The organism is Porphyromonas pogonae (assembly GCF_036320655.1).
GTDB lineage: Bacteria > Bacteroidota > Bacteroidia > Bacteroidales > Porphyromonadaceae > Porphyromonas > Porphyromonas pogonae.
Genome location: NZ_CP143258.1, coordinates 1614801 through 1672471, shown reverse-complemented (window position 1 = coordinate 1672471; position 57671 = coordinate 1614801). Strand labels below are relative to the sequence as shown.

At 41.5% G+C, this 57671-nt stretch carries 55 protein-coding genes and 2 pseudogenes (2 of these 57 cut by a window edge); 31 read left to right on the top strand and 26 right to left on the bottom strand.

The genetic code is table 11. From position 1 onward, the window contains the following. The 5 genes from VYJ22_RS06500 to VYJ22_RS06480 form a co-directional block, all read right to left on the bottom strand. On the bottom strand, positions 1 to 857 hold the 5' portion of the coding sequence (locus VYJ22_RS06500) for a DUF262 domain-containing protein (RefSeq protein WP_329903108.1). It extends 1600 nt beyond the left edge of the window; the window shows 857 of its 2457 coding nt (coding positions 1-857); it begins with the start codon at positions 855 to 857; its stop codon lies off the left edge, out of view. 6 nt (positions 858 to 863) lie between these two features. Continuing rightward, a complete protein-coding gene (locus VYJ22_RS06495) occupies positions 864 to 2666 on the bottom strand; it encodes a DUF262 domain-containing protein (RefSeq protein ID WP_329903107.1) in 1803 nt (600 codons plus the stop codon). 10 nt (positions 2667 to 2676) lie between these two features. Continuing rightward, positions 2677 to 3168: a 3'-5' exonuclease gene (locus tag VYJ22_RS06490; protein ID WP_329903106.1), complete on the bottom strand. Its 492-nt coding sequence runs from the start codon at positions 3166 to 3168 to the stop codon at positions 2677 to 2679. An 80-nt stretch (positions 3169 to 3248) separates the two neighbouring features. After that, the gene (locus VYJ22_RS06485) at positions 3249 to 4679 is read right to left on the bottom strand and encodes a relaxase/mobilization nuclease domain-containing protein (protein WP_329903105.1); all 1431 of its coding nucleotides are present in this window, start codon (positions 4677 to 4679) and stop codon (positions 3249 to 3251) included. Then, positions 4669 to 5019: a plasmid mobilization protein gene (locus VYJ22_RS06480; protein ID WP_329903104.1), complete on the bottom strand. Its 351-nt coding sequence runs from the start codon at positions 5017 to 5019 to the stop codon at positions 4669 to 4671. The genes VYJ22_RS06485 and VYJ22_RS06480 overlap by 11 nt, the downstream gene beginning before the upstream one ends. A gap of 1006 nt (positions 5020 to 6025) precedes the next feature. Here VYJ22_RS06480 and VYJ22_RS06475 point away from each other — a divergent pair. The 5 genes from VYJ22_RS06475 to VYJ22_RS06455 all read left to right on the top strand — a co-directional run bounded on the left by VYJ22_RS06475 (position 6026) and on the right by VYJ22_RS06455 (position 8663). Beyond that, complete coding sequence (locus VYJ22_RS06475; protein ID WP_329903103.1) at positions 6026 to 6802, top strand: ParA family protein; 777 nt, start codon at positions 6026 to 6028, stop codon at positions 6800 to 6802. Then, positions 6802 to 7296 (top strand): DUF3408 domain-containing protein, encoded by a 495-nt coding sequence (locus VYJ22_RS06470; protein ID WP_329903102.1) that lies wholly within the window; start codon positions 6802 to 6804, stop codon positions 7294 to 7296. Before VYJ22_RS06475 ends, VYJ22_RS06470 begins: the two co-directional genes overlap by 1 nt. Further along, positions 7296 to 7883, top strand: a complete 588-nt coding sequence (locus VYJ22_RS06465) for a hypothetical protein (protein WP_329903101.1) — start codon at positions 7296 to 7298, stop codon at positions 7881 to 7883. The genes VYJ22_RS06470 and VYJ22_RS06465 overlap by 1 nt, the downstream gene beginning before the upstream one ends. A 209-nt stretch (positions 7884 to 8092) precedes the next feature. Beyond that, complete coding sequence (locus tag VYJ22_RS06460; RefSeq protein WP_329903100.1) at positions 8093 to 8368, top strand: helix-turn-helix domain-containing protein; 276 nt, start codon at positions 8093 to 8095, stop codon at positions 8366 to 8368. Position 8369: 1 nt separating this feature from the next. After that, complete coding sequence (locus tag VYJ22_RS06455) at positions 8370 to 8663, top strand: helix-turn-helix domain-containing protein (RefSeq protein ID WP_329903099.1); 294 nt, start codon at positions 8370 to 8372, stop codon at positions 8661 to 8663. Between the two features lie 307 nt (positions 8664 to 8970). Here the strand turns inward: VYJ22_RS06455 and VYJ22_RS06450 are convergent, their stop codons facing one another. The 4 genes from VYJ22_RS06450 to VYJ22_RS06435 form a co-directional block, all read right to left on the bottom strand. Continuing rightward, entirely contained in the window at positions 8971 to 9783 is an 813-nt protein-coding gene (locus tag VYJ22_RS06450; protein ID WP_329903098.1) for a KilA-N domain-containing protein, read from the bottom strand. Between the two features lie 148 nt (positions 9784 to 9931). After that, positions 9932 to 10216, bottom strand: coding sequence for a hypothetical protein (locus tag VYJ22_RS06445; RefSeq protein WP_329903097.1), 285 nt, complete (start codon positions 10214 to 10216; stop codon positions 9932 to 9934). Then, on the bottom strand, positions 10213 to 11436 hold the full coding sequence (locus VYJ22_RS06440) for a site-specific integrase (protein WP_329903096.1): 1224 nt from the start codon (positions 11434 to 11436) through the stop codon (positions 10213 to 10215). The genes VYJ22_RS06445 and VYJ22_RS06440 overlap by 4 nt, the downstream gene beginning before the upstream one ends. A 19-nt stretch (positions 11437 to 11455) precedes the next feature. Then, positions 11456 to 12685, bottom strand: a complete 1230-nt coding sequence (locus tag VYJ22_RS06435) for a site-specific integrase (RefSeq protein WP_329903094.1) — start codon at positions 12683 to 12685, stop codon at positions 11456 to 11458. A 314-nt stretch (positions 12686 to 12999) separates the two neighbouring features. Here VYJ22_RS06435 and VYJ22_RS06430 point away from each other — a divergent pair, with 314 nt between their 5' ends. From VYJ22_RS06430 to VYJ22_RS06420, 3 genes are read left to right on the top strand one after another with little or no spacing between them, the layout of a single operon-like run. Then, entirely contained in the window at positions 13000 to 13215 is a 216-nt protein-coding gene (locus VYJ22_RS06430) for a site-specific integrase (RefSeq protein ID WP_329903093.1), read from the top strand. 18 nt (positions 13216 to 13233) lie between these two features. Beyond that, positions 13234 to 14571 carry a site-specific integrase gene (locus VYJ22_RS06425; protein WP_329903092.1) on the top strand — a complete coding sequence of 446 codons (1338 nt, stop codon included), beginning with the start codon at positions 13234 to 13236 and terminating at the stop codon, positions 14569 to 14571. Continuing rightward, positions 14561 to 14914 carry a hypothetical protein gene (locus VYJ22_RS06420; protein WP_329903090.1) on the top strand — a complete coding sequence of 118 codons (354 nt, stop codon included), beginning with the start codon at positions 14561 to 14563 and terminating at the stop codon, positions 14912 to 14914. Before VYJ22_RS06425 ends, VYJ22_RS06420 begins: the two co-directional genes overlap by 11 nt. Before the next feature lie 279 nt (positions 14915 to 15193). Here VYJ22_RS06420 and VYJ22_RS06415 read toward each other — a convergent pair whose 3' ends face one another. From VYJ22_RS06415 to VYJ22_RS06405, 3 genes are read right to left on the bottom strand one after another with little or no spacing between them, the layout of a single operon-like run. Further along, entirely contained in the window at positions 15194 to 15496 is a 303-nt protein-coding gene (locus tag VYJ22_RS06415) for a helix-turn-helix domain-containing protein (RefSeq protein WP_329903089.1), read from the bottom strand. A gap of 39 nt (positions 15497 to 15535) precedes the next feature. Then, complete coding sequence (locus VYJ22_RS06410) at positions 15536 to 15826, bottom strand: DUF3876 domain-containing protein (protein WP_329903088.1); 291 nt, start codon at positions 15824 to 15826, stop codon at positions 15536 to 15538. Positions 15827 to 15828: 2 nt separating this feature from the next. Further along, positions 15829 to 16137 carry a helix-turn-helix domain-containing protein gene (locus VYJ22_RS06405; protein WP_329903087.1) on the bottom strand — a complete coding sequence of 103 codons (309 nt, stop codon included), beginning with the start codon at positions 16135 to 16137 and terminating at the stop codon, positions 15829 to 15831. 646 nt (positions 16138 to 16783) lie between these two features. Between VYJ22_RS06405 and VYJ22_RS06400 the strand changes: the two genes are divergently transcribed. The 8 genes from VYJ22_RS06400 to VYJ22_RS06365 all read left to right on the top strand — a co-directional run bounded on the left by VYJ22_RS06400 (position 16784) and on the right by VYJ22_RS06365 (position 26452). Then, entirely contained in the window at positions 16784 to 17314 is a 531-nt protein-coding gene (locus tag VYJ22_RS06400) for a DUF3408 domain-containing protein (RefSeq protein WP_329903086.1), read from the top strand. Between the two features lie 220 nt (positions 17315 to 17534). Beyond that, the gene (locus VYJ22_RS06395; RefSeq protein WP_329903084.1) at positions 17535 to 17924 is read left to right on the top strand and encodes a plasmid mobilization protein; all 390 of its coding nucleotides are present in this window, start codon (positions 17535 to 17537) and stop codon (positions 17922 to 17924) included. After that, positions 17890 to 18819, top strand: a complete 930-nt coding sequence (locus VYJ22_RS06390) for a relaxase/mobilization nuclease domain-containing protein (protein ID WP_329903082.1) — start codon at positions 17890 to 17892, stop codon at positions 18817 to 18819. The genes VYJ22_RS06395 and VYJ22_RS06390 overlap by 35 nt, the downstream gene beginning before the upstream one ends. 28 nt (positions 18820 to 18847) lie before the next feature. Beyond that, positions 18848 to 19351, top strand: a complete 504-nt coding sequence (locus tag VYJ22_RS06385) for a hypothetical protein (protein WP_329903080.1) — start codon at positions 18848 to 18850, stop codon at positions 19349 to 19351. A 125-nt stretch (positions 19352 to 19476) separates the two neighbouring features. Then, a complete protein-coding gene (locus VYJ22_RS06380; RefSeq protein ID WP_329903079.1) occupies positions 19477 to 22446 on the top strand; it encodes a type I restriction endonuclease subunit R in 2970 nt (989 codons plus the stop codon). A gap of 9 nt (positions 22447 to 22455) precedes the next feature. Beyond that, positions 22456 to 23601, top strand: a complete 1146-nt coding sequence (locus tag VYJ22_RS06375; protein WP_329903078.1) for an AAA family ATPase — start codon at positions 22456 to 22458, stop codon at positions 23599 to 23601. Further along, the gene (locus VYJ22_RS06370) at positions 23598 to 25223 is read left to right on the top strand and encodes a type I restriction-modification system subunit M (protein WP_329903077.1); all 1626 of its coding nucleotides are present in this window, start codon (positions 23598 to 23600) and stop codon (positions 25221 to 25223) included. Before VYJ22_RS06375 ends, VYJ22_RS06370 begins: the two co-directional genes overlap by 4 nt. A 56-nt stretch (positions 25224 to 25279) precedes the next feature. Further along, positions 25280 to 26452 (top strand): restriction endonuclease subunit S, encoded by a 1173-nt coding sequence (locus tag VYJ22_RS06365; protein WP_329903076.1) that lies wholly within the window; start codon positions 25280 to 25282, stop codon positions 26450 to 26452. Between the two features lie 2 nt (positions 26453 to 26454). Here VYJ22_RS06365 and VYJ22_RS06360 read toward each other — a convergent pair whose 3' ends face one another. Beyond that, positions 26455 to 27081 carry a restriction endonuclease subunit S gene (locus tag VYJ22_RS06360; protein WP_329903075.1) on the bottom strand — a complete coding sequence of 209 codons (627 nt, stop codon included), beginning with the start codon at positions 27079 to 27081 and terminating at the stop codon, positions 26455 to 26457. A 19-nt stretch (positions 27082 to 27100) separates the two neighbouring features. Here VYJ22_RS06360 and VYJ22_RS06355 point away from each other — a divergent pair, with 19 nt between their 5' ends. Further along, positions 27101 to 27637 carry a restriction endonuclease subunit S gene (locus tag VYJ22_RS06355; RefSeq protein ID WP_329905586.1) on the top strand — a complete coding sequence of 179 codons (537 nt, stop codon included), beginning with the start codon at positions 27101 to 27103 and terminating at the stop codon, positions 27635 to 27637. Here VYJ22_RS06355 and VYJ22_RS06350 read toward each other — a convergent pair. Then, a complete protein-coding gene (locus VYJ22_RS06350; RefSeq protein ID WP_329903074.1) occupies positions 27630 to 28727 on the bottom strand; it encodes a restriction endonuclease subunit S in 1098 nt (365 codons plus the stop codon). The two genes, VYJ22_RS06355 and VYJ22_RS06350, sit on opposite strands and share 8 nt — an antisense overlap. Positions 28728 to 28805: 78 nt before the next feature. Between VYJ22_RS06350 and VYJ22_RS06345 the strand changes: the two genes are divergently transcribed. From VYJ22_RS06345 to VYJ22_RS06310, 8 genes are all read left to right on the top strand, one after another. After that, positions 28806 to 29732, top strand: a complete 927-nt coding sequence (locus VYJ22_RS06345; RefSeq protein WP_291109771.1) for a tyrosine-type recombinase/integrase — start codon at positions 28806 to 28808, stop codon at positions 29730 to 29732. 465 nt (positions 29733 to 30197) lie between these two features. Beyond that, complete coding sequence (locus tag VYJ22_RS06340) at positions 30198 to 31418, top strand: site-specific integrase (protein WP_329903072.1); 1221 nt, start codon at positions 30198 to 30200, stop codon at positions 31416 to 31418. Between the two features lie 4 nt (positions 31419 to 31422). Continuing rightward, positions 31423 to 32691 (top strand): site-specific integrase, encoded by a 1269-nt coding sequence (locus VYJ22_RS06335; RefSeq protein ID WP_329903071.1) that lies wholly within the window; start codon positions 31423 to 31425, stop codon positions 32689 to 32691. Between the two features lie 52 nt (positions 32692 to 32743). Beyond that, positions 32744 to 33211 (top strand): DUF1896 domain-containing protein, encoded by a 468-nt coding sequence (locus VYJ22_RS06330; protein WP_329903070.1) that lies wholly within the window; start codon positions 32744 to 32746, stop codon positions 33209 to 33211. 696 nt (positions 33212 to 33907) lie between these two features. Beyond that, entirely contained in the window at positions 33908 to 34177 is a 270-nt protein-coding gene (locus VYJ22_RS06325) for a helix-turn-helix domain-containing protein (RefSeq protein ID WP_329903069.1), read from the top strand. Between the two features lie 3 nt (positions 34178 to 34180). Further along, positions 34181 to 34486 (top strand): helix-turn-helix domain-containing protein, encoded by a 306-nt coding sequence (locus VYJ22_RS06320; protein WP_329903068.1) that lies wholly within the window; start codon positions 34181 to 34183, stop codon positions 34484 to 34486. After that, positions 34483 to 34989 (top strand): DUF3408 domain-containing protein, encoded by a 507-nt coding sequence (locus VYJ22_RS06315; RefSeq protein WP_329903067.1) that lies wholly within the window; start codon positions 34483 to 34485, stop codon positions 34987 to 34989. The genes VYJ22_RS06320 and VYJ22_RS06315 overlap by 4 nt, the downstream gene beginning before the upstream one ends. A 193-nt stretch (positions 34990 to 35182) precedes the next feature. Continuing rightward, complete coding sequence (locus tag VYJ22_RS06310) at positions 35183 to 35602, top strand: plasmid mobilization protein (protein WP_329903066.1); 420 nt, start codon at positions 35183 to 35185, stop codon at positions 35600 to 35602. On the opposite strand, the gene VYJ22_RS06305 is transcribed toward VYJ22_RS06310, so the two are convergent. After that, positions 35544 to 36305 (bottom strand): restriction endonuclease subunit S, encoded by a 762-nt coding sequence (locus tag VYJ22_RS06305; protein ID WP_329903065.1) that lies wholly within the window; start codon positions 36303 to 36305, stop codon positions 35544 to 35546. The two genes, VYJ22_RS06310 and VYJ22_RS06305, sit on opposite strands and share 59 nt — an antisense overlap. A gap of 79 nt (positions 36306 to 36384) precedes the next feature. On the opposite strand from VYJ22_RS06305, the gene xerA reads away from it, so the two are divergent. Continuing rightward, positions 36385 to 37377, top strand: a complete 993-nt coding sequence (gene xerA, locus VYJ22_RS06300; RefSeq protein ID WP_329903064.1) for a site-specific tyrosine recombinase/integron integrase — start codon at positions 36385 to 36387, stop codon at positions 37375 to 37377. Positions 37378 to 37453: 76 nt separating this feature from the next. Further along, positions 37454 to 38062, top strand: coding sequence for a restriction endonuclease subunit S (locus VYJ22_RS06295; protein WP_329903063.1), 609 nt, complete (start codon positions 37454 to 37456; stop codon positions 38060 to 38062). Here VYJ22_RS06295 and VYJ22_RS06290 read toward each other — a convergent pair. The 9 genes and pseudogenes from VYJ22_RS06290 to VYJ22_RS06250 all read right to left on the bottom strand — a co-directional run. Beyond that, a complete protein-coding gene (locus tag VYJ22_RS06290; protein ID WP_329903062.1) occupies positions 37986 to 39239 on the bottom strand; it encodes a restriction endonuclease subunit S in 1254 nt (417 codons plus the stop codon). The genes VYJ22_RS06295 and VYJ22_RS06290 overlap by 77 nt on opposite strands. 11 nt (positions 39240 to 39250) lie before the next feature. Then, entirely contained in the window at positions 39251 to 40033 is a 783-nt protein-coding gene (locus VYJ22_RS06285) for an abortive infection family protein (RefSeq protein WP_329903061.1), read from the bottom strand. Continuing rightward, the gene (locus VYJ22_RS06280) at positions 40030 to 41184 is read right to left on the bottom strand and encodes a PDDEXK nuclease domain-containing protein (RefSeq protein WP_329903059.1); all 1155 of its coding nucleotides are present in this window, start codon (positions 41182 to 41184) and stop codon (positions 40030 to 40032) included. Before VYJ22_RS06280 ends, VYJ22_RS06285 begins: the two co-directional genes overlap by 4 nt. An 8-nt stretch (positions 41185 to 41192) precedes the next feature. Further along, on the bottom strand, positions 41193 to 42836 hold the full coding sequence (locus VYJ22_RS06275; RefSeq protein ID WP_329903058.1) for an HsdM family class I SAM-dependent methyltransferase: 1644 nt from the start codon (positions 42834 to 42836) through the stop codon (positions 41193 to 41195). Positions 42837 to 42840: 4 nt separating this feature from the next. Then, on the bottom strand, positions 42841 to 46029 hold the full coding sequence (locus VYJ22_RS06270; RefSeq protein WP_329903057.1) for a DEAD/DEAH box helicase family protein: 3189 nt from the start codon (positions 46027 to 46029) through the stop codon (positions 42841 to 42843). Between the two features lie 10 nt (positions 46030 to 46039). Continuing rightward, positions 46040 to 46234: a helix-turn-helix transcriptional regulator gene (locus tag VYJ22_RS06265; protein ID WP_096405012.1), complete on the bottom strand. Its 195-nt coding sequence runs from the start codon at positions 46232 to 46234 to the stop codon at positions 46040 to 46042. A gap of 335 nt (positions 46235 to 46569) precedes the next feature. Further along, positions 46570 to 50826 (bottom strand): annotated as a pseudogene (locus tag VYJ22_RS06260) (N-6 DNA methylase); the annotation flags it as partial. Continuing rightward, positions 50816 to 51268 (bottom strand): DUF1896 domain-containing protein, encoded by a 453-nt coding sequence (locus tag VYJ22_RS06255; protein ID WP_004371702.1) that lies wholly within the window; start codon positions 51266 to 51268, stop codon positions 50816 to 50818. The gene VYJ22_RS06255 and the pseudogene VYJ22_RS06260, both read right to left, overlap by 11 nt. 164 nt (positions 51269 to 51432) lie before the next feature. Continuing rightward, positions 51433 to 53397: pseudogene (locus VYJ22_RS06250) on the bottom strand (DNA topoisomerase); the annotation flags it as partial. Between the two features lie 67 nt (positions 53398 to 53464). Here VYJ22_RS06250 and VYJ22_RS06245 point away from each other — a divergent pair. Then, positions 53465 to 53770 carry a helix-turn-helix domain-containing protein gene (locus tag VYJ22_RS06245; RefSeq protein WP_025072717.1) on the top strand — a complete coding sequence of 102 codons (306 nt, stop codon included), beginning with the start codon at positions 53465 to 53467 and terminating at the stop codon, positions 53768 to 53770. Between the two features lie 74 nt (positions 53771 to 53844). Here the strand turns inward: VYJ22_RS06245 and VYJ22_RS06240 are convergent, their stop codons facing one another. Together VYJ22_RS06240 and VYJ22_RS06235 are read right to left on the bottom strand one after the other, a co-directional pair. Beyond that, positions 53845 to 54207, bottom strand: coding sequence for a hypothetical protein (locus VYJ22_RS06240; protein WP_004371696.1), 363 nt, complete (start codon positions 54205 to 54207; stop codon positions 53845 to 53847). 12 nt (positions 54208 to 54219) lie between these two features. Continuing rightward, on the bottom strand, positions 54220 to 55455 hold the full coding sequence (locus VYJ22_RS06235) for a site-specific integrase (RefSeq protein ID WP_004371695.1): 1236 nt from the start codon (positions 55453 to 55455) through the stop codon (positions 54220 to 54222). A gap of 368 nt (positions 55456 to 55823) precedes the next feature. On the opposite strand from VYJ22_RS06235, the gene bcp reads away from it, so the two are divergent. The 3 genes from bcp to gmk form a co-directional block, all read left to right on the top strand. Next, complete coding sequence (gene bcp, locus VYJ22_RS06230; RefSeq protein WP_407988684.1) at positions 55824 to 56279, top strand: thioredoxin-dependent thiol peroxidase; 456 nt, start codon at positions 55824 to 55826, stop codon at positions 56277 to 56279. Positions 56280 to 56308: 29 nt separating this feature from the next. Continuing rightward, a complete protein-coding gene (recA, locus tag VYJ22_RS06225; RefSeq protein ID WP_329903054.1) occupies positions 56309 to 57349 on the top strand; it encodes a recombinase RecA in 1041 nt (346 codons plus the stop codon). An 83-nt stretch (positions 57350 to 57432) separates the two neighbouring features. Further along, positions 57433 to 57671, top strand: the start of a protein-coding gene (gene gmk, locus VYJ22_RS06220; protein ID WP_329903053.1) for a guanylate kinase. The gene runs 328 nt beyond the window's last position; only the first 239 of its 567 coding nucleotides appear in the window; it begins with the start codon at positions 57433 to 57435; the stop codon falls past the right edge of the window.

The following is a 57671-nucleotide window of genomic DNA, read 5'->3' as shown; positions in this document are numbered from 1 at the left end:
GGTTTTGCCAATCTATTCCAAAATATATCAATCCAAATGCTATCTACATTGTTTCGCCATATATCTTGAGTCTCTTGGTTTACATCATTTTTTCGCATTTGCTCTTCCAAAGTTGATTTGAAAATGTCAAATTGCGACAGCTCTTTACCTCTGGCGTTCATTTTCACATACAATTCATCTGTAAGAGCAAATTGTTCAAGCGGCAGCAAATGAAATAATATTTTTCCATTTGCTAATTGTTCCCAAATTTCAACTAGTTTTGGATTCTCAAAACCACTAGCTCTTTTATCAAGTTCATCAAGCATTATCAACATTGCTTTCACTGTAGGGTCTTTGTGCCAAGACCACTGGAACCAAGATTGATTTTTTATTATATCAGATAGCTGTTTAGGCTTGCTATTGCTTCTCTCATTTTCTGTATTTCGTATTGCTTTTAAATCACTAGATGAATGAGTCACCAATGCATTACAAAAATCTTTACTCGAAATCCTTGTCTCATAGGAAAACTGAGAATAACAGGAGTTTCCATCAATTGTAAATAGAAGTGATTTCTTCTCTTGAGGAATAAAATACCAGTGTAATAAAAAAAGTGTAGTTAAACGTTGCTGCCCATCTAATGGTGTAAAAACTGTGTCATGAGTAGAGCCATAAATAAAATCAAGTAATAAAGGTTCATTATCACTTGAACTTAATGAATCAAATATTGAGGATAGAAAGCTGTCTCTTATCTCGGAAGCTTTATTATCTAATCTTCCCTGTGCGTAATCTCGCTGAATCTTAGGCACTAGTATTTTAGTGTTTCCTATTAACTCCAAAAATGAAATACCTTGTTGCATTGTATTGTTATATTTTTCCATAGTCGCTTATTTCAAAATAAAATCAATTGTTTGATGAATTGCTTGAATGTATGCTTTCCTATCAACATCTTCCCAACTATTTTTCCATTGTGAGTTACAATCGTCATTAGGAGAATAGTATTTTAAAAATAAATTTTTCGTACACACAGGAATAAATACTCCTTTTATATCATTTTCTATTATAATTTTTCTTTTGGTTGGGAAAAGCGCATTACCATATCCTCGATTAGTACCCGAATCCAATAGTGCTAAATTATCAAGAGTATCTTTTGTGTCATTATCATTTTTCTGTACAACTTTTATAATTTTATTGTAAAGTTCTTGGAATTTGCTCCCTTCATCTTTATTTTTCTCTCGCAAAGTGATTATAAGAGCTTCAGCCTCCATTTTCAGTTCAGACCAATTTGTGGCATCACTAACTATATTCGGTATATAACTAAGCCATATTATTTTATCCTTTACCTCTTTAAGTGGGTTATCTTTCTGAGAACCAACGTGCTCAATATCCCAATCATTTAATTTATACAAGTCAAATGGAAATTTGTAATACGTAATGAAGTCAGTATTTCTTGCATTAAGGTTTTGATATCTTTGTTGTCTTATAGATGTTTCTATGTTGAAAAAAAGTAATAATCGCTTGCATTCCATATAATTTTCAGAATAAGAGAAACCCTCAATGTCAGACTTATTATAGTTTAAAATATTATTTCCTATTAGGTCTTGAAGCGTTTTTATTGTATCTGATTTTGATTTGTTTTTACATTCATTGTAAACAACTCGAATAGTAATTCCATTAGAAACTAAATAACCAACATAATGATATATCTCACTATTCTCAAACCAGTAAATAAATGTTTGATAAATCTCTTTGACCTTTTGCCATGCTTCAGTAAAATTTTCAATATTATTATTTATCCAAAATTGGTCATCTGAACGGTCAAAAAGACTTTGAAATCTTCTATAAGCAAAATCATCATCATCTTTATTATCTTTCTCAGCAAGAAAATCAAAAATTAGGTCAATGCGAGTTGATGGATTATAGTTTTTATTTGCCAAAAAATACCAAAAGCTATTATCCTGCAGACGGCTCTCTATTTCGTTCCACTCATAAACTAGCTCTCCGATATTTAATTCCTCTACCTTTTTGTCATTTTTGTATTCTTGCGTTTTCAATACAAAAAGAGCCTTTATTAATTCTGCATTTGTAAGTTTTATTTTTCCTTTATTTAAGTTGTTAAATATTTTGATGGAATCTATGTCTTTTTCACTATCTGCCACATACCATATAATTTTCACTTGAGGAATATCTTTGCTCCTATTAAAAAGCACTTTCTCTAAAGCTGAATAGTCAATCTCCTCAACTCTATCTTCAAACCACCTATTAATGAAAGCTTTAGCTTGAAATACATGAAAACTATCAATATCAGCATATTTATCTGGTTTGCTGAAATCCATTTTCCCACGTGTATGATAGCTGATTCTATACATTATGGAGTTAACAACAAATGGAGTCCTTGATCCATCTTTAATGAAATTTAGAATTAACAATAACGTTGTTAATCGTTGTTGACCATCAATTACAACCCAATTATTATCTTGCCTCTTTACTACAATTGGTTGTAAACAGTAAAAATCTGTTTTCTTTTTTTCATCATCCCTAGCGAAATCCCAAATATCTTTAAGCAAATCTTCCACTTGTTTTCTGTCCCATCTATATCCTCTTTGGTATGAAGGGATATGAAAATTATGCTCTCCATCTAATAACTCGGCAACAGGTTTTAATCTAAATTTTGGATTAAGTTCACTCATAATGTATATATTACAAAATTTTTATTGCTATCATTGCACATGCCTCGGCATCGGCTAAAGCATGGTGGTGATTATCTAAGTTGTAACCTATGTGGTTTGAAACAGTGTGAAGTTGATGATTGGGAAGCTTTGGAAAACATTTACGTGAAGCTCCAAGTGTACACCTAAATTCATAATTAGGATACTGCATATTGTAATGTTCGTAACACTTGATAAGATGTGGCTCGTCAAATCCCTTGTTGTGTGCCACAAGAAGTAATCCTTCAATCTGTGAAGCTATTTCAGCCCACACTATTGGGAAAAGAGGTGCATCTATTGTATCCTGAGCCGACAAACCATGACATTCAGTTGCCCATCCCGAATAATAGTTGGGGTACGGTTTGACAAGACTATAAAATGTATCTGTGACTACGCCATCACGAACAATAACCACTCCAACACTACATATGCTGGTGCGATGGTGGTTAGCTGTCTCAAAATCTATAGCTACAAAATTTTTCATTATTCGAAGATAATCAATATTTTGCTACAAAGATACATATATGGTATGCCAAATAGATGCATATCATGTGTAAATATTTTTTACAATTGTCTTCCGCGCTTTTTCTCAATCTTTTTCTTTTTCGGGAGTGTGGGTTGCTGTTCTTCGGTTTGAGTTGGTTTTAAGTCAAATAACCCACCCAAAGCAGAAGCAGCATCAGACAACGTGTTGCCGATACTATTCCCTGTATCTGAAAGCGATTCAGCCAACGATTGAGTATTCTCCAAAGCTGGTTGAATAGGTTTATTTATGGTTGCCTGCCCCACACTCTGCGAAGACGATTCCGTTGCTGTTTGTGTGGTTTCGACTGCTTTTATTCTCGGATCACCCCATGAGAGGCAATATTCGGAATCGTCCACAAGTTTGTAGTTTTTGAGCAGTTTGACAGCATCATCCTTTAACGCATCAGGTTTCCATAAGTAAGGATGAGCCAGTTGTCCTTCATACCATTTTACAGTCGCTTGAGCAACACAACCTGCTTCGATCAGCCGCTTATCCATTCTGCGCATTTCGTATTTGCCATACTTGACAAATTCATCCGGGCGGTTTTTGAGAGCAAAGTATCTACTCTCTTTATCATCTGAAAACACATAACCTGAAAAAGATTTTCCTTTACTGTTGGTCATATTTTCAAGGAATACAAAACCATTTTGTTTTATTTTATCGTGTTGTTCAACAGTAAGTTGTAGTCCAAATATACGTGGCGTTCTAGGTTGTTGCTCTTGCAATCGGACTTTTTCTTGATGTTGTCTCACAAACTCCATCATAGCGCAAAGCTTCTTATGACTGAACAATTTGTCTACCTGTGAGCCTTTAAACGAACATCTGTTCTTAGAGAATGATACTCCCTCGACTATATCCGTTCCTCTGCGGAGCTTAAACTGCATAGTTACTCCATAGGGTTTCAGTAGCTTTTCGAGGGTTTTGTAGTCGGGACTGTTGACTATTGTTGCCCTGATTGCATCGTAAATTTGGTATTTTGCCTTGTCGGGGTGATTTAGTTTCTCACATTTGACACGCTCTTTACCCTCCCCATAAGTTAAGCCATGCTTATCTTTCAATCTTTTACATACTTCAATGTTGCGCTTGTAATCATTATTGACTGAAATCAATTTTAGGTCATTGTCGATTCGGTTGTACACAATATGCAGATGGTCGTTGTCGGTATTGTGATGACGAACGACTATGTACTGTGTATTGCCGATTCCCATCTCTTCCATGTACTCTTTTGCTAATTGCAGCATAAACTCATTAGTCATTCGGGGTTTATCTTCAGGCGCAAACGAGATAGGAATATGCCCGACAGGTTTGGCGATTTCGCTTCGCATGGAACGCTGCATGGCAAAGCCTCGGATAATGCTCTCGGCACTTTCCGCCAGCACTCCTTCGGCTTCCAAAAGCTCATGTTTATCATTCAAAACATAGCGAACGCAGCCCTCAAACCCTTTCCCTTTTATGTTTTTAGCGATCATTAAACAATGTTTTTATCCATTCCAATACTACCATAATTTCGTTTCCGACATGAGTAAACCCTGCCTGGTTTGCTCGCTTGGCTAGTTGATTCAGGTTGTTTGCTTCACCTGAAAGCTTACGCATCAAGTCTAATTCTTCCACCGTAAAGCGTGACTTTACACCTCCGTTCAAGGTTATTTCCCGTGCATATTGTGTAATGGTTAGCTCTACTTTCGTCGCTTTTTTCTGTATTATTTCATAGTCGGTAGCGGTTAATTTGAGATTAATTGACTTGGTGAGTTTGTCATCTGCCTTTGGCGGACGACCTTTCGCTTTCTTCTTTTCTGTGCTGTTGTCCATAGGCTTAAGAGTTAAAAAGGACAACTGCAACTTACAAGACACTGACCATCGGGAAGTGTCGAAAAAGCGTACCGAATCCTACCGGGTACGTCCCAACCGAATGCCCCAAAGTTGCGACCATCGGGAGCGGCAGGCTTCGGTTTCAGACGACCTCTCCGCAGGCAACCATCGGGCGCAGGAGGAGAGGTCGTCAGCCTCGCAGAGCAAGGTTTTCGAGAAAACTCAAAAGAGCCGGCAGGCGAATTTTGGGTTACCCGAAAGATTACCTTGCTCCTAAAACATTCGAAAAAAAACGAATGCGTCAGCGATTCGATTTTTTGAGTCTTGAAAACGTTAAAAGCAAAATCGTTTTCAACTATTCGGATAGAACTAAAAGCCGATAATAATCTTTTTTCTTCGTTCATGGTCTGATATTTTTAGAGATTCAGACCACGAAGAAAATAATAATTCCGACTGATATTCAATAATATATATCAGTCGGATTCTTGTGCTTAATAGTGCTGCACATTGCTTTTTCGATAGGAAAATAATCGGTGCGTACTGCTCCGATTTGCCTACTCGAAAAATGACTAATCAAGCAAGGCATTTTTGTTATGGAAAGATTCGGGCAAACATCCAGAAACAATTGAAAAGTATCGGTGACTTGAAATTTCCCACTGCAAAACACTTCATAAAACCGCAATAGAATCCAACTTTATTTATTGTAATACAGAATGTTATACATTCGCGATTGAAAGTTTGAAAAACTTAAAATAGGCTGATTCTAAAATTAGGAAAACATATCAATTTCAATATGTCTGTAAAATTTGAAAATCTGTTGTTTTTCCGAATTGATATTTTTTAAGCTGTTTTTCGGTTTTGAGAAATTGAAAATTATCAAACTTGAAAACTTGGTAGTTTGGTAATTTGAAAACAAGACAACTTGAAAGTAATCAAATTTTCCATCAAAAATTAAAGCTTGAAAAACTTATAACTATCTATATGTATTATTCTAAAATTTGAAAAGATGAAAAAAGAACCTTTATTTATCGCTTTCTCCACCCAAAAGGGCGGTGTAGGCAAAAGCACCTTTACTGTGCTTTTGGCAAGCTATCTTCACTATCTCAAGGGGCTGAACGTAGCTGTAATGGATTGCGACTATCCGCAATGCAGCGTTTATGAAATGCGTAAACGAGAAATTCGCCAGCTGGAGACTAATCTACACTATCAGTCCAAAGCCATCACCCTGTTCGATTCGCTCGGCAAGCAAACTTATCCGATTGTGTGCGCTAAGCCCGAAGAGGGTATTGACAAAACCCGCGAGTTCCTAGCAGGCGAGTCGACAGACTATGATGTAGTGTTTTTTGACCTGCCGGGAACTATCAACAACGATGGTGTAATCTCGACCTTTATGTCAATGGATTACGTTTTTGTTCCAATGGCTCCCTCTCGGATGTCGATGGAAAGTACACTGTCGTTTATTATTCCTGTCCACGAACTGTTGACAGAACATAAAGATTTAAACCTGAAAGCGATCCACCTATTTTGGAATCGTGTGGACGGCCGCATCAAAAAAGAGTGGTTAGAGCATTACGAGGGAGTTATCCGCCAATTTGGGTTAGCATTGATGCAGACCTCCATTCCTCAATCCGTTCGCTATGACAAGGAACAATCCATTGAGGGAAGCGATGCAGTCTTCCTGTCAACGATCTTCCCTGCTGACAAAGTTCTGCTCAAAGGCAGTAATTTGGATTTAATGGTCGATGAGATTTGCGATATTATCCACCTTAAACCTCAATTATAATGGCAACAGAAAGTAAATACAAGGAGCTGCTGTCCAAAGTGCATCAGGGTGTGCCATTGGAAAAACCTGAGCAGAAAATAGTGAAAGAAGAAGTGGAAAAACCTGCTGATGTGATTGTAGATACCCCAATAGTTACAGAAACGGAAACAAAAATAGTTGAGCCTGTCTTAGAAGTTTTAGAGGCGGAAATAGCGGAAACTGCGAGTACAAAAACACCGATAGAGCCGTTGGCTAAAGTTTCCGAAAAGCGCAAGCGTAAACCACAAGTAGATTATCAAAGCCTGTTCTTTAATCGGATTGATTTCACACATCGAAAACCATTGTATATAACGGCAACTACTCATAGGCGGCTGATGCGGATCGTTCATCTGATGGACGAATCGAAAGCCACCATCAGCAGCTATGTTGAAAATATCATTCTGAATCATCTGGAAACATTTAAGGAAGATATTGATACCATTTATCAAACCAATAATATAAACCCGACTGAATAATGGAAGCATTTGTAAAAGTATATGTGCTGATAAGTCTGTGGTTTTGGTCGGGGATGCTCTTGAGTAGTTCACTGCGTAAAGCTTTTGGAGAAATGCATCGGAGGCTTCTAAAGAGAATCTACAATGTTACTTTAGGGCAAGCAGTCAAAGCATATAAAAAAGCAGTCGCTTCAATAAAAGGTAAATTCAAGAAAACTAAGCTTTACGTGGAGGACAGAACTTATAATCTGCGAGCTAAAGTCGCTAGTTCATTATTAAGCGAAGAGCAAATCGGAGAGTTGACGCAGAAGAACTTTATAAACGCGATTTCAAGGGCACAGCAGATGGATCAGGGGGATTCGGGAATAGTTTATGAGGAGTTTGTGCGGTTGACACATCTGATTAAGGGCAAATCCATTGACAACGAGGATAAAGCTATTGCCATAAAAACAGCGTTCAAGCTAAGTGATACCATTTTACTACAAGATATTATCACCAAAATGCCGAAAGCTCAGGAACGTATCTTACTGGCATTTGAACAGGCAGAGGGGAACGCACCCTACGATTCCATCAAAAATGAGGAGTTCAGAAAGTTTATTCGGGAGTAAATTCATATTGAGTATTTCTAAAAAACAGTCTTTGATGAAAAATTGAGGGCTGTTTTTTTGTAAAATCACCGAAAAATGAGATGATTTTGTCTCTTTACCAACGCCACAAGCTGCCAGAAGATACAGGCACTTGATTTTTTGCTATTTAGCCGATTTTTTGTATATATATTTGGGCATCGAAAAAAATACAAATCTAAAAAATAGAGAATATGGAAGTAATAAACATTGAAGCCCAAACTTTCGAAGCGATGATGAATCGCTTTGAAGCCTTTGCTAAAAAAGTAGAAATTTTATGTGTAAGCAAAGACAAAAGTCTCCACTGCTGGCTCGACAATCAGGATGTATGCCAGATACTCAACATCTCAAAACGTACCCTGCAAACCTATCGGGATAATGGCACGTTAGCTTATTCACAAATAAATCACAAAATCTTCTATAAACCCGAAGATGTGGAACAAGTCATTAACAAACTAAAACAGAAATAATATGAGCGAAATTATCACAAAGGAGAACGAAAAAATCAAAGGCTTCTTTCACTCCATCGAACGAATGCTGGACTGCATCGAAAATTTTACCAAAGGATACCGACCCACTTTGAGAGGCGAGCGATTTCTTACTGACAAGGAAGTATCCGAGCGGTTAAAAATCAGCCGCCGATCGCTGCAAGACTACCGCACAAACGGTCAAATCCCCTATATACAGTTAGGAGGAAAAGTATTGTACAGGGAAAGTGATATTCAGAAAATGCTAGATAGTGGGTACAAGGAGGCATTCAGGTAATGCACTTCATCCCGACACTGCTCCTGCCTGCTTATTTTTTCTCTTTTCAATCGGTAAACACCCTCTTTACTAACGGAGAATAAATAAGGCAACACTTTTTCGGGAAATACGCTCGCCTGAAAGAAAAAAAGAGGAAGATTTCCCGAAAAACCGCTTGCGGCTTGGTGTTGACATTTTATTCCCGTTGTAGAAATTTGTGCCCGATTGAAAAAGAAAAGGATTTTTGCTAAAAATCTTCTCTACAACAAAAGAGCCGACTTCAGAAGTAATTCCGAAGTCGGTTTTTAATATTATTGTGCAATTTGCTTTATTTCAACAGTTTACGATTCTCAACTTCATGCAATACCCGCATTTGTTGGATAGCAATTTGGTTGAGTTTTTGCAATCGGTCAGATTGTGGTATCTGTTCATTTATCAGAACCGCATTGATATTTTCCATATTAGACAAGCAAATCAGTTCGTTAATGGTAGCATAATCACGGATATTGCCTTTCAATTCGGGATTTGCTTCTCGCCATTGCTTGGCAGTGATACCGAAAAGAGCCATGTTCAGCACATCGGCTTCGCTGGCATATACGATTGATATTTGCTGCGGAGTCAACTCTTCAGGAATCAGGTTATGCTTTACGGCATCAGTATGGATATGGTAGTTGATTTTAGATAGTTCTCGCTTGGCAGACCAACCAATTTGTTCCTGCTCCTGTTCTTTGAGGCGTTGGAACTCGGTAATCAGATATAATTTGAAAGGAACACTGATAGCAGAGCCAAATTCAAAGGCGATGTCTTTGTGGGCATAAGTCCCTCCATATTTACCTTTTTGTACAATGATACCGTTTGCTTGCGTTTTCTCAATCCACTCAGAAACACTCAGCACAAAACTAGGTAAACCTGCTTGGGTTTTAAAGTGGTCGAATTCGACCACTTTAAAATTGGGATTATGTATTGTTTCCCAAGTTCCTAAAAATTCAAGTGTATATCTATTTCGTAGCCAATTTTTAATGATGTCGGCTGCCCGACTTCCACTCTCTTTGGCATTCGCCATATCGGTTAACGAAATATAGTCAGCATTATTTTTCTGAACAACAGTTATTTCTGTTTCCTGTACTTTTATTTTAGCCATGTTTTGTTCTGTTTTTAATTGTGGCGAGTTCGCCACAATTAGATTTTACAAATTTAGTTGAAAATATTGATACTCTTTCAGTTTAGTATTGAGTTTTGCAAATAAAGCATCATTGTTTGAGGCAAATGATCCTCTGTAATCCTGTGAGTTATCCATTTTCTGAAAGCATCCGCTTTAGCCACTGCACCCGAAAGGATAAAGCAATAATCATTTCCAAACCGTAATACTCAGGATAAACTTTTGAGCCTTCACACGTACAACTTATCGAATAGTCACCATCGGCAGCACCCGATTTCTCTATGGCTCGAATCATTCGCTTTGCAGTCTGATAATAAATGCCGAACAGGTCAGCAATTTCTGCAATATTCATTCTTGCTTCACTTGCAACAGTTACTTTGCCGTTATCGGTAATTGTAATTTTTGCTCTTTTCATGATCTTTCGGTTTGAACTGCGTTATTTTGCTTTAATTTTCTTCGTTTCATAAGCCTGTCCATATCCTCCGAGATCTTATCGTCTGTTACTTTGGCGTAGCCTTGCGTGGTGGAGATGTTGGCATGCCCCATCATCTTGGCAATGCTTTCAATAGAGATACCCGCTGAAAGTAAGAGAGTTCCGAATGAATGTCGGCTCATATGGTGGCTGAGATTCTCTTTAAAGCCCAGTGCAATACCAACGGAACTGATCTGAAACCAATTTACGTCCCGATTCTTGGGCAATGGAAATATGGGAGTACTGTCATCAGTAGTATTATAAAGTTTGAGAATTTGCCGGGCTACCGGATGTAAAGGAATAAATGCTTCCACATTTGTTTTTACTCGTTTTTTACGGATATACAATCTTCCTTCGGATGTCTTTCCGATATGTCTCGGATAGAGACCTTGTAAGTCCACGTAAGCCAAACCGCAGAACGATGAAAATATAAACGCTCTGCGGGCAAGCTCCTGAGCTTCGTTCGGCATCGGGCTCTCCATTATCTGCTTAAGTTGGCTGCGAGTAATATGGTGCAGCTTGGGCGGGTCTTTCTTTTCATACTCCACCTCTTCCAGCGGGTTTGCCCGCAGTACCTCTTGATCAACGGCAATATAGATAAGTCGATTCAGCCAGCACAGATGCCTGTTGGTGTGGCTCAAACTGAAACCCAATTCTCTTTTACAAAATAGTTTAAATGATTCCCCGAACTCTTCGGTAATAGCCTCAAATGCAATGTCTTTTTTCTCTCGGGAGCAAACAAAGGCTTTCAGATTTTGTTGTGTGAGCTTGGATTGGCGGTAGGTAGAAGTCGATGCTGTCTCCAGCGAGCGCAGCCTGAGCTGTTCGAGTTCGGCTTCGCCTGCTTGTAACAGCATGGTCGGAACAGAATTTACTCCGACCAGCGTATTCTTAAGCAGCTCCGCACTGATAATGCCCTGTTCTTTAAGGATGGTTTCGTAGGCTTGCTCAATGCGATTGCGAAAGGCTGCAAGCTGGTGATTAGATTTTTCTTCCTTGACTTCTCCTTTCTTGGCATTCCAATCTTCGGGATTGCAATAAATACCTGTTGTAAGAGCGGTTTGTTTGCCGTCTACAGTTATCCGGCATAGGACAGCGGTAGTACCGTCCGTTTTTATTTTGTTTCTGTTTATGTAAAACAGTATGGTGAATGTACTTCGCATTGTATTTTTGTATTAAATGTTAAAGAATTAATATTAAATCCTGTGTTGCTTCGATATACCTATCCATGTCTTCAAAGAGTTTTTTCGGGGTAACACGGGCATATATTTGCGTGGTGGTAATATTGCTATGACCAAGCATTCGGCTGATGGTTTCAATGGGTACACCCTCTTCGAGCGTAACCAGAGAAGCGAAGGAATGTCTTCCGGCATGGTAGACCAAATCCTCCGTCATACCGGACAACACCCGCAAGCCTTTCATATTGGCTCGCAATGTAGCATAGTGCTGTTTCGGGAACAGCGTTTGCCGACTCTCGTCCTTATACTTTTCTATTAGGGCAATGGCTTCGGGTAGTAGTTTGACCCGTCCCAACAGCTCGTTTTTCTTTCTCCGGTATTTGAGCCAAAGGCTTCCTGCTTCATCTGTAAAGATATTTTCCTGTGTTATGGAAACGGTATCCGCATACGATGTGCCGGTATAGCACGCAAATAGAAACAAGTCACGTGTAATGATATGGGAAATTCGATTTTCGGGGATCTCCAAATCCCGTATTTTCTCGAAATCTTCCCTACTTAATGCTTTGGGAGTGCTCTCTTTCTGTTTGGGCAGCTTATAGTGGACAAAATGGAATTTCTCAGAGTGTCCCTCTTTGTAAGCGATTTTGCAGACTTTTTTCAGCAAAGCGAGGTAATGGCGCAGGGTATCCATCGCCAATGATTTATCCACTAAAACAAACTCTTGAAACTCGCGGATAAATTGCTCGTTGAGCTGTCCGAAAGCAAGGTCGGAAGCGTTAAACTTCTTTTTGATAAACTCCGCCAAAGCTCGGCGAGTATAGGTGTAAGTTGGGAGTGTTCCTGCCGCACGGTCAATACCTATTCGGGCTTTTAGTTCGTCAGTAAGACGGTCAAATAGCCGGAGGAGTGTCATTTGGGTATCAACACTGCCCTGAAATTGGTTCTTAACATCTTCAGCTGTGAAAGCTTGTTTACGCTCTATCAGCGCATGGTAAGCCTCATTAACAGCAAGCAACAACCTATCCAGCTTGGCATTGGCGGTTACCGCCTCACGACTTTTGCCGTTCAAGCGGCTTTCTCGGGGATTCCAAAGCGAGGGAGTACAGGAGAGTTTGCAGCTGAACTGCACCATCGTCCGTCCGACAGTGATGCGACCCATGATGGGAGTTTTGCCCGACTTGTCGGGAGAGCTTTTTTTGAGGTAAAGCATAACCTTGAATTTTTCTGTTTTCATAACACTTATAATTTTATGGACTTTGTCGTCAAATATCTGACGACAAAGTTACCGGTTATATAAGTGCTCTTTGATATGCAAAATGCTGTGAATCAAAACAAAAGAACCCGAATCAAGTTCGTTGTTTTGCTGTTAGTTACCTGTTTTGTTTCGGTAACAACCGAGGTAACGAATTGGTAACTGAAATACTGCTGTATTTTGCAATATTCTACTTTTTAGCAAAATGACAATTTGAAGCAAAATGATTCATCTTGAACGAATTACGTTTTATTTGCATCGTTTCGCGGATTACTGTTTCCTTGATTATTATTCACATGGCACGTCACTGCTATGCTTCGGTAATTACACTTTCACAGGGTGTTCCGCTCGAAACGGTTGGCGAATTGTTAGGACATACCGACTGGCGAGCCACCCGTATCTATGCACAGGTCAGCAATGATAAAATCGGAGAAGATATGCAATTGCTAAACAAACGCTTGTCGGGCAAATACGATTTTGAGGGGAGTAACTCTGCTGATGTAGTACGTTAAATTGTGGAGGAAAGAGAAATGAATACAACGAAGAACAAGAATAAAAACAACACGAAAAGCACCGTTTACAGCACTTTTGCTGTTTTGTTTTACATCAATCGTCAGAAGCTAAAGAAAAACGGCAGGTGTCCGTTAATGGGCAGAATATCCATCAATGCAGAAATGGCTCAGTTTTCTGTCGGGATAGATGTCGACCCGAAACTTTGGGATGCAAAAACTTATCGTCTGACAGGCAGAAGCCGTCATGCAGCCGAAGCAAACTATCAGATAACACAATTGACAGAAAAGATTAACCGGTATTATAAAGAGATACTTGATGAACAGGGGTATATTACAGCAGAGCTGGTTAAAAATGCCGTGGGTGGTATTGGTAGAAAGAAAGATAATTTATTGGAACTCTTTCGGGAACATAACGAAGAATATTCCAAACAAGTAGGTATTACCCGTTCTGCTGAAACTATGCGAAACTATATTTCGGTATATAACCAAACAAAAAGTTTCTTACGCACCCACTATAATGCGGAGGATATACCACTCCGACAATTAGAATTGTCTTTTATCGAAAAGTTTGATTCGTTTATGCGTATCGAACAGGGATTTACGGCACATACTGTTTCGTCCTATACAATTATGCTACGAAAGATAATCCGCAGGGCAATCAGTCAAGGTATATTACACAAAAATCCTTTTGCCAGTTATATTCCTGAGCAACCACTCCGTAAGCGCAGGCACATGACGCGCGAAGAACTGGATAAATTTATGAATGTATCGATAGCCTCCAAACGAGTATGCCACACTCGTGACATGTTCATCTTTGCAACATTCACAGGTTTGTCGTATGCGGATATGCGAAATCTATCAGAAGAAAATATCCACCAAGAGCAAAACGGCAGTTGTTGGATAAAGATAAAACGGCAAAAGACTGGCAGTAAATGCAATATTCCGCTATTGGATGTGCCATTACAAATCATGGAGAAATATAAATCGGAGCGAAAGGGATGTAAGATTTTCAATATGATAACCCTGTCATGCATGGAAGTTAATTTGAAGAAAATTGCGAAACTATGTAAGATAGAAACACGGATTACTTACCATCAAAGCCGACATAATTTCGGAACGCTTATCACGCTTTCACAGGGAGTTCCGATGGAAACCGTCAGTCAGATGATGGGGCACAAGTGCATAAAAACCACCCAGATTTACGCCAAGCTAACACGGCAGAAGCTTAATGAGGATATGAAGAAGTTAAGTAGCCGTATTGGCGGGAAATACAAACTGGAGGATTATGCTGAAAATGACAATAAAGCAAATCAGTGTAAAACAGTGCAATTAAAACCAAATAAGCATGGAAAATAGAAAAATCAGAATAGAAAACGCAGTAATAACTGTTCCGAGTAAAACAAAAATGAACATTGCGGAAATCGCAGACTTGTTTGGCGTCTATTATCATACGGCAAAAAAGCATATTCGTGCTATTGAGAAATTAGGCGTTGCTGGTGGAGACTATTCGGGGAGTTGTACCTGCGAGGGTTCAAAAATATATCCTGATTATTACGGATTGGAGATGGTTATTGCCGTTGCTTTTCAAGTGCAATCGGCAAATGCAGAGGTATTTCGGAAGTGGATATATAGAAGAGTAGTAAGAACGGAGATCCCGAAAATGTTGATGCTTCCTATTCAGAATTCAATGTTGAATTAACATCCGGCGACAATTTTTTAATCTAACTATCGGCAGGCTATCTAAATCAATGCCTGCCGTTTTTTTGTATTTTTATATTCCTTATTTCATCTGAACACAAATATAAAAGCAGGGAATAAAACGCCAAGACTAAACAGCGTATTTTGCCAAATCTGCCTTTCTCGTTCCTCAAAAGAGTATTTACCAAAATAGTCTTGTCTAATTTATTCCCTCGCTATGAAAGAGACGTTTATCAGTCGAAAAAAGGAAAAAATAATCATGGAGGGATGGGAGGAGCAACTACTTCCTGAAACTCTCTTTGTAGCCATCCTCCAACAGTTTTTCAATATCCGAGGCTCTGTACAATATTTTACCACCCAGCTTAATGTAAGGAATACGCCCCTCGTTACGATAATCTTGTAGACTTCTCCTGCTTAGCTTTAGTTTTTTCGAGAGTTCTTCATCCGTGTAAAAACTCTCTCCGTTCAGGGTAGGCTTGCGGACAGGAAACAATCGCTCCATTAGCGAAGCCAAACGATCCAGTGAAAGAAGAAATGATTTTACACGTTCATTATTCTCTGATGTGATTAATTGGTTGCTCATAATCTTGTTATTATTTTATTGATTTACATGTAATTTAGTTTAACACTTTATATAACTGCCCCAGCCTGTAATATACAGTCCATAAGGTAACTTTTCTGATTCTATCTTGCTCCGTTTCATACCCATACCAATAGAGCAGCCCCCTTCATCCAAATCAATTTCATAACAGGTAAAATTACCCCGTTCCGATTCCTTATCATAATAGTAGGCAAGTAGATAATAATTACCATCATATCCCTGAAAGATATACACATCGGGATTAGCGTTGATACTTTCCCATGCTCCCAGCCATTCAGTTGGAAAACCTTGATAGATTTGATATTCTTCCATACTTACAGTTTCTTTCCCTGATCATTGGCTTGTTTACGCTTTTCTTCCACCAATGGAAGTGCTTTTTCTACGTCTTCGGGCTTATAATAGGTCTTGTGATTGATCTGAGAATATGCCAGCGTGCCGTTGTCCCGAAGCGTTTGCAGGGTTCGGGGAGAAATATTCAGTAGCATACATACGTCCTGATTATCCATCCATTCGCTTTCCCTCTCGCCATACAGACGGCAAAGGTGTTCCATTCGGGTAGAGAAATTTTCAAATTTGGAAAGCATCGCCTCAAATGTTTTTGCTTCAATATTTACTATCTCCATATGCACTATATTTTTAAATTATTATTCCTATTTGTTCCAAAAGTAAGCCTTTCAATTATCACATTCCAACCGATAGATCCCTTTGCATCCGCATGTTGTATTTTACTCATAAACAGGTAAATTAAACTGTGATAACTTCATTGTTCTGCTGCGAAGTAAAAAAGAAAAACACAACCTTTAATAAGCATTTAGTCCGGTGGCAGTCAGTGGCGCCGATTTGGCTACAAGAGGCGTCACCTCTCTCTCATTTTTCTTTCTTCCAATACGAAGTAAAGCAGAAATATTTATCCTTCAATGCCTTTTAAATCCGGTGGTAGCTTGTGGCAGGGGTTGTCTATAGTATAATTCTATTTTTCTCATTTTAAGTCGCAAAAGCAATTTCTATTATGACTAGAATGTGCATTTAAATTTCTAAAAAAGGTACATCGTTTTAATAAATTATATTCGCTTGTATAGTTCAGTTAGATGAGCAAAATACAGCAGTCTGCACTGCTCACACATTCGACACAGCAGAAAGATATTGCAGAATACTTCATACAAACCAACTCTGTTAATACTGCTGACTAATAGTTGTTCATTTGCTGTCGATAATCTGTTTTCCATCTATTGGAGAACCATACTATTTACAATCTAAATATCAATTTCTATGAACAGTAAACAAACTGACAACGGTCAGCAAAAAAAGACAATGCCCGAAGACTGGTCGCCTGTACCTTCGGTTGAAAGGAAACCCAGCACCCCAAAATCCAATAATGAAAACAAGGACGAACTTCTGAAAGAATTTCTTGGAATGGAGGATTCTAATGCAATGGGTGTTGGTGCAAAAAAAGAGAACACCAATAATGGGCTTGGACAAAGTATCCAAACAGAAGATGAGATTAATACAAAGGATAGTTTGCAAACAGAACCAGTGATAGATACAGGTTCAACGGTGAAGCGTATCAGTAGCAAACAACGTAAAGAATCATTGGAGGAATATCAGCAAACATTCCTATCTGTTCCAACCCTCGAAGATCGCAAACCGGTATTTATAAGTCGAGAAATACGTGACAGTCTGGATGAGATTGTCCGTAAGTTGGGTGGGCGAAGAATGAGTGTATCGGGCTTTATAGAGAACCTTGCCCGTCATCATCTGGAAACCTACCGGGAGGATGTGGAAATGTGGAAGAAGCTATAAAGTGTAGCTTCTGTCCATTGTATGGTAAGTCTGTATAGTATCTACGACTTAGCTTTTGAGCGGAACATAAATGTTCGTGGAGCGGAGCGAGGTTATGTTTTGATTGCATCAAAACCCTCGCTTTGGCTTATCAGCCAAAGAGGAAATTGCTCCCGTTGGTCGACAATTTGGGTTACAGACCCTTTTACGATTGCTTTTATAGCAAATAAGAATCGAAAATTTGAGTCAAGACAATCAAGATAAGCGAAAAGGAGGACGCCCAAAGAAGAACTCCGTTACACGGAAAGACAAGACCATTGCGGTCTGTTTTTCCGAGCCGGAGTTCTATGCCATTCGCCATCGGGCAGCTAAAGCAAACCTTCCGCTTAGTGTCTATTGTCACGATGCTATCCTGAACGGTGAGATAAAAGAACCACTCAAAAAAGAAGAGCTGGATATGCTTCGAAGCCTCTCCAACATGGGGAATAATTTAAATCAATTCGTAAAAACAGCCAAGTTTTTGAGTGTAAAACGGCTCGAAAATATGGCTATTCCATTACTGGAATCGATACAAAATATCATAAACAAGCTTTCGGATGATTGGAAAAATAGTAAAAGGAAGAAGCTTTAAGGGGTGTATTTCATATGTTTTGGCTGATAAAGATGCTAATATTTTAGCGAGTGAAGGTGTCTTGGAAACCGATGTTAAATCGATTATCAACAGCTTTTATATGCAAAGTTTGCTCAATCCGAACCTCTCGAAATGTGTGGGACATATTCCGTTGGCATTCTCTCCTAATGACAAAGAACGAATGACAGACCACTTCATGGAACGTTTGGCAAAAGAGTATATGAAGTTGATGGGAATAGAAAACACACAATATATCATTGTTCGACACAATAATACGAGTCATCCGCATTGTCATATTGTATTCAACCGAGTAGATAATGACGGCAAAACTATTTCCGATAAGAACGACCAATACCGTAACGAAAAGGTCTGCAAGCAACTAAAAGATAAGTACAATCTAACTTATGGTAAGGGTAAAGAGAATGTAAATGTACAGAAGCTCAAAGGAGCGGAGCAGACTAAATATGAAATCTACTACGCTGTCAAAGATATTCTTCCTAAAGCCAAGAGCTGGAAACAGTTTGAAGAAACCCTCAAACAGCAAGGAATAGCTATTGAATACAAGTACAAAGGGCAGACCGATGAAGTACAAGGTGTGTCTTTCAAGAAGGAAGGGGATTCCTTCAAGGGTTCAGATGTGGATAGAAAGTTCAGTTATGGAAAACTGGATGTGCAGCTAAGCGGAAACAACCATGTTCAGGAGCAGCAAATAACCACTCCGAAAGATACACGAACTAATCTTGTAGATAATGTTGTGTCGGGAGTAGCGGATATTGCATCAGGAATAGGTGGTTTATTCGATATGCAACTGTCTAATTACGATATGAACGAAGCAGAAGCCTTACAATTAAAAAAGAAAAAGAAGAAAATTAAGAGACCAAGACTCTTAAAATAAATTATTAACAACTTAAAATAGAGAAAACATGGCACAGTCAGTATCGAACGATGCTCTTTGGGAAAAACTTTCAGAGGTAGATCAGAAGTTGGAAAAACTTTCCGAAATGCAGAAATCATCAAATTTAAGAGATGAGCAGGCAATCATTAAGCCTGATTTTCAGAAAGAAAAAGACGAGATAGTTTCAAAATTAGAAAAGTATATACAAGGACTGGGAACACACTGCGATTCGCATTTCAAAGTTATTCATAAAGATATTGCGCAGTTAGAAAAGGATACGGAAGGAGTATATAAAGTTCTGTCTTATATGTCAGCAATACTGAAAGAACCCGCAGAACAGCCTACAATGAAGTCAAATGATAAAAAGTCCTTCTTGAATTTTAAATTATTCAAACTTCGGAAATCGTCTATTGTGATTGCCATACTCGGCTTATTGGTATTTATTCTGACACTGTTTTGTATGAAGCAGCAGAATGATTATGCACTCCTAATGAATGAGTATTATAAGAAAGGAATTGAGTTGACAAGGTAATAAATCGAAGTCAATAACCTGGAAGTTTATTGATTTCAATATGAAAACTTGTTTTTACTGATTATTTAGGATTATTCGCTAACTTTGGAATTCCAAATTAATTCATTTTAGGAATATTAGCATCTATGATAAGGGAAGCACAAATAGAAGAATTGTTTATAAAAAAGTTACAAGAACTAAAATATACATATCGCAATGATATTCGTGATAAGAATTCTCTTGAGAGTAATTTCCGAGAGAAATTTGAGACTCTGAATAGAGTGAGATTGACAGAGAGTGAATTTGAGCGCTTAAAAGCGGAAATTATAACTCCTGATGTATTTGCAGCTTCAAAATTATTGCGAGACAGGAACTATTTTCAGCGTGAAGATGGGACACCTCTTCATTATACATTGGTAAATATAAAAGACTGGTGCAAAAATGAATATGAGGTTATTAATCAATTGAGAATAAATACAGGAAATAGCAATCAGAGATATGATGTAATTATTCTTATCAATGGTATCCCAGTGGTTCAGATTGAATTGAAAACTCTTGAGATTTCTCCTCGCAAAGCGATGCAACAAATCGTTGATTATAAAAATGATCAGGGAAATGGTTACAATAATACATTGCTTTGCTTTATGCAATTATTTATTGTTAGTAACAGAAGTAATACGTATTATTTCTCTAACAACAAGAATCAGCATTTTAGTTTTAACGCTGATGAACAGTTCTTGCCTGTTTATCAATTTGCTGATGAGCAGAATAAAAAGATTACTCATTTAGATTCTTTTGCTGAAAAGTTTTTACCCAAATGTACATTGGGTGAAATGATTAGTAAATATATGGTTTTGGTGGAAAGTGAACAGAAGCTATTGGTAATGCGTCCGTATCAAATTTATGCCGTAAAAGCTATTGTAAACTGTATTCATCAGAATCGAGGCAATGGCTATATCTGGCATACAACAGGAAGTGGAAAAACACTTACCTCTTTTAAAGCCTCAACATTGTTGAAAGACAATCCAGATGTAGAAAAATGTCTTTTTGTCGTGGATCGTAAAGACTTGGATAGACAAACGCGCGAAGAATTCAATAAGTTTCAAGAGGGAAGTGTTGAAGAAAATACGAATACGGAGACTTTAGTAAGGCGCTTATTATCTACTGATTATGCGGACAAGGTAATTGTGACTACCATTCAGAAATTAGGATTAGCCTTAGATGGAAATAACAAAAGGAATTACAAAGAGCGACTAGAACCGCTAAGTAAAAAACGAATTGTTTTCATTTTTGATGAATGTCATCGTTCGCAATTTGGTGAAAATCATAAGGCGATTAAAGAATTCTTTCCCAATGCTCAACTCTTTGGTTTCACAGGAACTCCTATTTTTGATGAAAATTCAACTCAAAGTATAAGGGAAGGAGAATATGCCTCCAACAAAACAACCAAAGATATTTTTGAAAAGGAACTTCATGCCTATACGATTACCAATGCGATAGATGACAGAAATGTACTTCGTTTTCATATAGATTATTTTGAAGGGCAAGGTAATATAAAACCTAAAGTTGGAGAAACAATTACCCAACAAGCTATTGTGGAAACTATTATAGAAAAACATAATGCTGCAACTAACTCTAAGCGTTTTAATGCTGTCTTAGCAACAGCCTCTATCAATAATGCGATAGAATACTACAATCTCTTTAAAGAGATTCAGAAACAAAAACAAAAAACAGACAAAGATTTCATTTCACTAAATGTGGCTTGTGTTTTCTCTCCTCCTGCAGAAGGCAATAAAGACATTCAGCAAATTCAGGAAGATTTGGAACAAGAAAAAGAAGACAATAAGCAGAATCCTGATGAAAAAAAAGCAGCTTTAAAAAGTATAATTAAAGATTATAACAAGCAATATGGTACCAATCATAGTATTTATGAATTTGATTTGTATTATCAAGATATACAAAAGCGTATAAAAGATCATAAATATAGCAATTCGGATTATCATCATAAAAATAAGATTGATATTGTAATTGTGGTAGATATGTTACTCACTGGATTTGATTCTAAATATCTAAATACACTTTATGTAGATAAGAATCTAAAATATCATGGACTGATACAGGCTTTTTCGAGAACTAATCGTGTGCTCAACGATACTAAGCCGTATGGAAACATTTTAGATTTTCGACATCAAGAAACATCCGTAAATGAAGCCATTGCATTATTTTCCGGAGAAAAATCAGATGAAGAGGCTAAGAAAATTTGGCTAGTAGATCCTGCACCGGTAGTAATTGCAAAATACAAAGAAGCTGTGGGTGCTTTGGGTGATTTTATGGCGCAAAATAATTTAGTCTGTGAACCGCAAGCGGTATATAATCTAAAAGGGGATGCAGCCCGAATAGCTTTTGTTAAGAACTTCAAGGAAGTTCAACGTTTAAAAACTCAACTTGATCAATATACAGATTTGGATGAAGACCAAAAAACTGTAATTGAATCAATATTACCAGAGGAAAACCTTCGATCATTCAGAAGCTCATATATAGAAACGGCTAAACAGTTTAGGGAAATACAGCAAAAACAAGGGGATCAAGCTCCTGTCGAAGTGCAACAACTTGACTTTGAGTTCGTACTTTTTGCATCCGCTGTGATTGACTATGATTATATCATGGAATTAATTGCTGATAGTACCCAAAAGAAACCAACTAAGCAAAAACTGACTAAAGGTCAAATTATTAGTTTGCTTAGCTCTAATTCTAATCTGATGGATGAGCAGGAAGATTTGACGGAATATATCAATAGTTTAGATTGGAATAGAGGACAAGATGTAAATTCATTACGTGAAGGTTACGACACTTTCAAAATAGAAAAAAATGAGAAGGAGATAGCAGAGATTGCAAATAGGCACGGGTTGCCGCCATCAATCTTAAAAGATTTTATAGATAAAATTATGCGTCGGATGATTTTTGACGGAGAGAAACTGACTGATTTATTGGAACCTTTAGATTTAAGTTGGAAAGAACGTCGTACAAAAGAACTCGCATTGATGATAGACTTAGTTCCTCATTTGAAAAAACAAGCTCAGGGACGTGAAATATCTGGGTTAGCAGCATACGAATAAGAAAGACAAATGAACCAATCCTGTAAAATATATGAATACAAAACACTTCCTAATCTTGTTACAAGGTTACGAGATGACTTAAATAATTCAGATTTTGTATTACTTTATGCTTACAATGGAACTGGTAAAACTCGACTATCTATGGACTTCAAAGAAAAAGGGAAAGTGAAAAAGAAAGGACAGTCTGATACACTATATTTTAACGCTTTCACGGAAGACCTTTTTTCATGGGATAATGATTTGGAAAACGATACAAATCGTGTTCTCAAAATAAATGCAAGATCAAACTTTTTTAGCGGATTTAGAGAGTTAGCACTGGAAGAGAAAATATTTGCTTATTTGGAGAGATATGCTGAATTTGATTTCAAAATTGACTATGAAAAATGGGAGGTCTCTTTTAGCAAAGTAATTAAAAATCCCATACATAAATCGAATTCAGAAGTACCTGAGTATATCGTTCAGAATAATATAAAAATTTCTCGTGGTGAAGAGAATATATTTATATGGTGTGTTTTTCTTGCTATTTGCGAATTGACTATCGATGGGCAAGAATCTTATAATTGGGTTAAATATATTTATATTGATGATCCAATTTCTTCATTAGATGATAACAATGCAATTGCTGTAGCAAGTGATTTGTCAAAGTTAGTAAGAAGTGGAATTAACAAAGTTAAAACAGTTATTTCTTCTCATCACAACCTCTTTTTTAACGTGATGTGTAATGAGTTAAAGAAAAATAGATGTAAACGTTATTTTCTGCATAAAAATGGAGCTGATGGACATACCTTGCGAGCAACGGATGATGCTCCATTCTTCCACCATGTTGCACTGTTAAGCGAGTTGAAAGATGCGGTTGATTCAGATAAGATCAATACTTATCATTTCAATATGTTACGCAGTATTATGGAAAAAACATCTACATTCTTTGGTTATGATGACTTTTCGAAATGTATTCATGGAGTAGATGATGAAACTCTGTATGCACGTTCATTAAACTTGTTAAGTCATGGAAAATATTCCATTTACGAACCAATAGAAATGGGTACAGACAACAAAGAACTTTTTAAAAACATACTACAAGCATTTCTCGAAAAATATGAATTTTATCTTCCTGAAATACTTGTTGAAGAAACAAAACAATCTAGTCTATTATGACATTACAAGATCAAAAGCAATTGGGTAAAACCCTTTGGGATATAGCAGATCAACTGCGGGGAGCTATGAATGCGGATGATTTCCGTGATTATATGTTGTCATTCCTATTTCTCCGATACTTGTCTGACAACTACGAAGAAGCAGCCAAGAAAGAATTGGGTAGAGATTATCCACAAGTAAATGAAGAGGATAAACACACTGCTTTAGGAATATGGTATAAAAATAATGACGCAGACATACTGGATTTTGAAAAACAGATGCGTCGGAAAGTCCATTATGTTATAAAACCAGAATTTTTATGGAGTAATATTGCGGAAATGGCTCGGACTCAAAATGGAGAGTTGTTAGAGACGCTTGAAAATGGTTTTAGATATATTGAAAATGAATCATTTGAAAGTGCTTTTCAAGGTTTATTTTCAGAAATCAATTTGAACTCAGAAAAGCTAGGCAAAATACCTTCTGAAAGAAATAAAAAGCTTTGTGTCATTATCCAGAAAATAGCTGAAGGAATAGCTAAGTTTTCTACCAATACAGATATTTTAGGTGACGCATATGAATATCTTATTGGACAATTTGCTGCTGGTTCAGGAAAAAAAGCAGGAGAATTTTATACGCCTCAACAGTTATCTACTATTTTATCTAAAATTGTCATTTTGGATAGCCAAAATCCGGCATTAGGCGAAAAGAATAAATTAGATAAGGTGTTAGACTTTGCCTGTGGATCAGGTTCTTTATTACTGAACGTTCGCAGACAGATGGGCGACAGTAATGGAAGCATAGGCAAAATATATGGACAAGAGAAAAATATCACGACATATAATCTTGCTCGAATGAATATGCTCCTACATGGACTTAAAGATACTGAGTTTGAAATTCATCATGGAGACACGTTATTAAATGACTGGGATATTCTGAATGAGATGAACCCCGCAAAGAAAATGGAATTTGATGCAATTGTTGCTAATCCTCCATTTAGCTTAAAATGGGAGCCTAATGATACATTGGCAGAAGATTTTCGATTTAAAAGTTATGGCATTGCACCAAAATCTGCAGCTGACTTTGCATTTTTATTACACGGTTTTCATTTTCTCTCAGGAGAGGGTACAATGGCGATAATATTGCCACATGGAGTTTTGTTCCGCAGTGGAGCTGAAGAACGTATTCGTACAAAATTACTGAAAGATAATAACATAGATACTGTTATCGGTTTACCTTCTAATTTGTTTTTTTCAACAGGTATTCCAGTTTGTATTTTGGTATTGAAAAAGTGCAAAAAGTTTGAAGATGTCCTTTTCATTAACGCCAGTGAGCATTTTGAGAAGGAGAAAAGACAGAATCGTTTACGAGAAGGTGAAGATGGAAAACCTAATGATATTCAGAAAATAATTGAAACCTACCAATTCAGGAAAGAGGAGGATCGCTACTCTCGAAGAGTTTCATTAGATGAGATTGAGGAGAATGGTTATAATTTAAATATCTCTCGGTATGTGAGTACCTTTGTGGAAGAAGAACCAGTTGATATTCATGCTGTAATGGCTGATATCAAAGACCTTGAAGCTAAACGTGCAGAACTTGATAAAGAAATCGAAGTTTATCTCAAAGAATTGGGATTAGTTCCTTAATTTTTTTGCTTTTCTGAAATCCTTAATGCTACAGATTAAGAAAATAAATGTCAACAATGAAAGAAGAAAATAAAAAAAAGGGCAATGTTCCAAATTTGAGATTCCCTCAGTTTACAGAAGAGTGGAAATCCTTGTTGTTTGGTGATATTGCGACTATTAAGGGTGGGTTTGCTTTTGATGCAAAAACACTATCTTCTGAAAGAAGAAAATATCAAATAGTCAAAATGGGGAATTTATATCAAAATCAATTAAATTTAGACAGGACACCATCATTTATTGATATAATTGATAATAGGCAATGCTCATTTTTACTAAAGAAAAATGACATTGCAATAACTTTAACGGGAACTAACAACAAACGAGACTATGGCTATTCACATTTATTCAAAAGTGAAGATAATTTATTATTAAATCAACGTTGTGCTTTAATTAGAGCAAAGTATGACTCATATTTTCTTTCATATTTAATAAAGACAAGCTGTTTTCTTGAACAATTTTTCCAATCTTCTGCAGGAGGGACTGGTAATCAGGCTAATGTTAGTACAAAAGATATAGAAAGCTTTATTATCAGTGTTCCAAAGCTTAAAGAGCAAGAAAAAATAGGTAAATTCCTCTCCTTAATTGATGAGCGAATCGAGACCCAAAACAAAATAATAGAGGATTTGAAATTGTTAAAGAGTACGATAAGACATACTCTATTTACGCAAATTGACAAGTCTAATCATAAAGCAAAACGAATAAAATATATTCTTGATTATGAGCAACCAACTAAGTATATAGTGGAAAATGTAGATTACCAAAACGATGTATCCTTAATCCCAGTATTAACAGCCAATAAAGCTTTTGTATTAGGTTATACCTCTGAGAACTATGGTATTTATGATAAAGGAGATTGCATAATATTTGATGACTTCACTATGGATTTGAAGTATGTTAATTTTCCATTTAAGGTTAAGTCGTCAGCGATAAAAATATTGACTTCGAAGTCCAACGTAAATCTCAAATATATTTTTGAATACCTCTCTTTTCTTGATCTTACATCAAACGACCATAAACGTCATTACATTTCTGAAGTAGAGTCTATGCCAATATATGTTCCTGAAGTTGAGATGCAGAATATATTTTCAAACCTATTCTCCGTATTGGATGAGAAGATTGTTTTAGAATCTCATCATTACAATTTGTTGATTGCACAAAAGCAATACCTATTGTCTCAGCTTTTCATATAAAACTACACAAGGAGATTGGAGAGTAGATATTGTTTCTGGGAATTAAGCCCTTTCAAAACAAATGTTTCGATCTCTATCTTCTTGTCTATAGAACAAATTGCAGATACGATAATTGATTGTTCTTCCAATGTTGGAATAACTATTTCCAAATTCAGGACTGTAGATTCATGTATGCGCTTGCTTCCAGAGCCTATCGCCAAACTTTCTAAAGGCACATAATAGTTCTTGCGTCCAATATAGTATAGCAAATAAAAAGGGTTTATCTTATCGCAGTTTATATTGAATGTTGGGACATCATTTGATGAAAGGAAGCCGTCGTATTCATCTGGGATTATCCCAAATGCCCCATTAAATAGATTTTGTTTACCATAAATAAATTGTCCTTTCCGACGGACATAATAAACAGTCCCCTGGGTAGATAATGACTCTGTACTATCATTCTTCATTATCCCTTTTAAATGTAATTTGACTGTGAGCAATTTGTTCTTATCAATTTTAGGTGTCAGAATTTTGTCTGGAATGGTCATAAAATCACCCAATTTCTGAATTCTCCAATCAGAAGATATGTCTCCATCCAGTTTTTCAAATCGTAATTGTCTGTTAAATAGCTTCTCGCTTATCGTACTCAAGAGTGAAATATAATCTCTAATTAAAGGACTAACTCACTTTGTATTAAACGGGAAACAAGCTAATACCAGATTAAAGGATTGTGTTGCTTGCAATTCTTCAACACTAACAGAAAGTGAATTTGAGGGGATAAATGGGCTGCATCCAGTATATGGAGCAACAGGTATTATAGCATATTCGTCTCAATACGCGGTGGATGAAAATTCTATTTTGATTATTAAAGATGGGGCCAGCGTAGGAAGAGTGCAATATGTTACGGGAAAATATTCAGCAATAGGCACTCTCAATTATTTGACAGCCAAGAGTGGTTTTTCGCTCAAATACATCTACTATCTTTTAAGCTATTTTAATTTTGATAAATACAAAGTAGGTTCCGGCATACCTCACATCTATTTCAAAGACTATGGTAACGAATTGATCTACTGCCCATCTATCAAGGAGCAGAATAAAATAGCCCGAATACTCTGGCAAGTGGAAAAAAAGATTGATTTAGAGCAAATTTTGTTAGATGCCTATTCCTTGCAGAAACAGTATTTACTAAAAAATATGCTTATATAAAGAGGTTCTGTAATAGATAGATTTTTTGTTTCTGATACACTAAGATTGCGGATTTCTCTAATTCTATCTTTAACATTATTTTGTCGAGCGTATCTGAAATTTCTTTTTGATTCAACAATGATGGCATAAGAATGCAGAAATGAGATAAATCTTTCTTTTGTATATTAGGAAGTCCGCTACCGATGCGCAATGCCATTATCTGAGGTTCACTAGCTTTCAGATAGTGAAAAAGATACCTTCCATCTATATCTTTGTCAATATCTTCTAATGTATAACAATGTCCCCCGCTCCAAAAAGGGACATCATTATACTGTACATATCCACAAGAATTACCTCCTTCACTGATAGATATTGTATTCGCCTTAGTATTATATGAATGATGAAAGCCCGAAGGAGTAATTCCACCATTCATTACATAATATTTATCATCATCCAATAATTCAGTCCTGTTTATCTGCTCTCCTTTTTTTATTTGACAAAATTCCCCTAATTTTCTGTATTTATCAGACTTTCCTAAAAGGTAGGTATAAATTCCTTTAATTAGAGATTTATATTGCTCTATTATTTTGTTTTGGGTCGCAATGCGTTCATCAAGTAAAGTCAGAAATTTAGCAATTTTGTTTTGCTCATCGGTATTAGGAATAACGAGCGGTATTTTTTCGACCTCAGATTTGCTTATTTCAGCAAAAGTTGAGCCTTTAGCTCTTTTTGTTAATTCATTTTTATTCTGTTTGATCCAATTTGCAATAAATATATTATTTATGCCGTCATTTACTACTAGTGATTGAAATCCTTGATTAGTACAACATTCTTTTTGTGCAATAGCAACTTCTCCAATAGTTGCTCTTGTCGTAAGAAGAATGGCACCAGCAGGAAGAAGTTTAGCAGAAGATTTAACTAATCCTAATTCCGTTATTGTTCTTACGCTTTTATCAACATATGCTGATTTTATTTCAGAAGGTGTAAACCAATGTATTTCTCCATTCCAATATTCTTCTATGTCTGTATTCGGAGTACCTCCTCCAGTAATATTGGCTATATCTCCTAACTTCTTTTTTTTCCACTCCCCCTCAAACTCAGGGAATCTCAAATTTGGAACATTAATCTTATTTTATACTCAAATCCTTTTGTGTATATTATTGTGATTAATAATAAAAATCAGATTAATATGGCAGAAAAAACAAAAATTAGTACAGTTATCAACCTATGGAAAGAAGACAAAAAGCATTATGTAAAAAAATCCAGTTATTCGGCTTATATGCTTCTAATTGAGAATCATTTATTGCCAACTTTTGGACATAAGCATGAAGTGCATGAAGCAGATGTTCAGGAGTTTGTATTTGCTAAGTTAGATGAGGGATTAAGTCAAAAAACGATTAAGGATATCTTGATTGTACTGAAAATGATCCTAAAGTTCGGCATGAAGAATAAAGTCTTCGAGTATCAGCAATTTGATATCCAGTTTCCAACAGAAAGAGAAAATAATGGGATTGAGGTGCTTAGTAAAAGCAACCAAAGAAAGATTATGAATTATGTACAAGAGCATTTTACATTCAAAAACTTAGGAATTTATATTTGTTTGAGTGCTGGAATACGTATTGGCGAAATTTGTGCTTTGACATGGAACGAAATTGATACGGATATGGGGGTTATTCACATTCGAAAAACGATACAGCGGATCTATATTATCGATGATTCTGACAGGCATACAGAACTTATCCTCGATAGTCCTAAAACCAAGAACTCTATTCGAGATATTCCAATGAGCCGAGATCTTTTAAAAATGCTAAAACCGATAAAAAAAATAGTGAACAACTCCTTTTACGTTTTAACTAATGACATGAAACCTACCGAACCACGTACTTACAGAAATTACTACAAACGATTGATGAAAGAGTTGGATATGCCAGAACTGAAATTTCATGGATTGCGTCATAGCTTTGCAACAAGGTGTATAGAGAGTAATTGTGACTATAAAACTGTTAGCGTAATTCTAGGACATTCGAATATCAGTACAACGCTGAATCTATACGTTCATCCTAATATGGAACAAAAAAAGAAGTGTATTGACCAAATGTTTAAAGGATTGAGATAACAGCATTTACAAAGAGGGTATTAAAAATATCTGAATATACCCTTTTTGTTTCTCACATCGACAATAGTTTATTAATTATTTACCAGTCGAGAAAATACAAGGTCATGTAGTATTTTGACAAGAATTTGCAAATGAACAGAAATATTCTTTTATCTTTGTCACAAGCTAATCAACCTGCTCTAAGTGGAGTAAATTGATGAAGTTATCTCGTTACTTATCTGTTACCTATCCTGAATCTATTGCGCTTTAACAAGTTGATTCAGAGAGGAGTAATTCAAAAACATAGGCTTGTTACCAAATCGTAACCCATCGAGGAAAAAGCAAAAAGGGGTTACGAATTGAATGTAAACAACTGTATCATAGGTTTTTATTCCTCATCTTTCATTTTTCTGCATCGCTCAAAAAGACTTGTTCATCTGTACCTTTGCAAGCAAAGGTAACTTAGGAAAAAAACGACAGAAGAAAATGAAGGAAAACAAACTGAAAGTATCGTTCTTCGTTCAGGCGAAACGAACCGACAAGAAAGGACTTGTGCCTGTCATCGGGCGCATCTCAGTAGGCAGAACCCATTCGGGTTTCTCCACCAAGTGCAAGACTCCGCTCGCTCTTTGGGACAGCCGTAAGCAACGGCTCATCGGCAAGAGCAACATGGCAGTGTCCATCAATCAGAAACTCGGTGAATGCACGGCACTCATCCACGCACGCTTTCACGAGCTCAGTGAAAGGGAAGAATGCTTTACCGCCACAGACGTGAGGGACTCCTATCAGGGGCAAATCCACTGCCAAGCCTTGCTCTTGGAGGGTTTCGGGGATTATCTCACACAGACAAAGGAACGCATAGGTATCGACCGAGCCTTAAAGACCTTCAAACTCCGTACCTACCAGTTTTCCCTGCTCCGTGAGTATGTACAGAAGAAACACAAGGTGAGCGACATACCCTTTTCACAGTTGGACAAAGCCTTTATCGAAGGCTTCGAGTATTATCTCACCATCGACCGCAGACTGAAACGCAGCAGCATATCAAGTGCTTTGTCCACCTTGCAGACCATCGTCCGCATGGCGGTGAAGAAAGGCGTGCTCGACTTCTATCCGTTCTTGGGCTATAGTTACGAGCGACCAAAGGGTGAACCGAGAAGCATCACACAAGACGAACTCCAACGCATCATCGACTTGGAGATTGAATGGGAGAACTACCGCGTTGTCCGTGATTTGTTCGTCTTCTCCTGCTTTTCAGGACTGGCAATCTCCGATGTCCGTAATCTTCGGGAGGAAAACATCGTCTTGGAAGAAGGCGAACTCTGCATCAAGGGCAGACGCATGAAAACCAAGACCCCGTACCGTGTACAAGTACTTCCTCCTGCTTGGGCGATAATGGAGCGGTACAGGGGAAAGCGTGCAGGCTTTGTCTTTGACGTACCGACCACCGACATTATCCTCAATGGCATGCACCACATACAGCGAAACATCGGTATGGAAAGTCCGCTGACCTTTCACATGGCAAGGCACACCTTTGCTTCGCTTATCACACTTTCGGCAGGTGTGCCAATCGAAACGGTGAGCCGTATGCTCGGACACACCAATCTGAGAACAACACAGGTATATGCAGCGGTTTCCTCCGAGAGAATCCATCGGGATATGCAGGTGATACAGCAGCGAATACAAGATACATTCACCTTAAAACTTTGAACTTATGGCACGCAGTACATTCAAGACACTCTTTTATATCAATCGCTCCAAAGAGAAAAAGAACGGCAAATGCCCGATTATGGGACGCATCACCATAGACGGAGAACAAGTACAGTATAGCACAGGAAAGGAAACCGCTCCAGAACTTTGGGACAGTCGCAAGGGGCGGTGCAAAGGAACGGACGAAGAAACAAAGGAAATTAACCGCTATCTCCAAGCCAAAGAAGAGCAAGCCAAAGGCAAATACCAAGAATTGGTTTGGCAGCGTGGCTATATCACTGCCGAGCTGCTGAAGCGTGAACTCATGGAAGAAGACAAGCCCAAAGGTTTTCTTTTGGAGGAAGCACGACTTTTCATAGAGGAAAAGCGTCCTTGTGTGGGAATAACGGTTGCCAAACCTACCTTTGCCAACTACATCTATGCCACACAACTCATAGAGGCTTATATGCGTGAACGCTTGGGGCTGGAGGATATTCGCTACCCACAGTTGGACTACGGCTTTATCGAGGGGATGGACTTCTACCTAAAAAGTGAGCGCAACCTCTCCCTTGCCACCATTCAGATTGTGGTCATCTTCCTAAGAAAGCTCATCGGCATCGGTCAGCAGAAGAAATATATCCGCATCGATCCGTTTGCGGATTACAAGGCAGAACTTCCACACCGCACAAGGCGTTATCTCACAACGGAAGAACTGCAGCGGGTACTGCAAACACCCATCATTGACAGACAGTTTGAGCGAGCAAGACAACTATTCCTTTTCTGCGCCTTTACAGGACTAGCCCGTGTGGACATGCAACGACTTAAGCCGAAGCACATCATCCACAATGCAGACGGCACAGAGGAAATCCGCATCAAAAGGCAGAAAACAGACGTGGAAGCCATCATCCCACTCCTGCCCATTGCCAAGCAAATCCTTTTGCTCTATATCAAGGACAAGAAAGCAGACGACTTGATATTCCCCAATTTTACGATAAGGAAAGCATCCTTTGCGTGCGTAAACATCGGACAGATATGCCGAATAGAGAAGGGCTTGACCTTTCACATGGCTCGCCACACGTTCTCGACCACGATTTGCCTTTCCAATGGTATTTCGATGGAAACGCTCAGCAAGATGCTCGGACACAGCAATATCGGCACGACACAAATCTACGGAAAGATAACCGACCACAAGATACAGGAGGATATGACCGCACTCACAGACAGGGAACATTCTGCCTTTGAAGGCTACTGCGAGTCAATCGCAAGGCAGAATGCAGTGGAGCAACAAGCATAAAAAGGAAGTAATTGCCAAACATTTATTATTCACGATTAAAGACCAGACGATTATGAAACAGAACAACAAACAGGAGTTTTCCTACTTTCAGTTGAAGCTAAGAAGTTACATTGATGAGCATCACCCTGAAAGACTGCAAGACACAGAGTTTATTACCGCACGGGCAGACATGGCTCTCACCGCCTACTGCGATGCAGTGGCACAGGGCTTCACGCATCCCGAAGCGGAGAGCGTGGCAAGCGAGGTCTTGTATCAGGGTTTGCATTTTTCCAAGTATGATACGCTTGTATCCGTGTTGGAAAACGAGTTTGAAAGGGAACTGCCTGCACCGCTTCCTGAAAGACTCGCACCCATTTTGTTGTCGAACAAGGCTGTTCAAGCCACATTCGACAAGTTCGGTTTGACGGACGAATTTGTCGCAAGCGGACAATACGACCGCCTTTGCACCGAACTCACAGGCACGATTGTGCTGCTCATTGAGAGCAATAACTTGCCAATAATCGGTCAGACGAACGGATAAATCCAACGCTTATTCTCTGCAAACAACCTCACACAAATCTCCTGAAGCCGTAATCGGTCGGGCAAAGGTATGGCAGTTGCCTTGATTGCTCGCAAGGTCAAGCCCTGCAAATGGAGCGGAAAATCTCCACCGCAGGGCTTTTTCTCTGTGCTTTGATACAATCGTATTGCCAAAGCAATATCTTTTGTGCGGTCGTATTTTTCGCTCCAACCTTGCAGCAATAGGCGAACTGCCAAAAAAAATGCCCGAACGAATACGGCATACTCAGGCTCTTTGGACGCAAGCGATAAAACAAATATTCAATCGAGCAATCGTATAAATAACCTTTTGCTCTATTTCTCAATAGAGCTCGGAAGAAAGAATTATTGTTCTTTCAAAATATCGACCGTTCGGACTATCTGTTTATCGAACGATAGAACTTTCGATATGTCGAACTCTCGAATGTTCGGGAGTTACCTGCCTCAATATTCGCTGATATAGAACAAACCGGCACCTCTTCTCATTACCACAATTCTTTTATCTTCCCATTGTTTTCATCTTTAACTTCCCTTATTTTCCCTCTATTTCCCTGCTTTTCTCCGTTCCTTTTTTCTATGCACCTATGGGCCTATCTTTGCACACGACAATAACGGCAAAGGACTGTATATGAGTTTGTTTGCCGAGTAACAACAACGTAATCAAAACAAAATGAATGCAATGAAACTTATCATCATCGACCGCAAGGCATGGGAGCGACACTGTTCCGACTTTGCAGAATTTATCCACAGTATCGAACAACTCATTGGCAATCCGCCCAAGTTAGACGATTGGCTCGACAATGAAGCCGTGTGCCGTAGGCTCGGAATCAGCAAGCGCACGCTGCAATCCTATCGGGACACGGGCAAAATCCCATTCTCCATGATTGGGCATAAATGCTATTACAAGGAGAGTGACATCATGGAGATACTGAACGCAAAGAATGAATGAACTATGACAGAGAACGAAATCATTACACAGAAAGACCCTCAGATGCAGATGTTTGCACAGTTGATGGAGGGCATACTGAAGAAACTGGAGCGTTATTGTACCACGACTCGTCCAATGTTGGGCGGAGAGGTTTACCTCACGGGAGAGGAGGTTTGCAAGCAGTTACGGCTGAGCCCCCGCACACTTCAGGATTATCGGGACAACGGTACGATTGCCTACTGCAAAATCGGGGGCAAGATTCTCTACAGGCAGAGCGACATACAGGCCATGCTTGAAAGACACTATTATCCAATATCCAAGAAGCCATGACAACCATAGAAGAAAAGAGAAGACTGCGCTTGGAGCAAGCCATCAGGGATATGGGAAATTATGGCGTCAAGCTCCGAAAGCCCGAAGAATTGCCCGATTTTGACCAGCCTATATATTATGAGGAGGAAAAGAAAAGGTTCGACTCCGTTCAAGTGGAGGAACTGGAAGAAAAGGGGAACCATGAGGAAATCTCCCAAACGCCATGCCAAGAAACGGACTTGTCCACAACGGGGAGAGCGGTTCCTGTTGAAGGAACTCAACAACGAGTGGGCAAATCCAAGGGCAGAGAGCGTTTATCCGAGTTTTTAGAGAAATACCTCCAGCCGCTTCGTGTCAGCCACCGTAAAGCCGTGTATGTATCTGAAGAAACCCAAAGGAGGTTGGACTATGTGGTACGGAAGATTGGCGAGCAGGGAGCGAGTATTTCGGGGTATGCGGAGCAGGTTCTTCGGGAACACCTTGACCGCTACAAAGATGATGTGGAAACGTGGCGGAAACTCTGAATTACCGCGTTCACGGAACACAAGCCTACGCCGAGTTGCCGCATTTACCGAATGCAGTAACACGGCATGGGCTTATAATCCCATTTTCTACATCAGCAAGGTGTGCCTTTGTACCACAAATTGCCATTTGTCCCACAAAGCCCCTTGCCCCGAAAGGGGAATTAAATCACTCCGAAGTCGTGATTAGACAGCAATGAAAAAGCAGAAACAAAAGAAGCCAGATGGCAGATGTGCCACCTGCCCACGGTGGGACAGATGGCACATCAGGATACCTAATTCCGAAGACCAGCAGAAACTTATCAGGCTCTACCGCAAGTCGGGAGCAAAGACAAAAAGCGACTATGTCCGAGCAAGACTCTTGGGTGAAGCCTTTAAGGTCATCAGCCAAGACCCTTCAAAGGAGCCTTACTTAGATAAACTCTCCGAAATTGTTGCCTTAACTCATAAGATAGGCGTGCTATACAACGAAGCCGTAAAAGTCCTCAATGCTTATCATTCTGTCGCCACTGCTCAACGAATGCTGGATAAACTCGAAAGCTATTCCCAAACTATCATCAGGCTGCAACAGCAAGCCGTGCAATTGACAGAATTGTTTGAGAGAAAACAGTACTGATGGGTGATAAATCATAATTTACCGACACCTGACCGTTCATCAAAAGAGGAAGAAGCTCGTCACGTAGCTTAGTCAGCGAGAGTATCTCTTTCTTATCCCTAATAATCAACGAAAGCAATACATCAAGTGTCTTCCGTGAATTGAAGTTCATTGTGTTTATAGATTGTATAAGATACAATCCTTTCATATCCTTATCTGAAAGATGCCCAACGGTTGAACCTTTGGCACTCTGCTCCTTTGCCTTGATATAGGGACTTATACCATGCAAGATTTGAATTGAAGAAATGTCAGAGTCACCATATGGTCGCAATCTCACGCATCGTTGATTAAGATATGCCTCATTATTATGCCAGAAGTTTATATGGAAATTACCGTCCATTCCGACGAGGACATCACCTTCATTCAAACGGTATTTTTCATCTGTGTCTTCAAGAGAGTATGCGGAAGTCGTACCCTCAAGTATGTCTCTAATACGAACAACTGGAACATTTGTTATTTCCTCTGTAAATTGTTCAGTGGCAAAAGGGAATCCATATTGTACACTAATTGCTTCAAAAAGGGGCAATACTTCCCATCCTTCTGGTATTTCTCGCTTCAACTTCTCATTCCACACCATCTTTCCACCGCTGGACTTATACGGCTTACCCTTAGCGTTGGGGAAGTCGAACTGCACAAACCAATAGTCGTAGAGTTGCTTTGCCATCGCCTCTAAATTATGATTTAATCTTTCTATGTTCTCCGATGTTTTCGTTATTATGGTATATCACCAAAATAATAATTAGATGAAAGAGAAAAAAATAGAGAACATTCTTGCCGAGATGTCTGATATTTTAGATATAAGGCAACAAGCAAGATTGCGAATGGTATTGAAAAACGCCTTTGAGCAAGTGGTAGTGATGCCAGTCGAAAATGAAGAACAACAACGAGAGCAAGCTAATGGAGAACTTCTGCAAGCCTTTATTTCTGCCAAGAAAATAGAGGGTTGTTCAGATAAAACGTTATGCTATTACCAATCGTCCATAGAAGCCTTGTTGAGAAGTGAACAAAAACGAATAGGTGAACTCGAAACAAACGACATTCGCTCCTATCTTGCTCGCTATCAAGAGGAACGTGGCTCAAGTAGAGTTACGATAGACAACCTAAGGCGCATATTTTCCAGCTTCTTTGCATGGTTGGAGGATGAAGACTATATCGCTAAAAGCCCTGTACGCCGTATTCATAAAGTGCGTACTGAAAGCCTTGTCAAAGAAGTAATAAGCGATGAACACATGGAGGTGTTGCGTGATACCTGCCACGAAATCAGAGACTTGGCAATGATAGATTTATTGGCTTCCACAGGTATGCGTGTAGGCGAATTGGTAAAGATGAACCGTGAAGACATAGACTTTCACGAACGGCAATGCGTTGTATTTGGCAAAGGCAATAAGGAGCGCGAGGTCTATTTCAATGCACGGACAAAAATACATCTCAAACGGTATCTTGAAAGCAGAACGGATACGAACCCTGCTCTGTTTGTATCTTTATCCTTACCCCACAACAGACTGACAATAGGAGGAGTAGAAACGCGTTTACGGCAACTTGGTAAGCGAGCAGGACTGAACAAGGTGCATCCGCACAAGTTTCGTCGTACCTTAGCAACTATGGCTATTGACAAAGGTATGCCCATTGAACAAGTACAACGACTATTGGGGCATGTAAAGATTGATACCACATTGCATTACGCTATGGTAAATCAAGCAAATGTAAAAATGGCACACCGCAAGTATATAGGCTGATAGTAGCCATTTTATCTTTGATTTCTTCGTCATTTTGCTTTTGGAACTGTATCTTTGCAGTAAAATAGAAACAAGAATGAAGTTATCAGAGATTATAGATGTTTTTATTGCCGGAGACTGGGGAAATGAATCCCCAAGTATAGAAACCCCTCATGCCGTTTCTTGTGTGAGAGGGGCAGACATTGTACCCATAAGTAACAATGAATTTGCCAATATTCCTCTTCGCTACGTCTCTGACCGCTCATTTCAACAGAAATTACTCAAACTCGGAGATATTGTAATAGAGAAATCAGGAGGAAGCCCCACCCAATCAACTGGGCGTGCCGTGTACATCTCCGAAAACCTACTTTCTATATCAACGGACGTAGTTTGTTCCAATTTCTGCGTTGCTTTTAGGGTAAAAGACGGATGGAACTCATTCTTTATCTACCAATATTGGCAGTATCTGTATAATAGTGGCGTGTTTTTCAACTTTGAAGGGAAAACATCGGGCATAAAGAACCTCCAATTGGATATAGCCCTCTCTACCATTGAGATTGAGCCGTATCCAATTGAAAATCAAACAGCCATAGCCAACTGTTTAGAAGCATTTGAAAAGAAAATAGCCCTTAATCGTTCGCTAAATCATAATTTACCGATACCTGACCATTCATCAGGAGAGGAAGAAGTTCGTCTCGTAGCTTAGTGACGCGTTCTATTTCAAGACCTATTCCCATCTGTTTATCGAAGATTGGTTTGCAAATAGATTCAAATAACTCAATTACTCTATTATGAGGGACAACAACAGGGAGATTGTAGAGATCGTCTTTTGTTATTGCTCCGAATGTTGTTCCAGCTGTATTAAGGCTATCAAAATGGATTCTTAAATAATGAATGACATAGTAGATATAGGTTATTGAACCAATCTTTGCGCTAATCGCTGACAGCCCTCGTCCTATACAACAATCATTGTTAGCGATATTGACAGCTCCGACTGGGGCACGAACACTCATAAGAATGTCTCCTTGCTTCGCAAACCGAGAAGGGGATGTTGTGAACATTCGAACAGAAGGAAAACGCATCCCAAAATCTGTACTCCCTTGATAGAAAACACTGCCGTTTCCTTCTTCATTATAACTTGATCCATCAGGAGATTGCCCCATCGTAATGTTAGCAATATTAGAGAAAATGCCGTCAGTCCAACCCTCTGGTATCTCTCGTTTGAGTTTCTCATTCCACACCATCTTGCCTCCGCTACTTTTATACGGCTTACCGTTCTCATCGGGAAAATCGAACTGTACAAACCAATAGTCGTAGAGTTGCTTTGCCATCGCCTCTAAATTATGATTTATCGCACGATTGACTTCTATTTTACAGTCAATATCAAATAAAAGTTGCCCTATCTGTTTTTGCTCTGCCAAAGGAGGTAACCATACGGTGCAGTCTTTTATTTTATCAGGAGAGGTATGCCTAATTTTTGTTTGTTGGGCGGCTGCACTTAGTTGCCGTTTCACCATATCAGAAGATATGAGATAATAGGCAAACTTTTTATCAAACTGTTCCTCTGTGCAGGTAATCTTGGCTATATCCTGACTTTGAATATATTTCCCGCTTTCAGGAATCCATGCGGTAGAACCGAGCAAGCCGATAGCTTGTTCGGTTAGTGGAGTTATCAAATCTCCCTTTTCAAGTAGAAATTCCTCCTTGAACTCTCCTGTATAATAAAGATTGTCCTTAGAGGTATTCTCCTTAAAGCAGTTGTTGCGATAATCAAAATTACCACAGGTCAGGCGAATGTATTTGCCCGATGCTGCATAGAAATCACCACTAAGGCTTGCTCCTCTTGTTACCTCTATCAAATCTCCAAGTTTATATTTTTTCATTACCGTTTTGATTAAAAAGGAAGTTCGTCATCAGAAATCGTCTCAGACTTATCAACCGATGGATAATTAGATTTATAGAAATTGAGAAGAAATAAACCAATAGTGGTTGTTACATTGACGACAAAGTAAGCATATACTGCATCTTTAATCATTAAATCTCCATCAGTTTTTCCATGAAATTCCGTCTTATCGCTACGTAAATCCTCTATCGCTTTCCCTGCATTTATTAGAGAACTGGCTAAAGTCTTTATCTCTTTTGGGAGATTCCCATTACTCTGCAATCCGAATGCTTTGCAGATATTCCCAATGAGTTTTGTCAGGGTCTCTTTTTCACTCCATATTACATTTATTCTTGAATCCTTCAGAATCTCCTTAATAATGCTTTCAAGGGCTGAGTTTGCTAATCCGATAGCGAGGCTTGGATCTGTCTCTACATTTCTAAATGCCTTTTCAAATGTTAGGCTTGCTGTTTCATAACTGGACTTTAATTCATTTTTGAAAGTTGGTATGCTTGGGATATAATCAGGAGTATCTATCCCCAAATCAATTGCAATCTTCAGTAATGTTTCGCCATCAACATTATGGAGTGTCTTTACTGCATCTATTTTCTTTTTTTCCTCATCTCTATAATAGAACTGGAAGTTCTCCCAAAAATTATTCCACCCCTGTTCTTCTTGATGCCATTTGCTTAAATACGCTTCAACATTTTCATAACTCCTGAATTGCTCAAATAAACTGGTACTTATCTTTTGAACTATATCCATTTGATATTTTGGAGAGATACTTTGGTTCATAGCAATTTCTTTAATTCGTCAATACTTGGCAGAGCTTTACGCAGTTTCTCTGGCATTTCTGCGGATGTCTTATAGGTTGCCACTCCCATAGGCTTGTCATATTGGCGTACCATGTACTCTGCATAGTTCTTGTTAGCACTTCTGCAAAGTACAATGCCAATCGTCGGATTTTCGTGTGGCTTGCGTATCTTATCGTCGGCAATGGCAAGATAGGCATTGAGTTGTCCAAGATAGGAGGTTTTGAACTCGCCTGTTTTCAACTCAATAATAACCAAAGCATTTAGTTCGCGATTAAAGAATACGAGGTCGGGGAAATGCTCTACGCCATATATCTCCATACGATATTGATTGCCAACAAAGGCGAAGTCATGCCCAAAGGTCATAATGAACTTCTTGATGTTGTGGATGATTTGCTGTTCCACCACACGCTCGTCAATATCCGCGGCATCACGCTCACCAATTTCTTCAACATTGATAAAGTTCAGCAGATACTCATCCTTAAATGCCATAACCGCCTTGCGTGCCAAATCTCCTTTACTGATAGTGGCTGTAAAGTTGTTGGGTATGTCGGACTGATGGTGGTAGTCGTCATTAGCCATCGCCTTCTTCAGAGTTTCCACTGACATGTGTTCCTCGGCACAGCGATGGATATAGTACAAACGTTCATCAAACGACTTAACTTTGGCAAGAATACGTGAGTGATGGGTGAATGGAACCTTGAAAAAATCGTCTATTGGGAAGTCTGCCGAATTTGTGAATTGCAACTCACGAATTGACAACTGAAAATCTTCGGAATTGTCTAAATCGTGAATCGCAATTAACGATTTATCCTTTTCTGCTTCGGCTTTCACAGATGTAGCATCCAATTCTTTCCATTCTTCATAGAAGATACGCATCAGTTTAAGACTATCTGCTGAATATCCTCGCAGTCCTGGCAGTAATTGGCGCAATCGGGTACTTATAGCTTCCAATGCACCAGTCCCCCAAACTCCTTGTCGAGTGTTAGCTGAAACATATTTGCCCACACTGAAATAGGTTGCCAACTGAATGCGATTAACACCTTTGGCTGCTTCATACTGTCCTTGCAGAATAGCGTTCTTTATGGTTTCAGCCGCAATTTCGTATGCTTGTGATATATGATGTTGCTCCATAATCTATTTTACTCGTTAAATTTCAAACTATCCAGCTGGCGCATGATTTCATTTTCAAGTCTGTGGCTTTCGGCAAACTGTTCTGTAAGCGTCTGACGGAAAGAAGCCATACGAGCCTTGAATTCTTCTTCGGTAATATCCACATAGTCAATCTTGATGTCGAAATACTGACCTGCGGAGAAACTATAGCCTTTTTCTTTAATCTCGTCAAATGAAGGTGTAACAGAGAAATCCTCCACGGCTTCTTTGTTGCGGAAAGTTTCTACAATTTTATCTATTTCCTCTGCACGTAATTTTGTTTTCTGTATGCCATTGTCTTTAATGGTCTCTCCAAGTTTGCTTGCATCTATCAATACAGGTTTGTCCACTCCTGACTTGTCGATGAAAACAACGCTTACATTTGTTCCTGTATTGGCAAAGATATTACTTGGCATACTCACAACGCCACGCAAAATAGATTTTTCTCCATCTACCAAATGCTTACGAATTTTGTAAGCGATACCGCTCTTGGCTGTGATGAATCCCGTAGGGACAACGATAGCCGCTTTGCCATCATCTTTCAGACTGTAAAGCAAATGTTGGAAGAAACAGAGATAAATCTCCATCCCCGCCTTGTTCTTGTTGGGGATATTGGGAACTCCTGCGAAGAAACGGCCCTTGTAGGTGTCATTCTTCAAATCACTATGATAGTCGGAGAAGTCGAGTTTGAAAGGTGGATTGCTGACAATGTAGTTAAACTTGCGCAAGGAACCATCCTCGTTCTTATGGAACGGATGTTTCAATGTGTTGCCCTGTATGACATGTGTGAGCGAGTGGCTCATGCTGTTGAGTATCAGGTTCAGCATCATCATTGTAGACGACTTGTCGCTGATGTCCTGTGTGTAAACGGTGCAGTTCTGCTCGCCAATGGCATGAGCCAAGGCGATAACCAATGTACCCGTTCCGGCGGAGGGGTCGTAGCATGTAACACTTCTCACATCTTCACAAGGGGCAACAAGCAGTTTTGCCATGATTGCGGCAATGGAGTGAGGAGTGTAGTATTCAGCATAGTTACCCCCACCATTGGCATTGTAATCCTTGATAAGATATTCGAATATCGTAGAGAAAAAATCATAGCCTGCCTCAAAAGCATTCTCAAAGGAGAAACTTGCCACATCACCAATCAGTGAACGACAGAAAGCATTTTTCTTGTTCGTTCCACCGGACACCACATCTGAAATAGGTTTCATAATGGATATTCTCGTTTCGTCCTCATTGAGAATATAGAAAATCTCCTCATTTTCATTAGCGATACTCTCCAATGTGGAATCAAACAGCTCCGCAAACTTATCCTCATTCTGCCTTTTGGCAAGGAAAGGTATCAGGTGTTCCTTTTTCAGAATGATAGTGTCAAACATGCTGTCGCACATTTCCTCGTATTCATCTTCAGTCATAGCATCCAAAGCTGCAAAGAAATCATCAGCCGTTGCCAAATCAGGCTTTTCTTTCTTTGCCTCGTAAATAAACTTGTCGTTGAGGAACTTATAAAGGAAAGTTTCTACGATGACTACATACTCGTTGCCACTTCCTGCCAAGCCGTTATTGGTAGTGGTGCTCTTCAACCTATCAATAAGAGCATATGTTTGCTGTTTTATTTCTTCTATATTGCTCATGTCTTTATCTTGTTACTTGGTATTCTCTGTTGATAACCTCACTTACATATTTCCGCACTTCACGATCGGTGTTGATTTGCCCTTCTTTGAAATGGCGTGTAACGTATGTAAGTATGTTTCTCTTGAAGTAAGCAGGTACTTCAAGTATTGCCTGATTATGGAAATACACATCATCCACATCCTCCTTGATGGCAAGGAGGACAACGGTCATTTTCTCTTTTTCTTCTGTCCAAGCATAATTACGAGGCAATGTCTTATGCTCAACCTCTTCCTTGTCTTTTTCTTTCAGGCGTTTCTCCACTCGCACGAACTTTGTATCACCATTATATTTAATGGCTTCCAAGGCATCACGTTCGTTCAATCGCTTGATGCGCTTCAAAATATCATTGACATTCTGGACTTTATCGTGCATATTGAATTCTTCCTGTGATTCCATTTCCTTCCTGCGGAAAAGTCGGAGAAACTCTTCCAAAATGGAGCGGTATTCAGGGTCTTCGGTATCCATACATGCTTGCAACTGCCTACGTGCATGCTCTACCGACTGCCTGTATTGCTCCTGTATCTCCAACTCTCCCTCTCCCCGTTTCTCAAAGGAAAACTCGATGTTCTCTAAAGCCACGTTAAGAAGTTGGCGAGTATTGGATTTCTCGTCAGCATTATCAATAAAGCCCAGCAAGTCCAAACGATTTCGGGCAGCTTTTATTAAGTTGTGGATGTCACTGATTTCAACGACTGCCTCTACCTCAGAACCTTGTGCGGTAAGCATATTCTGCAAACTGCGCATATCTTCAAGTGAACGCACAATGCTGCGGACCACTTCTCGGTCGTCCTCCATGTTGAGTTGTCGGGAGAATATCTCAGGATTCCCCAACTCGTAGGGGTCAAGCACTTTTCTTGCCTCATCAACTCTTGATTTGGCTTCCTCCATAGTTACAAGAAGCCGGTCGGTATGCTTGAGGTTGTCTTTCCCTACCTCATACTCAAGCTCCTCTTGGTATTCTCGGTTGGTCTTGCTGTATTCCTCCTCTATGTTGGCAAAGTCCACCACGTAGCCATACTTTATTTCTTTGTAAGGTCGATTGACACGGGTCAACGTCTGGAGCAGATTGTGCTCCTTAACCATACGGTGCAGGTAGAGCTTCTTTAGACGAGGTGCATCAAAACCCGTTTGAAGCATTTGAAACACGATAAGCAAATCTATCTTACCGTCTTTGAAAAGTTCTATCCACTTTGCTCTTGTTTCCTTGTCAAAGCTGTCATAGGTTATCAGTGCCGCACGATAGCAGCCTTTTCTGCAAGGGGTCTTCTTGACCTCCATCTCTCCTGCGCTGATACTGCGATATACCGTTGCTCCATCCTCGTCCCTTTCATTGTCAAGTTCGGTTTCATCGGCATACTTTTCAAGGAAGAGCCGGTACATCATTTGCGCTTGCTCCTTGCTATTGCATACCACCATACCACCCAAAGTGTTGTCTTCGTTTTTGACACGAAACTGCTGCAAGTCATTTATCACATAGTCAAGGAGGGGCTGAACGTATGTCCTGTGTGCATATACATCGCTTTCCCTAACGCTATGAGCCTTTACACGAATGCTGTTCAAAGCCTCTTGCAACCTGATCTTGTAATTGGAGCCAATATCTTCCCGTATCAGGCGACGCGTATAGCCGTCCGCAATGGAGGCATTGTAGAAATAAGTGTGTATGTAATCTCCAAAAATGTCTTTCGTGTTGTATTCCTTGCTGATGATGGGTGTACCCGTCAAAGCTATTTTCACAGCATTGCTGTCGCTGGATATAAGATTTTTCAGGAAACATCCATCAGGACTGTAATTGCGGTGCGCTTCATCAATGAAGTAGATGCGCTGCACAGGAACATTATAGGCGTTCTTTGGCAAAGCCTTTGAGTCGTTGGAAAACTTTTGTATATTCACGACGGTTATCTCCGACTTGCCCTCCCTGTTCTGTGTGGTCAGTCCGCTACTGATAATCTTTGCGAAATCATCTTTTGTCTGCACCGAATTGACTTTTAGCCCCCTATATGAAAACTCTCTTTGGGTTTGTATCATCAAGTCCAAGCGGTCAACAATAAAAAAGAATTGGGGAACAATTCCTTTCGAGGAATAATAGTCCGTCAGATACTTTACGTTGTAAAAAGACAAGGCAGTCTTGCCACTTCCTTGCGTGTGCCAAATAATACCCTTTGTCTTTCCAGCCTCCAAATGGCGTTCAATGGCTTTGGTCGCAAACAGTTGCGGATAGCGCATGATATGCTTTTGGAGTCCATTTGTGTAATCCACATAAGCAATGCCGTATTTCAACAGAAAGTGGAAGCGATTGAAAGAGAACAGACTGTCGCATATACGCTTGGTTGGGGTGTTGGCAAGGCAATTTGTTTTGTACTCGCTGCTGTTCTTGTATTGAGGCACATTGTTATCACGCAACAGAATTTCCTCCTCTTGCAGAGTTACTTGCCGAATGTGCCGTTCTATGGGGAAGCTGTCCTGTCCTTCCTCACGGAAACAGTTATATTTGGTATTTTTCTTACCGATTGTGGCATAAAAAGCACCGATAGTTGGAGTTACCTCGTTGCTGTCGTACTCCATGTCATTGCTAAACACCATAATTTGGGTGAGGTTAAGGAAACGCCTGTATTTGGGATTTACGAAGCGTTGTTTCATACGGTCGGTTTCCGCCTGTATTCCTTTGTGATTGTTCTCTTTCTTTACTTCAATAAAAGCCAAAGGCAACCCATTTACAAAAAGAGTAATGTCTGGGCGATAGTTGTCACTATCCTTATCGCCACATGTCATTTCAGTAGTTACTTGGAAAGTATTGTTCTTGTAGAAATTTGCAGGTGAGGACAAGTCTATGATTCTCTCGCCTGTATTAAGCAGGATTTCATTATAGAATTGTCGTCCCAAATCATCATTCATTAGTGAAGACTGTATCTTTGCAAGCAGCTTTCCAGCCGCTCCGTTTTCTACATTTGGATTGAGCTTATTGTAGGCTTCCGTGAAATAGTCTGTCAGAATATTCGTGAGAGGGTCAAACTCCGTCTTAGGAGCAATAACATACTTTGTTTTCAGACCTTTAAGGGAAACATACTTGAATCCCATGCCCATAAGGTGCATAAGAGTTGGAAATTTCACTCTGCTGTCCTCGCTGAAAGCTGACTTTGATATTTTTTCTTCCATACCTGCTTACTTATTTATCGACAATTAAGTCCTTGATATTCACGGATAGATATTCTGCAATTTTATTCAGCAAGTCTAAAGAAGGCTGTTTGCGATTGCTGCAATACGCATTGATTGTGCTGAAACTCTTGCCAAGTTCCTTTGCCAATTGCGTTTGGGAAACTTCTTTTTCCACAAGTACGAGTTTTATTCTGTTTAGTTTCATCTTCCGAGCCTTTGATTTACAAATATCAAATGCAAAGATAATGATTGTATTTCACTAAACCGCTTGTTTTGTGCTATATTTATGGCTGTATGCTATCTTTTTAGCCGTTTGTAGTTATTGAAAAGCAAAAAATATGGAGCAACAAGTTTTTTCTTCAATTCTTACAGCTTTTCATCGGGAAATGATTATCTTTGCACCATAAGATTAAGTGCTCTTTGAAGTAATGCAGAATAAAGAAGGGGAGAGAAACTCGCTCGTTTCCAACTCGTAACCCTTTTATCCTTTATTCTTTCTTATCCTATTGATTATCTGAAAGATACAAAATTATTGAATCTTTTGCGGGCATAGTCCGTGGCGATAAGCATCTTCGCCTTTTCTTCCGTTTCCGAAAGCGGCAGCCTGCCCAACAGGGTGGCATCGCCCGTCTTGGCGAACTGCATCAGCTTCTGAATGAAGTCCTCCTGCTCCGGCGTGGGCGGTATGTGGTGCAGTATCTCGTTCTTGGCGGGGCGGTCAACGCCCACATCCTCCGCCGTTCGGTAGTCCGTAATCTCATTATAGAAGGCGGCAAGCTCCGGCACTTTGATGAAGTATCGGAAACGCTCCTTCTGCACCACGTTGTTCGTCACGTTGAACTCAAAATCCGTCGTCTTCTTGGCGAATATCGCCGCCCAAGCGTCGAAACACCGGATATCCTGCCGTTCCAGCTCCTTCGGGCGCAGGTACTTGAACAGCAGATACAATTCAGTCAGCGAGTTGCTGATGGTCGTGCCGGAGAGGAACGTAGCTCCCAAATCTTTGCCCGTGCGCTCCTGTATGGTGCGTATGGCAAAGAGCATGTTCAACGCCTTCTGGCTTCCCTCGCTGTTTCCCAGCCCCGCCACACGGTCGTGTCGTGTATTGAAAGTCAGATTTTTGAACTGGTGGCTCTCATCTATGAAGATGTGGTCGATGCCCATCTGCTTGAAATCCACCACGTCGTCCGTGCGTGACTTTATGGCGTGTTCCACCTTCTCCAGCTTCGCTTCAAGGTTGTGCTTGCGCTTCTCCAATCCTTTCAGCATCGCCCGCGACACGTTCTTTCCCTGCTGGCGCAGCACTTCGAGGTTTTCCTCCACCGTGTCAAGCTCCGCTTGCAGGATGCGCTGCTGCAACTCCGGCGACTGCGGTATCTTGCCGAACTGGTCGTGCGACATGATGACACAATCGTAGTCGTTGTTCTTGATATTGTTGAAGAAACGCACGCGGTTGGCGGTCGAAAAGTCCTTTTCCGAAGCGTACAGAATACGTGCGTTGGGATATGCCGCCTGATAGGTGGCGGCAATCTCCGCGACATTGGCTTTCAGCCCGATAATCATCGGCTTGTGCGCCAGATTCAGACGCTTCATTTCATGTGCGGCGATACACATAATCAGCGTCTTGCCGGTTCCCACCTCATGGTCACAAATTCCGCCGCCGTTCTGTTTCAGCATCCAGACACAATCCATCTGCGAGGGATAGACGCTCCTGATGCCCCGGCTTGCCAAGCCTTTCAGATTGAGGTCGGGGAAAGTCTGGTGCGAGCCGTCATACTTCGGGCGCACGAAACAGTTGAACTTGCGGTTATACATCGTCGTCAGCCGCTCCTTGAACTGTGGCGACTGCTCTTCGAGCCATTCGGAGAATCCGTTTCGTATCTCGTCAATCTTGGCGTTGGCGAGCTGTATTCCCTCGCTGTCGCGCACCTTGATGTCGTTGCCATGCTCGTCCTTGCCGATGGACTTCATCATGTCGGGGCAGGTGTTGTGCAGGGCGTGTTTCAGAAGGTGCATACCGTCATAGTTCCGGTAATACCCCTTCACCAGAAACTCGTCCGTGATTTTCATGGTGCGGTAGCCGCACGCCACCGAAAACTCGTCCATGCTGGCGGAGTAGGCGATTTTCACCTCTGTGTCAAACAGCCGGCTCATGTAGGCGGCATAGACACCCGTCGGAATCCAGCGTTCCCCGAAATTGAAGTCCAGATCCTCGAAGGCGATGCGCGGCGGTTCGGCTTCTTTCAGAGCCTCCAACGCCTGCTTCACCTCCGGCATACGTTCACTTTCGGGGTTTTCGCCCATCCAAGCCTCTATGCGTTCCGCCTTCTCTATCACGTTTCCGGCAATAAAGCGGTCCTTAATCTCGTAACCGGTTACGAGCGGATTGTAATAGATACGTTCTTGCAGGGCTGTGAGCAACTCCTCCGCCGTGCTGTCGGTTATCTCCCGCATATAGTCGAGATTGACCGTGCCATATTTGTTGAGCGACGCGGACAAGGCTTCTTCGGGAGAGCCTACGTTGGCATGGCTCTCCACGGAGAAGGAAACAGGACGATCGAAGATGTCCGCCTTGACAAACTTCCCGTTCTCCGCCCGTTCCAGCGAAAGGATGTCACGCCCTCCCGCGTCCATCATCACCAGCTTCACGTTCTGCTTGGCGTTGAGGTTGCCGTAACGCATGACGAACTCATCGTAACAGGTGTTCAGATGCTCACGCCACTGGACATTTGCTTCGTGTAGGTTCGATTCATAGCGGTACAGCCGCTCGTAGGCGTCACGGAGTAAAACATACTGTAACGCCTTCTCCTTCTGGTAGCCTTTCAGGTCGAGCGGCTGGAATGTGGCCCCGTAAGGCGTGATGTCCTTCAGATAGCCGATGTTGCGGCGCGCCCTGTCAGCCACCAGCGAGCCTTCGCGCAGGTGCATCTCCGGCGTGCGGTGGTAGGCACGCGGAGAAAGGTCCACGACTTCCTCCTTCGGCTTTTCCGCTTCGATGTCGGGGAAAAGTGAAGTCGCCACCGCTTCCACTTGAGCATCGGTAGCAGCAGGCGTGGCGGCAACTTTCGGCTGTGTTTCCTCCTGTCGTGGTTGCTCTCGGGAAGTTTCCGGCACAGCTTTCACTTCCGTCTTTTCCGCCGCCACTTGTTTCTCGTTATGCTGTCTTGCCAGCTCCCGAAGTTCCTTCCTGCGTTCCGGCGTCAAACCCATCATCATTTCATAGAAGCCGTTGATGGGAGGATTGGTATCCCAGTCCAACGTGGCATAGATGTCGTCAGGGTCGGCAGGCTTGGCGGCATTGTCCGTTTTCGCCTCCTTGTTTTCCGTAACATTCTGTGTGGTCTGCGGCTTGGACGGAATGCGCCTTGTCGGGCTTTCCTTTTTCGCCGCCTTTTTCTTTTTGGCGGTTTTCGGTTGTTGACTGACTTCTTCCGTCATCCCCCAGAGGTCGAGCAAGGATAGCTGCACACCGTCAGAATATTTCGGACGTGGCTCTATCTCCGGTTTTTCCTCAACGGGTTGCGGTTTTTCTGTCGGAGTTTCCACCGTCTGCGCCGAAGATACCGTTTCCAATTTTATAGCAGGACGCTCTACCTCCTTTTGAACGGTAACTTTTTCTTCCGTTCCCGACTGCCGGATTGTTCCCGAATACAGACGCATGGCGAGCCTGTAATGGAAATCCTCGTCAAGCATACGGCGCAAGTCCCCGGATATGCCTGCGGTCTTGCCCTCGTGCAGATAGACCATAGCGGGTTTCCCGTAGGGGTCGGTGTCAAGTTTCGCCGTCGTATGCACGATGCGTTCCGGGTGGTGGATGAAATAGGCGTTGTCCGTCAGGTCGGTTTTCGTATCCGTCTGTATCACGGTCATCAGCCGTTCGTCCTGCGACATTTCCTTCTTGTTCAGGTGCTTTTGCAGGACAATCAGGTCGCTGCCCACCTCCGTGCCCGCGTTGTCCGTGAACAGGTTGTTGGGCAGGCGTACCGCGGATACCAGATTAGCCTGCCGGAAAAGTTCGTTACGCACGGAGGTCTTGGTGCTGTTCAATACCCCCTGCGAGGTGATAAACGCCACGATACCGCCGTCACGCACGGTATCAAGCCCTTTGAGGAAAAAATAGTTGTGTATGGCGTTCTGGGCGGAGCGTCTGCCGAAGGAATCGCTACGCTGAAACTCCGCGTCGAACACGGCGATGTCACCGAACGGGATGTTAGATACCGCCAAGTCGAAATAATTGTTGAAAGGCTTTTCAATTTTCTCAAAACCGCAGGTGCGCATTTTATGGTCTGGATATAGATGCCGCAGGATTGTCCCCGTGAGCAGATCCTTCTCGAAAGCCATCACATCCGCATCGGGGCTGTGCCGCAGCACGGAATCCACGAACACGCCTACACCTGCCGACGGTTCGAGCATACGGGCGGGGCGGACGCTGTAATCCGCCAGCATGTCCGCGAGGGTGTCAGTTATCTCTTTTGGGGTGTAGAAAGCGGTCAGCACGGATGCTTTCAGCGAATCCACAAACCGCTTGTATTCCGTTTCGTCCTTGCTGTTCTCACGGATGAGCCTGTGCAACTCCACCGTCGGGGCGAACAGTTCGAGGTCGGATTTCGCCCACCGGACGGCATCCGTCAGTTCCTTGGCAGGGTTCAGGATACATTTCAGACCGCCGAAACCGCAGTACCTTTGAAGTATGGCACGCTCTTCGGTTGTCGCCGCTCTCTGTTCCCTGTCAAGGATGAATGCCGTCCGTATCGCCTCGATGTTGTCCCGTAGTTTCTGTTTGCGGTTAAACGCCATATTCCCCGATGTAAAGGACGGTTGCCCCCGTCAGCTCCGTATAGAGCAGGTCGTAATCGGAAGACAGGGCGAAGTTGTCGTCCGAAAGGTCATAGACGGAGAACACGTTGCCGACAAGCGGCAGGAGTTTATGGATAAAGGCTTCTTGTTTCTCTTCCGGCACTTCGTTGGCAAACTCGTTCTCCACGACTTCGTGGAGCATGGCGTACCGGGAATAGTGCAACCCGCGCAGCAGTGTTTCCATCGCCAGTTCCTGCGCACCGTCGGTGGGATAGCCTTCAATCCGCGCCTTTTCATACGTTTCGGCGGCACGATCGGCGCGTTCCCGTATGAAAGCGGTGTCGGTAGCCTGTTCAAACTTGTTCGTGCGGAGGTAGTCCATCAGGTACAGACCGTAATAGGAAAAGTCGGACTGCCCTTCGTTGTTCTTCTTGTTGTTCATTACTTTGGAGTTTAGTGGATTGATATTTAACGGGATAATCGGTTGGAAAAAAGGAAGAAAAAGGCACTCGGTATCCCTCCGAGTGCCGCCACTAAATCCAAAGTATGAGTGTAATCCGGTATCGAAGAACAATTCATTACTCTGAACAAGTGGCAAAGTTAATACTATTTCTTCCGTCCTGAAAATTTCTTGCCCTTTTTAGCCTCCGGGAACACGAACGTCGTGTTATATTCCCCGTCAAAGGCGACGACGGCATCGAAGCTCTTGCCCTGTTTGCTCTTGAAGCCTTTGAGCAGCTGGGTATGCCCTTCGGTGAGCAGGTCTTTGATTTCATCGTCGGACAGGGTGCGTCCCGCTTTCAGCCGGAACACGGGAAGCCCGCACTCCGTGTTGTCGCAGCGTACCACCTTGCCGTAGAACCGCATCCTGCCCGTGCCGCACTTGGGACACGCGCAACCGGAATCGCGGCTGCCGAAGAGTTTGTCGCATGAGAGCAGTTCGGAGGTAATCTCCCGCGTGTACGCCTCTATCTTTTTGCGGAAGGTATCGGCGGACAGCTCCCCACGCTCGATGCGTGCCAGTTCCTTCTCCCATTCGCCTGTCATGGCGACATCGGCGATGCGCATCGTCTTCACCACGGAATTGAGTGCAAGCCCCTTTTCGGTGGGGACAAGCAATTTCTTGCAGCGTTCCATGTAACCGCGCTTGAAGAGCGTTTCGATGATGGAGGCGCGTGTGGCGGGAGTACCGATGCCGCAGTCCTTCATCGCCTGCCGCAGTGCGTCATCCTCGATTTCCTTGCCCGCCGTTTCCATTGCGGACAGCAGGGTGGCTTCGGTATGTAGCGGCTTGGGCTTGGTCTTCCCTTCTGTGATGGAAGAGGCTTTCAGTGTCAGCGTGTCGCCTTCCTGCCAGCCGGGAATGGTGGTTTCCTCCTTGTTTTCCTCGCCATAGACAGCACGCCATCCGGCTTGCCTGATGACGCTGCCTTTCACGGTAAACTCCACTCCGGCACATTCCGCCATGACAGCGGTCACGTCCTTGACGCATTTTTCAGAGAATGCCTCGACCATGCGCCCGGCAATCATCTGATAGATGGTATTGTCCTCTTTGGAGAGGAAGAGCGGTTTCTCACCCGTGACGAGTAGGGCATGGTGGTCTGTCACCTTGCCGCCGTCTACGCTGCGGCGTGTCGGGATGGCTTTTGCCCGCACCTTGTCTTTCCATTCGTGCTGTGTGCCGATGAAAGCGAGCAGTTTGGGAATTTCGGCAAACACGTCTTCGGGGATGTAGCGGCTACCCGTTCTCGGATAGGTTATCAGCTTCTTCTCGTAGAGCTTCTGCGCGATTTCAAGCGTCTGCTCCGCCGTGAAGCCGTGCTTGGCGTTGGCTTCTTTCTGAAGCGTGGTCAGGTCGTACAGCAACGGGGTATCCTCCGTTTTCTCCTTGCGCTCGGCTTTCGTTACCGTTGCGAAGCCTGCCGCCTTTACCTTATTATATAGCTCCGTTGCCGGTTCTTTCGACTTCCATTTTTCAGAGGATGAGAATTTCACGACCTTGCCGTCGCAACCGTCCGTTGCGATATGGAGTTGCCAGAAGGCTTCGGGCGTGAAGCGGCGGTTCTCCCAGTAGCGTTCACATACCATAGCCAACGTTGGTGTCTGCACCCGCCCCACGGAGTATGTGCCGTGTCCGGCGGCGATGGAGAGAGCCTGCGTGCCGTTGATGCCCACGAGCCAGTCGGATTCGCTTCGCGCTTTGGCGGCGAGGTATAGGTTGTCATACTTGCCGCCGTCTTCGAGGTTGCGCAATCCCTCGCGGATAGCCTTGTCGGTGAGCGAGCTTATCCACAGGCGCACGAAAGGAGTGGTACTGCCCGTGTAGTGGTAGAGGTAGCGGAAGATAAGTTCACCCTCGCGTCCGGCATCGGTTGCCACGATGATTTGGTCGCTGGTGCCGAACAGCCTTTTGATTGTTTTTATCTGCGACACCACGCCGCTATCGGGCTTGTAGCCTTTCTCCGTCCTGACCTGACGGGGGACGAGCGTGAAGGTGTCGGGGATAATCGGGAGGTTGTCACGGACGAAACCGCGCACGCCGTAGCCATCGGGCATGGCGAGCTGGACAAGGCGCTTATCGGTACACTCTATCCGCACGGCAGATGATTTGATTTATTTACCCACTGAATCCGAAGTTATGATAAACGAGAACAACGATGTTTTTACGATGGAAGACGAGCCGATAGCCTCTGTGATGCAGGATATGCGCAAAGGCTCAAAATGGCTGTCCGCATTTCTGGAGAATTACCGTCCTCCGCTGGACGGGGAGCGTTACCTGACGGACGGCGAGGTGGCGGAACTGCTCCGTGTAAGCCGACGCACCTTGCAGGAATACCGCAACAACCGCGTGTTGCCCTTCATACTTTTGGGAGGGAAGGTGCTTTACCCGGAAACGGGGTTGCGCGAGGTACTGGAAGCGAACTACCGCAAGCCGCTGGAGTGACGCTGGCATGAAAAAGGAAACGGGCGACACCTTTTGTGGTGCTGCCCGTTTCTTGTCTTATGGGGTATGCGCAATCAGCAATACCCAGTTTTTCCGTTCTGTATGAACATCACGTATGCCTGCCGTTTCTCTTGTGAGAGTGCCTTTCCCACCAGCCATGTGCGAAACAGGTGGGTGTTGTAGGTGTTCAGCCGGAAGGCGACGGGTATGATGATTTCAAGCGCGTACACGTCCGCGTACAGCCCGTTTTCAAGTTGCATGTAACGGCATACCTTGTAGTCGTTCAGCACGTCCGACTTGCGGACAGCTTTGATGGCGGCGTTCACTGCCGGGACGGTCGTATGGAACAGTCCGGCGATTTCGGTGGCGGCCATCCATACGTCGTTACCGGTTACGCTGACCGCCTTGTTATCTATGATGATTATGTCACGTTTCATGGCTCCTCTTTTTTAGATGGTGCAACCTGCAAATTCCTCAATGCCGCTCAATCTTGCCACAAGGTTCTCCATGTCCTGATTGAGTTTCTCTTTCGTTATCTTAGCGTAAATCTGCGTCGTCTTTATGCTCTTGTGTCCGAGCATGGAACTGACGGTTTCGATGGGTACGCCGTTGGAGAGGAATACCGTCGTGGCTGCCGTGTGGCGGCTCTGATGCCACGTGATATGCTTGGTGATGCCGCAACGCTTGGCGACGGCACGGATACCGGCAAGGCACGTGTTATAATGCGGTACGGGGAATATCCTGCCGTCCTCGCACAGCCCCCGGTATTTGCCGATTATGCGGTTGGCGATGTCGAGCAGGCGGATGTTGGACACCACGCCCGTTTTCTGGCGGTTGATGTTTATCCACTCGTGTTCGTCGAAGTAGGTGCGGATATTCTCTTCTGTGAGGCTGCGCATATCCGAAAACGATAACCCGGTGAAGGCGCAGAACAGGTAGAGGTCACGGTACAGTTCTTGTTTGGCGTTTTTCAGTTTCCCGTCCATCAGCAGGCGTATTTCCTCTTTGGTCAGGAAACTGCGTGTCGTTTCCTCCTTCTTGATTTCATACTCGCGGAACGGGTCGCGTGTCAGCCACTCGTTGTTGATGGCGATGAAAACCATCGTCCGTAGCGGGCAGACATACAGCCACACGGTATTGGTGCAGCAGTGCTTGTCCGTGCGCAGGAACATCTCGAAATCGGAGATGAAAGCCGGGGTAAGCTCTTTCAGGGCGATGTCCTTCACATGGTAGCGGATGTCGAGGAACTCTTGCAGGTGCTTGTAAACGGTGCGGTACTTCAACAGCGTGCCTTTGGCTTTCATGCCTGCCTCCACCTGTTTCTCGTAGTCCTCGTTGTGCTGGCGGAACACCTGCATAAGTGTATGATGGCGGTGTTCCAGTCCAAGAAATGCGTTCTTGACTTTCTCCGCTGTGACGAAATTATCACGCTCCATGATTTCCTGATAGTGCCTGTTGATGCGTACCCGCATCTTGTCAAGCATACGGTTCGTTTCGAGTGCCGCCGTGCTTCTGCCCGTGACACGTCCACCTTTGGTGTCCCACAATTTCGGATCGACAGTCAGCTTGCAGCTGAACTGCGTTTGGCTGCCGTCAACTGTGATGCGTCCCATGACGGGAACTGTCCCGTCCTTTTTCACTACCTGACGCTTGAGGTAGTAGATTACTGAAAATGTACTCTTCATTGTCCTTAATTTTTTGGTTTCAAAATTAGTTGGTGAAGAGTCCGGTGTCGGTACGCAAAACGGAGAGGAACGGCGCAATCTTTTTCCGTAACCGGATTTTTCGCGTGAGTTGTCGGTAACTCACTATTCCTTAGTGTCTTGTTTCGCCCTCCGTGCCCGTTTGTCGCATTTTCGGGCATGGTTACGAACAAGTAACGTTGCGGCGTCAGGATTTGGCTTCGGCAGGGATTGTAATGGCTTCACGAATTATCGCCACTTCAACTAAAACCCTTGTAACTCAATTCTATCACTATATCTTTCCGCATTTCACTTTTTTGTAGTAACTTTGTTATGACAGGACAATATTACTTCATAAAAAATCTATACAAATGCAAATAGGAGATAAAGCGCCTGACTTATTGGGTAAAGATCAGGATGGCAAAGAAATAAGACTATCAGATTATCCGGGTAAAAAAATAGCCTTATATTTTTATCCGAAAGACAATACATCCGGTTGTACCGCAGAAGCCTGTAGTTTACGCGATGGAATAGGAGCCCTCTCAGCTCAAGGCTATCAGATAATAGGAGTGAGTAAAGACTCGGCCAAGAGTCATAAAGGATTCATCGAGAAACACAGTCTACCATTCCCTCTCATTGCAGATACGGAAACCTCGCTTCAACAAGCTTTTGGTGTATGGGTAGAGAAAAGCATGTACGGCCGCAAGTATATGGGTACAGAGCGTACTACATTCATCATCAATGAATCGGGCACAATTGAGCGTATATTTAGAGGAAAGGAAGTCAAAACCAAAGATCACGCAGATCAAATACTCTCAGATAAATAAAGAATATTTTAATATATCATACTACTAATATGTTTGAAGAAACTATTGAGTCGGCTAATACTCATAAAAAACAACCTGATGAGAACAAGCTGAAGGCACTCAAGATGGCCATGGAAAAAATAGAGAAAGTACATGGGAAAGGAGCTATTATGAATATGGGAGCCAACCAAGTAGAATCGGTAAGTGTAATATCTACGGGCTCTATAGGTTTGGACTTAGCCTTGGGAGTAGGAGGATATCCTCGTGGCCGTATTATTGAGATATACGGTCCGGAATCTTCGGGAAAAACCACACTGGCTATTCATGCTATTGCAGAAGCTCAAAAGGCGGGTGGTCTAGCAGCTATTATTGATGCAGAACATGCTTTCGATCCGGGATATGCTGAGAAGCTTGGAGTTGATGTAAGCAGCCTATGGATATCACAGCCGGATAATGGTGAGCAGGCTTTGGAAATAGCCGAGCAACTTATCCGATCATCAGCGGTAGATATCATTGTAATAGACTCTGTGGCAGCCCTTACTCCAAAGGCTGAAATAGAAGGGGATATGGGAGATAGCCGTGTAGGTCTCCATGCTCGACTCATGTCCCAAGCTCTTCGAAAAATCACAGGTGCTGTAAGCAAATCAAATACAACCTGCATCTTTATCAATCAGCTTAGAGAGAAGATTGGTGTAATGTTTGGTAATCCCGAAACTACTACCGGAGGTAACGCCTTGAAGTTCTATGCTTCTGTAAGACTTGATATACGTAAGAGTACACCAATAAAAGATGGAGATGAGATTTTGGGTAACCTTACACGTGTCAAGGTGGTAAAGAACAAAGTGGCTCCACCATTCAGAAAAGCAGATTTTGATATCGTATATGGAGAAGGTATATCCAAGACAGGTGAGATCATAGACTTAGGTACGGATCTCAATATCATCAAAAAAAGCGGATCTTGGTTTAGCTATGGCGATACTAAACTGGGACAAGGCCGTGAAGCTGCAAAATCAACAGTAAAAGATAATCCTGAATTGATGGAGGAATTGATAGATAAGATCACACAAGCCATCAAAACAGAGCATAAATAGATCATTAATTCACAATAAGCCGCCAATGCCCTAATTTCATTAGGATTTTGGCGGTTTATATGCTTCATAAAAACCCAATAGCCGTGTCAAAAATAATCATTATATCTGCTCCTTCAGGTACAGGGAAAAGCACTATTATTCATTACCTCATGTCCAATGTACCAGAGCTCAATCTTTGCTTTTCTATTTCTGCAACAAGTAGACCTCCGCGAGGAGCTGAGCAAGAGGGAGTGGAATATTATTTTCTCACAGAAGAAGCCTTTCGTAAAGGTATAGCTCAGGAAGACTTTATCGAATATGAAGAGGTCTATCCCGGTAAGTT

Excerpts from the sequence above, each read along its gene's own strand:
- VYJ22_RS06495 (WP_329903107.1), bottom strand. The coding sequence starts at position 2,666 with ATGAGTGAACTTAATCCAAAATTTAGATTAAAACCTGTTGCCGAGTTA.
- VYJ22_RS06490 (WP_329903106.1), bottom strand. The coding sequence starts at position 3,168 with ATGAAAAATTTTGTAGCTATAGATTTTGAGACAGCTAACCACCATCGC.
- VYJ22_RS06485 (WP_329903105.1), bottom strand. The coding sequence starts at position 4,679 with ATGATCGCTAAAAACATAAAAGGGAAAGGGTTTGAGGGCTGCGTTCGC.
- VYJ22_RS06480 (WP_329903104.1), bottom strand. The coding sequence starts at position 5,019 with ATGGACAACAGCACAGAAAAGAAGAAAGCGAAAGGTCGTCCGCCAAAG.
- VYJ22_RS06475 (WP_329903103.1), top strand. The coding sequence starts at position 6,026 with ATGAAAAAAGAACCTTTATTTATCGCTTTCTCCACCCAAAAGGGCGGT.
- VYJ22_RS06470 (WP_329903102.1), top strand. The coding sequence starts at position 6,802 with ATGGCAACAGAAAGTAAATACAAGGAGCTGCTGTCCAAAGTGCATCAG.
- VYJ22_RS06465 (WP_329903101.1), top strand. The coding sequence starts at position 7,296 with ATGGAAGCATTTGTAAAAGTATATGTGCTGATAAGTCTGTGGTTTTGG.
- VYJ22_RS06460 (WP_329903100.1), top strand. The coding sequence starts at position 8,093 with ATGGAAGTAATAAACATTGAAGCCCAAACTTTCGAAGCGATGATGAAT.
- VYJ22_RS06455 (WP_329903099.1), top strand. The coding sequence starts at position 8,370 with ATGAGCGAAATTATCACAAAGGAGAACGAAAAAATCAAAGGCTTCTTT.
- VYJ22_RS06450 (WP_329903098.1), bottom strand. The coding sequence starts at position 9,783 with ATGGCTAAAATAAAAGTACAGGAAACAGAAATAACTGTTGTTCAGAAA.
- VYJ22_RS06445 (WP_329903097.1), bottom strand. The coding sequence starts at position 10,216 with ATGAAAAGAGCAAAAATTACAATTACCGATAACGGCAAAGTAACTGTT.
- VYJ22_RS06440 (WP_329903096.1), bottom strand. The coding sequence starts at position 11,436 with ATGCGAAGTACATTCACCATACTGTTTTACATAAACAGAAACAAAATA.
- VYJ22_RS06435 (WP_329903094.1), bottom strand. The coding sequence starts at position 12,685 with ATGAAAACAGAAAAATTCAAGGTTATGCTTTACCTCAAAAAAAGCTCT.
- VYJ22_RS06430 (WP_329903093.1), top strand. The coding sequence starts at position 13,000 with ATGGCACGTCACTGCTATGCTTCGGTAATTACACTTTCACAGGGTGTT.
- VYJ22_RS06425 (WP_329903092.1), top strand. The coding sequence starts at position 13,234 with ATGAATACAACGAAGAACAAGAATAAAAACAACACGAAAAGCACCGTT.
- VYJ22_RS06420 (WP_329903090.1), top strand. The coding sequence starts at position 14,561 with ATGGAAAATAGAAAAATCAGAATAGAAAACGCAGTAATAACTGTTCCG.
- VYJ22_RS06415 (WP_329903089.1), bottom strand. The coding sequence starts at position 15,496 with ATGAGCAACCAATTAATCACATCAGAGAATAATGAACGTGTAAAATCA.
- VYJ22_RS06410 (WP_329903088.1), bottom strand. The coding sequence starts at position 15,826 with ATGGAAGAATATCAAATCTATCAAGGTTTTCCAACTGAATGGCTGGGA.
- VYJ22_RS06405 (WP_329903087.1), bottom strand. The coding sequence starts at position 16,137 with ATGGAGATAGTAAATATTGAAGCAAAAACATTTGAGGCGATGCTTTCC.
- VYJ22_RS06400 (WP_329903086.1), top strand. The coding sequence starts at position 16,784 with ATGAACAGTAAACAAACTGACAACGGTCAGCAAAAAAAGACAATGCCC.
- VYJ22_RS06390 (WP_329903082.1), top strand. The coding sequence starts at position 17,890 with ATGATTGGAAAAATAGTAAAAGGAAGAAGCTTTAAGGGGTGTATTTCA.
- VYJ22_RS06385 (WP_329903080.1), top strand. The coding sequence starts at position 18,848 with ATGGCACAGTCAGTATCGAACGATGCTCTTTGGGAAAAACTTTCAGAG.
- VYJ22_RS06380 (WP_329903079.1), top strand. The coding sequence starts at position 19,477 with ATGATAAGGGAAGCACAAATAGAAGAATTGTTTATAAAAAAGTTACAA.
- VYJ22_RS06375 (WP_329903078.1), top strand. The coding sequence starts at position 22,456 with ATGAACCAATCCTGTAAAATATATGAATACAAAACACTTCCTAATCTT.
- VYJ22_RS06370 (WP_329903077.1), top strand. The coding sequence starts at position 23,598 with ATGACATTACAAGATCAAAAGCAATTGGGTAAAACCCTTTGGGATATA.
- VYJ22_RS06365 (WP_329903076.1), top strand. The coding sequence starts at position 25,280 with ATGAAAGAAGAAAATAAAAAAAAGGGCAATGTTCCAAATTTGAGATTC.
- VYJ22_RS06345 (WP_291109771.1), top strand. The coding sequence starts at position 28,806 with ATGGCAGAAAAAACAAAAATTAGTACAGTTATCAACCTATGGAAAGAA.
- VYJ22_RS06340 (WP_329903072.1), top strand. The coding sequence starts at position 30,198 with ATGAAGGAAAACAAACTGAAAGTATCGTTCTTCGTTCAGGCGAAACGA.
- VYJ22_RS06335 (WP_329903071.1), top strand. The coding sequence starts at position 31,423 with ATGGCACGCAGTACATTCAAGACACTCTTTTATATCAATCGCTCCAAA.
- VYJ22_RS06330 (WP_329903070.1), top strand. The coding sequence starts at position 32,744 with ATGAAACAGAACAACAAACAGGAGTTTTCCTACTTTCAGTTGAAGCTA.
- VYJ22_RS06325 (WP_329903069.1), top strand. The coding sequence starts at position 33,908 with ATGAAACTTATCATCATCGACCGCAAGGCATGGGAGCGACACTGTTCC.
- VYJ22_RS06320 (WP_329903068.1), top strand. The coding sequence starts at position 34,181 with ATGACAGAGAACGAAATCATTACACAGAAAGACCCTCAGATGCAGATG.
- VYJ22_RS06315 (WP_329903067.1), top strand. The coding sequence starts at position 34,483 with ATGACAACCATAGAAGAAAAGAGAAGACTGCGCTTGGAGCAAGCCATC.
- VYJ22_RS06310 (WP_329903066.1), top strand. The coding sequence starts at position 35,183 with ATGAAAAAGCAGAAACAAAAGAAGCCAGATGGCAGATGTGCCACCTGC.
- VYJ22_RS06305 (WP_329903065.1), bottom strand. The coding sequence starts at position 36,305 with ATGGCAAAGCAACTCTACGACTATTGGTTTGTGCAGTTCGACTTCCCC.
- xerA (WP_329903064.1), top strand. The coding sequence starts at position 36,385 with ATGAAAGAGAAAAAAATAGAGAACATTCTTGCCGAGATGTCTGATATT.
- VYJ22_RS06295 (WP_329903063.1), top strand. The coding sequence starts at position 37,454 with ATGAAGTTATCAGAGATTATAGATGTTTTTATTGCCGGAGACTGGGGA.
- VYJ22_RS06290 (WP_329903062.1), bottom strand. The coding sequence starts at position 39,239 with ATGAAAAAATATAAACTTGGAGATTTGATAGAGGTAACAAGAGGAGCA.
- VYJ22_RS06285 (WP_329903061.1), bottom strand. The coding sequence starts at position 40,033 with ATGAACCAAAGTATCTCTCCAAAATATCAAATGGATATAGTTCAAAAG.
- VYJ22_RS06280 (WP_329903059.1), bottom strand. The coding sequence starts at position 41,184 with ATGGAGCAACATCATATATCACAAGCATACGAAATTGCGGCTGAAACC.
- VYJ22_RS06275 (WP_329903058.1), bottom strand. The coding sequence starts at position 42,836 with ATGAGCAATATAGAAGAAATAAAACAGCAAACATATGCTCTTATTGAT.
- VYJ22_RS06270 (WP_329903057.1), bottom strand. The coding sequence starts at position 46,029 with ATGGAAGAAAAAATATCAAAGTCAGCTTTCAGCGAGGACAGCAGAGTG.
- VYJ22_RS06265 (WP_096405012.1), bottom strand. The coding sequence starts at position 46,234 with ATGAAACTAAACAGAATAAAACTCGTACTTGTGGAAAAAGAAGTTTCC.
- VYJ22_RS06255 (WP_004371702.1), bottom strand. The coding sequence starts at position 51,268 with ATGAACAACAAGAAGAACAACGAAGGGCAGTCCGACTTTTCCTATTAC.
- VYJ22_RS06245 (WP_025072717.1), top strand. The coding sequence starts at position 53,465 with ATGATAAACGAGAACAACGATGTTTTTACGATGGAAGACGAGCCGATA.
- VYJ22_RS06240 (WP_004371696.1), bottom strand. The coding sequence starts at position 54,207 with ATGAAACGTGACATAATCATCATAGATAACAAGGCGGTCAGCGTAACC.
- VYJ22_RS06235 (WP_004371695.1), bottom strand. The coding sequence starts at position 55,455 with ATGAAGAGTACATTTTCAGTAATCTACTACCTCAAGCGTCAGGTAGTG.
- bcp (WP_407988684.1), top strand. The coding sequence starts at position 55,824 with ATGCAAATAGGAGATAAAGCGCCTGACTTATTGGGTAAAGATCAGGAT.
- recA (WP_329903054.1), top strand. The coding sequence starts at position 56,309 with ATGTTTGAAGAAACTATTGAGTCGGCTAATACTCATAAAAAACAACCT.